Below are 52346 nucleotides of genomic sequence, written 5' to 3'. Positions count from 1 at the left end.
GATCAGAGATGGATGGATTAGGCGAGAACCGAGGGGTGAGGGAAAGTACTTTTTCTCCCCTTCCCTTTCCGCACCGCCGGGGCCGGCACCCGGTGACTACCGCCCGATCAGCGGTCGGCCGAGCCGGTGGCTCAGCTGACGGTGAAGAGCAGACAGGTCAGGACGAGGCAGGTGTACTGGCAGCCGTTGCCGTGGCCGGTCAGCTCGACGGACTCGGTCTCCGGCAGATCCTGCAGCGCCGCGAGGTCGGTCTCGAAGTCCACCATGTTCTCCATGATCGGTTCCTCCCCTTGAGGTCACGCCCGCCGCGCTCTGCGTGCGGGCGTCGGGTGTCGCACCCCGGGCGGTCTCCATCCACCGCGTCGGGGTGTGCCCGGGCCTCGGCGGGCCCGGGAGTCTGTGGGATGCGGGCGGCTCAGCCCGGTCTGCCGGTCCGCAGGAACGCGGCCAGCAGCTCGTGCAGGACGGCGGCGCCCTCCTCGGCGAGCACCTCGTGCCCGGACCCGGCCGCCTCGACGTACCGGAAGTCCTCGCCCTCGACCCGGCCGATCCGCAGCAACTCGTGCCGCAGTGACCGCGATTGGCTGACCGGTACCACCTCGTCCCGGCTGCCGTGCACCACCAGCAGCGGTGCGCTCAGCCGGTGCGCGAGCTGCAGCACGTCGCGCGGGCCGCGGGCGTCGGCGATCGGCTCGCCGCCGCCCAGTCGAGTGGTCAACGCCCGTACGGGGGGCGCCGCTTCGGCCAGCAGTCGGGCGCCGGACAGGAACGGGGCGACCACCGCGCAGCGGGAGACCTGCCCGGCCGGGGCGTGCGCGGCCGCCAGCAGCGCCAGGAACGCGCCGTAGCTGACCCCGAACAGCGCGGGCGGCTCCAGGCCGAGTGCCGCGCGCTGCCCGGCGATGCCGTCCAGCAGGTACAGCACGTCGTCCAGGTCGGACCCGCCCCAGGCGCCCCGGATGGCCAGCGCGTGCGCGACGCCGTAGCCCGTGGAACCGCGCTGGTTGGGTGCGACCACCGCCAGGCCCTCGGCGGCCATCCGCTGCAGTGCCGGGTCGAACTCCAGCCGCCAGGCGTCGGCCGGGCCGCCGTGCAGCGCCAGCACCAGGTGCGGGCTGCTCAGCCAGGTGTCGCCGCCGTACACCACGGCCTCCAACGGACCGGCCGGGCCCGCCAGTTCGAGGCTCTGCGCGGGATGCCAGCGGCCGCCCTCGCCGGGCGGGGTGCTGCCGTCCAGCCGCCAGCCGGGCGGTGGGGTCCGGACGCCGGGCGCCACGCCGGGCTGCCAGGGCAGAACGGTGCCCCGCCACGGGCCCGGCAATCCCGAGGTCAGCGGCGCGAGTTGCAGGGGCAGCGGCATCGGGCCACTGGTCGGCGCCGGGCCGTGCGCCAGCAGCGCGTCCACGTCCAGGGTGGCCAGCGCCGCCGGGTGGTCGGGGGAGGAGTACGGCAGCCGCAGCCCCGCCGCGTCCCAGTGCCCGACCGCGCCGAGCCGCCCGGGCGGCACCGGCAACGGGTCCAGCCGCCCGGCGGACGGCCGCCACAGGGCGAGCGCCGACCCGGCACCGTGGTCGATCTGCACCGCGACCCGGGGGCCGTCCGCCCCCCGCCGCAGTGCCACCGGCCGCAGGAACATGCCCGCGACGTGCAGGCACTCCGGGAACCGCAGCGGCGCGCCGCCGCCGAGGACGCCCCAGCCGAGCCGGTCGGTGCCGGGGGCGTCGCTGCGCACGATCGCGAACCGGCTGTCCGGGTCGAACAGCACCAGGCGGTCGTTGCTGCGCTCGCCGATCTCCAGCAGCGGGGTGGTGGTGCCGCTGCGCAGGTCGAGCACCACGCTGCGGACCAGGCCGCCGTTCACCCGGTCCAGCGCGAGCATCGCGCCGGTGTGGTCCAGCCAGGCGCCGCCGCCGTGCAATCCCGGGATCTCGGCGACCCGTTCGGGCTCGCTGCCGTCCGTCCGGACCAGCCAGGCGGTGGTCGCCGGTCGGGTGTCGGTGCCGAGGGCGACCGCCACCGGCGTCCGGGGGTCGGCGCCGGCCGTCACGGGGAGCGGCAGCAGACGCAGCCCGGCCATCCGGAGGGAGGCCAACGGCTGCTCCACGGTGGCGGTTTCGCCGTAGTGAAGGCGGACCAGGTCGTGCCGCTCGCCGTCGTGCCGGCAGACCAGCACCGAGCCGTCCGGCAGCGCGACCAGCTGCGAGCGCAGGCTCTCCGAGCGGTTGCCGGACAGCGGCAGCGCGAGCGGCGCGGCCGGCGTGCCGTCCTGTGGCAGTCGCCAACTCTCCACGTACCAGCCGCTGTCGGCGGAAGCGGCCAGGCAGGCGGCGTGACTGCCGTCGGCGGCGAAGGTGAAGCTCAGCCGGCGCAGGGCCTGTGTCATGGTCCGGATGGCCACGTTCATGCTCCACTCACCTCGCCTCCAGCGGACGGGAGTTGGTGTATGGCGGGCGGCACCGGGTCCAGCCAGAGCCGGGGGCCGCCGTGGCGCAGTCGCAGCAGGAAGGCCAACGGGCCTGCCGTGCCGGTCCCGTAGGCGGTGGCGCAGCCGGTGCCGGTCTCGTCCGGGAGGACCAGCAGACCGTCGCGCAGGGCCGCCCTGGCGGCGACAAGGGTGGCCAACTGCTCGGCGCCGGTACGGAATCCGGGCTCGCCGGTGGCCTCGGCGAGGTCCAGCAGGAACTCGCCGTCACCGGCCAGCCCGTGGCAGGCGCTCACCCCGCTGTGCCAGCGGGCGGCCAGCACGGCACGGCCGGCGGCGCGGGCCAGGCCGAGCGCTTCGGCGTCGCCGGTGGCGCGCCAGAGCCGCAGCAGGAAGCTGCCCGCGCCGGAGGAGCCGCTGCACCAGTGCGCGAGCCGGATGTGCTCCGGATCGGCCGCGCTCTGCGGCCACCAGGCGGTCCCCTGCCCGTCGACCTGCGCGGTGCCCCGCTCGCTGTTCTGCTGCTCGCCGTTCTGCCGATCGCTCCACCGTACGGTCGCGGCGAGCGTCCGCCCGGCCTCGGCGGCACCGGTGAGCAGGGCCTGGTCGCCGGTCGCCTCGGCGGCGGCCAGGAGGAAGGCGCCCACGCCGGCCACGCCGTGGGCGAAGCCGAGATGGGTGATCCCGGCGAGCGCCGAGTCGAAGTCCCTCGGCACCGGCCAGACCGTCCCGTACGGCTCGCGGCGGGCGGCGGCGAGCAGGGCGCGGGCGCCGCGAGCAGCCCGGTCGAGGAAGTCCGGAGTATCGAAGTCTTCTGCGGCGAACCGTAGTTGGGTGAATCCGGCGCCGGCAGCGCCGTGACAGACATCGGGGTTGGGCCACTCGACGGCGATCCGGCGAACGAGCCCGGCGGCGCGGTCGGCCAGCGCGGTGTCGCCCAGCACGCGGGCGGCGTCCAGCAGCGCCCAGGCCGTCCCCGACCGCCCGAAGTGCAGCCCTGGCAGTACCACCGGCTCGGCCGCGATGCGCCGCTCGATCCAGCTCACGGCGGTCCGGGCCGTCCGCGCCGCTTCCGCCCGTACCGCGCCCGGCAGCGCTTCGGCGGCGACCGCCCGCGCCAGCACGGCCAGCACCCCGGCGGCGCCGTGCTGCACATTGCACGGATCGGTGCGTTCACCGGCGGGCACCACGGGCCACAGCCGGTCCCGCCGCTCCGGCGTGGCGGTGGCGGCGAGGTGCCGCAGGCCGTCGTGCAGGAGGCGGTCGAGCAGGAGGCGGTCGGGCGGCGGGGCGTCGTCAGCGGTGGCCCCGGGAGCGGCGGCGGCCCGAGCGGCGCCCTGCCGGGCGGACGCGTGCCGGGTGGAGGCGTGCCACAGCGGTGTGACGGCGGCGGGTCGCGCGGCGCGGCCCCCCGGGCCCGCGTCCTCGCGCAGCGACTCCCGCACCCGCGCGACACTCCACCGCTGCTCCGGTTCCTCGGCCCGCAGCCCGAGGATCGCCGGAGCCAGGCGGCGCGCGGTCGTTCCCGTCCGCGCCGCGAGGGCGAGCCAGCGGCCGAGGCGTTCGGCGACCGGGCGGGCCTGCGGGAGGTCGTCCGGCAGGAGCGGGTCGTGGCCGGTGGCCAGGAGGAAGAGCAGCCCGCCGAGGGCGTACAGGTCGACGGCCGGGTCGGCGACGCAGCTGCCGGCGGGGGCGAGCCGGCCGGGCCCGTGCTCGGGGGCGCGGTAGCCGGGGGTGCCGGCCGATCCGGCGGCCCGGCCGACCTCGGCGGCCAGTTCGAGGTCGACCAGCCGCAGCGTGCCGTCCGGGCGGACCATGACGTTGCCGGGGGAGAGGTCGCGCAGCACCAGGCCCTGGGCGTGCACCCGCTCGACGAGGTCGAGGAGGGCGTGCGCGACCGGCCCGGCCTCGGCCCAGTCGACGTCGGGGCTGCCGTCGCGTCGCAGCCGGGCGGTGACCCAGCTGCCCAGCGGCTGTCCGGCGATTCGTTCCTGCACCAGGAAGACGGAGTCGTCCTGCTCGATCAGTTCGACCGCGCGCGGCGCCAGGTCCTGCCCGTCCAGGCGGTCGAGCAGCGCGGCCTCGTGGCGCAGCGCGTCGCGGGCGTCGGTGCCCGCGCGGTCGACCTCGATGTGCGCCCGGGCCTGCTTCACCACGACCTCGGCGCCGCTCGACGCCTCTCGGCCGAGGAACACCCCGCCCTTGGCACCGTGCCGCACGGCGGCGGTCACCGCGTACCGCCCGGCCAGCAGCACGCCGCCCTTCCGCCTGCCCGAAGCCGCACCCGCAACCGAAGCCACGCCCGAAGCCACAGCCGCGCCCGAAACCGAAGCCGCACCCGAAGCCCCGGCCGAACCGGCCTCGGCGCGCAGCGGATCCCGCGCCCACCCCGGCGCCCGGTACGACCCCCCGCGCACGTCCTCGGTCCGCTCCCCGCCCGGCCCGCGCAGCACCGACCGGTACTCCCCGTCGTTGCCCAGCTCCGCCGGCAGCGCGAACGCGCCGTACCGGTAGTGCACCCGGCTCCCGGGCCGGTACGGGCGGTCGGAGAGCACCACCGGCCCCGGCAGCCCGGCGGTGGCCCGGTCGAGCTCGGCCGCCAGCCGTTGGAACTGCGCGTCGTCCGCCGGATAGACGGTGATGAACTTTCCCGCCGAACCCCGGTCGCTGTTACGGGAGTTGAGCTGGCTCAGCCGCTCCTGCGCGGCGGCGAACTTGAAGCTGCACGGGTCCTCGGCGAGCACCCGGACGACCGCCGAGAGCACCTCCTCGCCCACCACCGACGCCGCGCTCACATGGAGCTTCCACCCCTGTTCGGGCAGGGGTGAGGACGCGGACGGCCTGGCCGTGCACCAGAAGCCGCCGACGGTGATGTTCCAGCCGCCGTCGCCTCCCCGGCCGCCGGCACCGGCCAGCGCCGTCCGCGTCGACTCCGGCCACGAACCGGCCGCATCCGGTCCGCGCCCCGCCGACCCCTGGCCCCCGGCAGCACGCAGCGATGTGCCCGCGCTCATTCGCCACCACATCCCTTCGTCTGTTGCCGCCCCTCCGGGGGCGATGAGGCCGCGCCTCTTGATCGGCGGGGCCCAGGCCCGCGCCGACGGGGTGCCCGCCCCGCCCGTCAGCCGGGGCGACTGGGGCAACTCCCGTTCGCAGGACTGAAGTTAGTTTCGAGAAAACCGGCGGTTCAACGCCGAGCCGGTCACTTCACTCGTAAGGGTGGTCCAAAGGCGGTTTCGAATTCGTACGAGAGCCCCGATGTGAGCAGTGGGCGCCGGGCGCACCGGCGCGCACGGCCCGCGCGGGGCGGCACGCGCGCCTCCGCCGCAGGTTGACGCGCATCCGTACGCCGGCGGCACCCCCGTCCGAACAGCCGCGACGGGGCGCGCCGACCGGTGCGGCGAACGGCCGAGGCCCGACCGCCCCCGCGCGCACGGTAGTCTCGACAGGTGCCGAAACTGTCCGACGTCATCACCGCGCTCGAAGAGGTCTACCCGCCGCAGTGGGCGGAGTCCTGGGACGCCGTCGGCCTGGTCTGCGGAGACCCTCAGGCCGAGGTCAACCGCGTCCTGTTCGCCGTCGACCCCGTCCAGGCGGTCGTCGACGAGGCCGTGGAGTGGGGCGCCGACCTGGTGGTCACCCACCACCCCCTCTACCTGCGCGGCACCACCAGCGTCGCCGCCACCACCTTCAAGGGCCGGGTGGTGCACACGCTGATCACCAACGGCATCGCCCTGCACGTCGCCCACACCAACGCCGACCACGCCGACCCGGGCGTCTCGGACGCGCTCGCCGAGGCGGTGGGCCTGCGGGTGACCGGCCCGCTGGTGCCGGACCCGACCGACCCGCTGGGCCGTCGCGGCACCGGCCGGATCGGCCTGCTGGAGCCCCCGCTGCCCCTGTCCGCGTTCGCCGCGCAGGTCGCCAAGGGCCTGCCCGCCACCGCCGCCGGCGTCCGCGTCGCGGGCGACCCGAACCGGCTGGTCAGCCGGGTCGCGGTGTGCGGCGGCTCGGGCGACAGCCTCTTCGCCGACGTACGGGCGGCCGGTGTCGACGCCTACGTGACCGCCGACCTGCGCCACCACCCGGCCTCCGAGGCCGCCGAGGCGGCGCCCGTCGCGCTGGTCGACGCCGCCCACTGGGCCACCGAGTGGCCCTGGCTCGGCCTGGCCGAGCGCGCCCTGCAGTCCGCCGCCGACAAGGGCGGCTGGGCCGTGGAGACCAAGGTCTCCCACCGGGTCACCGACCCGTGGACCGCGCACGCCCCCATGTCCTTCACCGCCTGACCCGATTCACAGGAGCTCTCCGCTTGAACGCCGCGCCCGCCGACCAGACCCGCCTGCTCGACCTCCAGGCCTTCGACTCGAAGCTCGACCAGCTGGCCCACCGGCGCCGGACGCTGCCCGAGCACGCTGAGATCGACAAGGCCTCCGCCGACCACACCGCGCTCAAGGACCTCGTCGTCGCCGCCGAGGCCCAGAAGGGCGACACCGCCCGCGAGCTGACCAAGGCCGAGCAGGACGTCGAGCAGGTCCGCACCCGCGCCGCCCGCAACCAGCAGCGCCTGGACTCCGGCGCGATCACCTCGCCGAGGGACCTGGAGAACCTCCAGCACGAGATCGGCTCGCTCGCCAAGCGCCAGGGCGACCTCGAGGAGGTCGTGCTGGAGATCATGGAGCGCCAGGAGAGTGCCCAGACCCGGGTCGAGGAGCTGTCCGCCCGCCTGGAGCACTCCACCGTCGTCCTCACCGAGGCCGAGGGCCGCCGCGACGCCTCCTTCGCCGAGATCGACGCCGAGGCCGACAAGGTCAAGCGCGACCGCGAGACCATCGCCGCCGTCATCCCGGCCGACCTGCTCAAGCTGTACACCAAGCTGCGCGAGACGCAGGGCGGCGTCGGCGCGGCCCGCCTCTACCAGCGCCGTTGCGAGGGCTGCCGCACCGAGTTCTCGATCACCGAGCTGAACGCCATCAAGGCCGAGCCGGCCGACAAGGTCGTCCGCTGCGAGAACTGCTCGCGGATCCTGGTCCGCACCGCCGACTCGGGCGTCTGATTCGGTGGCGGCGCGCTTCATCGTCGAGGCGGACGGCGGGTCCCGGGGCAACCCGGGGCCGGCCGGCTACGGCGCGGTGGTCCGTGACGGGGACACCGGGCAGATCGTCGCGGAGGCCGCCGAGTTCATCGGCCACGCCACCAACAACGTGGCCGAGTACAAGGGCCTGATCGCCGGGCTCAAGACGGCCCGCGAGCTCGACCCGGACGCCTCGGTGGACGTCCGGATGGACTCCAAGCTCGTCGTCGAGCAGATGTCCGGGCGCTGGAAGATCAAGCACCCCGACATGCAGCCGCTGGCCGCCGAGGCCCGGACCGTCCTCCCGCGCGGCCGGGTCACGTACACCTGGATCCCCCGCGAGCGGAACAAGGACGCCGACCGGCTGGCCAACGAGGCGATGGACGCGGGCAAGGCCGGGCGCCAGTGGGAGCCCAGGCCGAAGGCCCCGGCCGTCGCCGACGAGCCGCCCCTGGAGACCGCCGCCCCCAAGGCTGGCTGGGCCGCCCCCGCCGACCTCGGCACCCCGACCACCTTCGTCCTGCTGCGCCACGGCGAGACCCCGCTCACCCCGGAGAAGCGCTTCTCCGGCAGCGGCGGCAGCGACCCGGAGCTCTCCGACAAGGGCCGCTGGCAGGCCGAGCGGGCCGCCGAGGCGCTCGCCGCGCGCGGCAGCATCCAGGCCGTCGTCGCCTCCCCGATGCGCCGCACCCGGCAGACCGCCGAGACCGTCGCCGCCCGGCTCGGCCTGGAGGTCCGGTACGAGGACGGGCTGCGCGAGGTCGACTTCGGCGACTGGGAGGGCCTGACCTTCGCCGAGGTGCAGGAGCGCCACCCGGAGGACCTGGCGGCCTGGCTCGGCTCCGCCAAGGCCAAGCCGACCGGCAGCACCGAGAGCTTCACCACCCTCACCCACCGGGCCGGCGTCGCCCGGGACAAGATCATCGCCCGGTACGCGGGGAAGACCGTGCTGGTGGTCTCGCACGTCAGCCCGATCAAGACGCTGGTCCGGCTGGCGCTCGGCGCACCGCCGGACTCGATGTACCGGATGGAGCTGAGTGCCGCCTCGCTCTGCGCCGTCCAGTACTACGCGGACGGCAACGCCTCGCTGCGGCTGCTCAACGACACCTCGCACCTGCGCTGATCACCGCGCACCTGCGCTGACCGCCGCGCTCCTGCCCCGGCTGGCCGCGCACCCGCGTCGGCCCGGGGTGCACCGGGTCGGCGCCGCTCAGTGCACCTCGGTGACCACCACGTCCAGCTGCCACGGCTTGCGGGCCGTGCCCTCCGCCGCGAGCTCCACCCGGTGGCCCAGCTCCTGCAGCGCGTCCATCAGCTCGCCGGGCGTCTTCGGCTCGGCCCCGGCGACCAGCAGGTCCCGGACGAGTCGGCCCTTGGTCGCCTTGTTGAAGTGGCTGACCACGGTGCGCTTGCCGCCCCGCTCCTGCAGCACCCGGACGGTCGCGGTCCGGGCGGCCACCTCGCCGGCCGGCTTCCAGGCCGCCGCGTACGCGGAGCTGCGCAGGTCCAGCACCAGCCCGTCCGCCACCTCCGGGAGCGCGGCGGCCATCGGGCCCCGCCAGTGCGCCCCGAGCGCCCCCGGCCCGGGGAGTTTCACGCCCATCGAGCAGCGGTAGGACGGGATCCGGTCGGAGATCCGCACCGCGCCCCAGAGGCCGGAGAAGACCAGCAGCGAGCGCTCGGCCCGGTCGTACGCGGCGGAGTCCAGGGTGGCCAGGCCGAGGTTGTCGAACAGGACCCCGGTGTACACCTCGCCCGCCGGGCGGGCCCCCGCCGTCGGCAGGCCGGCGTTCTTGGCGATCTCGCCGCGCAGGCCGGGGGAGAGGCCCAGCACCTCGGCGGCGGTGGACTCGTCACCCCGGCAGAGCTCCACCAGCGCGTCCAGCACGGCCCCGCGCGCCGCCGTCAGCCCGGGCAGCGACAGCCGGTCCAGCGCCACCGGCCCGCCGTCCCCGGACCCGGCCTTGCCCTCCGAGGGCGGCAACAGCACCAGCACAGCGGACTCCTCAACAGTTTGTGGCGGACGAACCCCGCCACCCTACTGCGGCCGCTCCGGCTCCCAAGGCCACGCACAGGGGCGAGTAGTACCGGCGGTTCAGCCGCGTGAACCGCTCCGAGCGCTCGATCACGGTGCCGAACAGCGCCACCCCGCCGATCCCGCGCGCCAGCATCACCCCGGCCACCGTCCGCACCCCGGCCCGCCGCAACCGCCGCGACCCCGCCTCCGGCAGCACCCCGGCCTCCGCCCCCACCAGGTACGCGGCCGCCCCCAGCAGCCCCGCCACCGCGACACAAGCCGCCGCCGGCGGCACCCCCTCACCCGCGCCCACCACGGTGTCCGCGAACTCCTCCGGCGTCCGCAACGGCCACGGCGTGACCGCCCACACCGCGTGCAACGCCCCCGTCACCGCCAACGCCCCCGACACCGCGACCCCGGTCGCTCTCACCACACCGCTCATCGCCCGAACCCCCTTCGCGCAATTCCCTGTGCGCCCACCGTACGAGCCTTTACACCGGGCCCCACCCGCCCCGCCGGGCCGCCACCCCTGAAGGAGACGGTGGCGGCGGGGCAAACCGGTGGGAACATCCCGCGCCCGCCACTACCGTGAGCAGCGAGGAGAGTGATCGAGATGACCCTGCGACCCCTGGACCTGGTACCCGACGACGGCGATGCCGTGGAGGAGTCCCTGTCCGTGCGGCTGCCCGCGGGCCTGCCGGAGGAGACGCGGCGGGCGCTGGAGTTCGCGCTGCGGGCGACGGCGCAGGCGGTGATGGCCGGGCGGGTGCGGGTGACGGAGGCGCCGGGCGGGTCGGACACCGCCGAGCTGGCCTTCGAGGTCCGCCAGTCCGAGGTGCCGGAGGCGCTCACCGAGCAGGCCCGGCCGAGCAAGGACGAGCGCCGGGCGGCCATGGTGGCCCGGATCCGCGCCGCCAACGCGGAGACGCTGGAGAGGCTCAGGGACCTGTGACGACGCACACCGAGTACCTGGACCCGGAGGACGTCACCTACCTCGCCGGCGGTCCGGAGAACATTCGCGACCTCGGCGGCCTGCTCTCGGCGATCGCCCGTCCCCAGGCGAGCCTGTTCGGCGGCGACGACTACCCGGACCTGTGGTCCAAGGCGGCCGCCCTCGGGCAGAGCCTGGCCCGCAACCACCCCCTGATCGACCGCAACAAGCGCACCGCCTTCGAGGCGATGCTGCTGTTCCTGGACTACAACGGCGAGCCGTACACGGACCCGCACCCGGACGACGCCGTGGCGTTCATGCTGCGGCTGGCCACCGGCGGGTACGACGACGCGGTCGCGCTCGCGGCGAAGGACCTGAAGTCCCTGCTGGGACGCTGAGCCTCCGTCCGGAATCACCCGATTCGCCCTACGCTGCCTCCATGCCTCGCCGAAAACTGCGCGTCAAGGCCGCCGACTCCGCCCGGATCAACACCGAGCTGACCGAACTCCGCACCCGCCTGGAGATCCACACCGAGTGGCCGGAGGCGGTGCTGGCCGAGGCGGAGGAGGCGGCCGAGCGCCCCCGGCTGCCCGAGTACGACGCCACCGACCTGCCGCTGTTCACCGTCGACCCGCCCGGCTCCCGCGACCTCGACCAGGCCATGCACCTCACCCACCGCGCCGGCGGCGGCTACCGGGTGTACTACGCGATCGCCGACGTCGCCGCCTTCGTGCGCCCCGGCGGCGCGATCGACGCCGAGGCCCGTCGCCGGGTCGAGACGCTCTACTTCCCCGACCACCGGATCCCCCTGCACCCCACCCGGATCTCCGAGGACGCCGCCAGCCTGCTGCCCGGCGAGCCCCGGCCGGCCCTGCTCTGGCAGCTGGACCTGGACGCCGACGGCGCCGTCGTCCTCGCCGACCTGCGCCGCGCCCTGGTCCGCTCACACCGCCGCCTGGACTACGCCGCCGTCGAGCGCGCGGTGGACCTCGGCGGAGCCGACGAGCAGCTCGCCCTGCTCGCCACCGTCGGCCGGCTGCGCGAGGAACAGGAACGAACCCGGGGCGGGATCAGCCTGCCGGTGCCCGAACAGGAGGTCGAGGAGACCCTGCACGGCTACGTCCTCGGCTACCGCGCGCCCGGCCCCGCCGACGGCTGGAACGCCCAGATCTCGCTGCTCACCGGCATGGCTGCGGCCGAGCTGATGCTGGACGCGGGCGTCGGCCTGCTGCGCACTCTGCCCGCCGCGCCCGCCGCCGGGTACGAGCGGCTGCGCCGGATCGCCGCCGCGCTGGACGTGGACTGGCCGCAGGCGCTCCCGTACCCGGAGCTGATCCGCTCCCTGGACCCGGACGTGCCGCTGAACGCCGCCTTCCTGAACGCCTGTACGAGCCTGCTGCGCGGCGCCGGCTACCACGCCTTCGACGAGTCCCGCGGCCTGCCCGCGCCCGCCGAGCCGGGCCACGCCGCGCTCGCCGCCCCGTACGCGCACTGCACCGCGCCGCTGCGCCGGCTCGGCGACCGCTTCGCGCAGGAGGTGTGCGCGGCGGTGGCAGCGGGGGAGGACGTGCCGGAGTGGACGCGAGAGGCGCTGCCGTCCGTGCCGGCGCTGATGGCGAGCGGGGACCGCCGCGCGGGCGAGGTCGAACGCGCCTGCGTGGACCTGGTGGAGGCGGAGCTGCTGGCGGGCCGGGAGGGCGAGGACTTCTCCGCGGTGGTCATCGACGTGGACGAGAAGCGGCCCGCCGTCGGCACCGTGCAGCTGCGTGACCCCGCCGTCCGGGCCCGCTGCGACGCCCCGGGCGCGGAGGCGGGCCCGGGCACAGCCGAGGGCCCGCACGGCGCCGTCGGCCGGCTGCCGCTCGGCCGGGTGATCGACGTCCGGCTGACGAAGGCCGACCCGACCACCCGGACCGTCCGCTTCGCAGCGGTATGACCGGGTTGTTGTCCGCCACCCGTACGGTCCGTCCCGCCACCCCGCCCCCGGGTCGGGGTGGGAGGATCGGTGCGTGCTTGATGCCCCCCAGTCCTCCACCCTCGCGCCCGCGCCCGCGTCCGGGCGCCGCCGCCGTCTGCTCGTCCTGGCGATCTGCTGTCTGAGCCTGTTCATCGTGGGCCTGGACAACACGGTGGTGAACATCGCCCTGCCCGCGATCCAGCGGGACCTGAACGCCCCGGCGTCCGGGCTGCAGTGGATCATCGACGCCTACACCCTGGTGCTGGCCTCGCTGCTGATGCTGTTCGGCTCGGTGGCCGACCGGTTCGGCCGCCGCCGGGTGTTCCAGACCGGGCTGGTGTGCTTCGCGCTCGGCTCGCTGCTGTGCAGCCTGGCGCCGAGCCTGGAGTGGCTGGTGGCGTTCCGGGCGCTGCAGGCGGTGGGCGGCTCGATGCTCAACCCGGTGGCGATGTCGATCATCACCAACACCTTCACCGATCCGAAGGAGCGGGCCCAGGCGATCGGCGTCTGGGGCGGCGTGGTCGGGATCTCGATGGCGCTCGGCCCGCTGCTCGGCGGCTTCCTGGTGGACGGCGCGGGCTGGCCGTCGATCTTCCTGATCAACGTCCCGGTCGCGCTGGCCGCCATCGTGCTGACGGCCCGCTACGTCCCGGAGTCCCGCTCGCCCCGGCCGCGCCGACTCGACCCGGTGGGGCAGTTGCTGATGGTCGTGCTGCTCGGCTGCGGCACCGCCGCGATCATCGAGGGCCCGGGCAACGGCTGGACCTCCCCGCTGATCCTCGCGCTCGCCGCGGCCGCCGTGGCCGCGCTGGTCGCCTTCCCGCTGTGGGAGCGGCGGGTGGCCGAGCCGCTGGTGGACCCGCGGTTCTTCGCCAGCGCTCCGTTCGCCGGGGCGACCGTCACCGCGGTCTGCGCCTTCGCCGCCCTCGGCGGCTTCCTCTTCCTCAACACCCTCTACCTGCAGAACGTCCGGCACTACGGCCCGGTCGAGGCCGGCCTGTGGACGCTGCCGATGGCCGGGCTGATGCTGGTCTGCGCGCCGCTGTCCGGACGGATCGTCGGCAGCCGGGGCCCGCGGCTGCCGCTGGTCGCGGCCGGGCTCGGCCTCGCCGCGAGCGGGGTGCTGCTCACCCGGCTCTCCGCCGACTCCCCGGCGGCGCTGCTGCTGGTCGCCTACGCGCTGTTCGGCTTCGGCTTCGGCATGGTCAACGCGCCGATCACCAACGCCGCCGTCTCCGGCATGCCGCGCGCCCAGGCGGGCGTGGCGGCCGCGGTCGCCTCGACCAGCCGTCAGATCGGCCAGTCCCTGGGCGTCGCGGTGATCGGCACGGTCGTCACCTCGGCCGTGGTCGGCCCGGTCGCGACCGGCTTCGCCGCGGCCAGCCACGCCGGCTGGTGGATCCTGGTCGGCCTCGGCGGCGCGATCCTCCTCCTCGGCCTGGCCACCACCACCGCCTGGGCGAGCGCGACGGCCGCCCGGGTGGCCGCCCGCCTCGGCGGCGAGCCCCCGGCCGTCCGGTCCGATGTACGGGAGGCGCCGCCCGAGCGGCTACGATGACCACTACGGCGGAAGAGTCGGCCGGGCGGTCGCGACGGGTCACCAGACCCGCCGAGGAACGTCCGGGCTCCACAGAGCAGGGTGGTGGGTAACGCCCACCCGGGGTGACCCGCGGGACAGTGCCACAGAAAACAGACCGCCCACCGCTTTCGTGGTGGGTAAGGGTGAAACGGTGGTGTAAGAGACCACCAGCGACCGGGGTGACCCGGCCGGCTAGGTAAACCCCACCTGGAGCAAGGTCAGGATCGGCGCCCTCGGGCGCCGTGCGCGGACGATTGAAGGCTGCTCGCCCGAGTCCGCGGGTAGACCGCACGAGGCTGTCGGCAACGGCAGCCCTAGATGGATGGCCGCCTCCCCGGGCCGCGCAAGCAACCCGGGAGACAGAACCCGGCGTACAGGCCGACTCTTCCGTCGCCGGTTTGAGAAGGCCCCCTGATCTGCAACTTCACAGGTCAGGGGGCCTTTTCATGTCTCGAAGAGCTGTAGCCGCTTGCTGACTCTTCGTGCCTATTGCGGCCTGTGTTTCTGGGTGCTGTGTGGGCGATCGCGTGGCGGCGGGAACGGTCGAAGCAGCCGTCCAAGAGCCCCCGGTGACCTCGTTGTAGCTAGCTGGCCAGCGCCTCCCCGAGCAGCGCGTACGGCCGACCGGTGAGCTGGCGATGCAGCGTCTCGGTGCGGGATCGGATCAGACCCTCACGGTAGGCGGCCGGCAGCCGCTCCCACACCCCGGACGCCATCTCGGCCGCACCGGTCGGGTCGCCGTCGACGCGGAGGCATGCGGCGGTGTCCACTGCCAGGAGGGCTCGCGCCATTACCGACGGAGAGTCCGTGAGCGCCAGGGCGTCCTCCTGTGCCTGGAAAGCGCTGCCCGTGTCGCCCAGCAGTGTGTACGCCTGCGACAGGTGCAGGTGGTGCTTCTGCTCGGGGTGGCCGAACCAGGTGTCGGCCGCCTCGGCGCCGTCCAGGCGCTCCGCCAGATTCCGCGTGTCGTCCACCGCCCGCCGGGCCCCTTCGAGGTCGCCGGAGGCTGCCAGAGCCCTCGCGGTGACGGCCGCAGCGAGCGCTCCGGCCGCCGTCGGGCCGTTCCCCGCTTCCCGCCGGGCCTGCTCGGCGATCCGAGCGGCCGCCCCAGGAGCGCCGTAGTTGAGCGGGACCATGGCGCGCCGGGCCAGCACCCACGCGATCATCCGCTGATCACCGGACTCCCGCGCGGCCTGCTCGGCGGTGCCGAACCAGCGGTAGGCGTCGCGCTGGTCACCGCGGTCGTGCTGGACGATGGCCACCAAGCCCGCGATGCCTGCCGCCGTCCGGGCGAGGTCCGCACGGGTGCGCGCCGGGTGAGGTCGGTTCAGCACCTCTCCCAGCAGATCGAGATCACCCATCATCTCGGCCAGCACCGCCTCCGGTGCCCGGCCACGGTAGCCGCCCCGGTGCCGCTCGAACGCCGACTCCAGGTAGGCGAGATCACCCTCTCCGGATGGCCTGAGCGCTGCGGTGATCCCCTCGTGGGCCTGTGCGATGCCGGGCAGCGCGACGAGGCCGGTGGCTGCTCCTATCCCTGCTCCAATGAACTTCCGCCTGTCCACGCTGTTGCCCTTCGTGCTGCGCTCACTCCGGTACCGCCGGGAGGCGGCGGCGGCCTCGGCCACCTGGCCCACGGTCAGACCGTAGGCGTCGGCGATCCCCTGGTACGAGGGTTTCTGCGGAATTCGCTTCTCGGTTTCCCACCGCTTGATGGTCTCCCAATCGCACCACTCGCCACTTGCGGCGGCGACTAACTCTGCCTGCTCGGCGCGTGTCTTCTTCGGATACGCCTCGCGGATCTCCCGCAGCAGTCGGCCGATCCCGTCCGGGCTGACACTGCTCACAAGTGGCCTCTCGATCGAAGCTGACAGGGCATCAATTCTGGCCCCGCTGGCGGCCCCCTGCTGGAAAATGCACCCCTTCGTGGCCCCTCTCCTACGGCATGCCCGCGCCGTTCAATAACTAACAGCCGCCCGGCGCGAGGAATCACCGATCCCCCTCGGCTCCATGGAAGAGCGCCGGGCGGCCCCTGACTACCGGAGGCCGCCGTGACGACGAGGATGACGCTGCTGCGCACAAAGCACGGCCCGACCCAGGCCGACACCGCCTTGGTGGCCACCGCACTTGACGCGCCCGCCATGCAGCGCCGCCGCTGCATGCGGCACATGCCCTGCGCCCCCGAGTCGGCGAGGAGTGCCCGGCGCCTGGTCCAGGAGAAGCTGACCGATTGGGGCCGTCTCGATCTGCTGGAAGATGCTCGGCTGATCGTCTCGGAACTGGTCGGCAACGCAGCCCGGCATACCGGTTGCACCCGGCTGTGTGTCGCACTCGGCCTGGACGGTGACCGGCTTCGACTGGCGGTCCGCGATTCGTCACGCACCCTGCCCGTGGTCATCAAGACCGGGGTCACCGAGACGTCCGGGCGCGGCATGGGCCTCGTCGACAGCACCGCCAACCGCTGGGGCGTCGACGAAGCCCCATTCGGCAAATGGGTTTGGGCCGAGATCGGTTGACCCCACCAAACGCACTGCGGCAGGTGGGCCAGCACGGCATCACAGCTACCGAATACCGCTCAGCGAAGGAGGGAACACGTGCATGACCTGATCGCCAGTCCGTTCCTGGACGAATACCTGTTGGTGCGCCCCGGTGGCCGGGGTGGTCTCCGGCTCCCGCAGGCCAGCTACGAGGATCTGCGCGCCCACAACCCCGCTCAGGCCGCTCCCTCGTGGCTCGCGGACGCGGTGCGCGCCCAGTGGGCCGACCTGGACCTGACCGGTCGTCCTGCGGGTGACGTCCTGCTGGTCCGCGAGCCCTCCGCCTGGGGCTATTCGCGGGCCAGTTGGGAGATCAACCTCGGCTGCAACTACAAGTGCAAGCACTGCTATCTCGGGCTCAAGGTCAACTCGGGCATGCCGCTCGCGGACAAGCTCACCTGCCTGGGCATCATGGCCGAGGCCGGTGTCCTCTGGCTCCAGATCACCGCGGGCGAGCCCACCGTGGACCGGGACTTCATGCCCTCGTATCGCCGCGCGTTCGAGCTGGGCATGATGATCACCGTCTCCACCAATGCCTCGTTGCTGTGGCGGGAGAACCTGCTGGAGATGTTCCGCGAGTGCCCGCCCTACCGGGTCACGGTGTCGATGTACGGGGCGACCAAGGCCAGCTACGACGAGCTGACCCAGCGGCAGGGCGCCTGGGACCTGTTCATCCAGGGCATGAATGCCGGCCGCCGGGCCAAGCTGCCGCTGCGGATGAGCATCATCGTCACCGAGGACAACGCCACCGAGGAACAGGCGATGATCGACCTGTGTGAAGGCTGGGGGCTGGAGTGCAACGTCTTCACCAACATGACCCCGACGATCTACGGCGGGGCGGAGTCGCTGACCGCGCAGTCCAAGGAGCACCTGCGGATGCGCAAGCCGTTCGGCGGCTGCAACGCCGGACACAACTTCTTCCACACCGACCCACACGGGCTGGTGTCCATCTGCAAGATCGGCCGTGACGACCAGATCAGCCTCCCCGCCGAGGGGATCAACGGCCTCGCCCGGCTCGGCGCCATCGCCGACCGCCTCATGCTTCGCACCGGTGGATGCTCCGGCTGCCAGCTCTCCGGCGCGTGCACCGTGTGCCGGCCGCTGGCCAAGCACTACCAGGAGGCGAAGGCACCACTCGCAAGTTACTGCCAGCACGGGATCAAGAAAGCAGGGTGACATGACCGCTGTAGCTGTCGAATTCTCCCCGAGGCGTCCGTTCCCGGACGACGGCCCGGCCCAGCGCCTGCCGTACCTCACGCGGCCGATCGCGGCCCCGACCCCGCCCGTCACCGAGATCATCGCCGTCGGCGACCTGGACGAGGTCATGGACAGCGTGAAGTGCTCGTGCAACGCGGGCGACGACAACCCCCACTGAACCACCTGCTGATCGCACCTGATCAGTAACGCTCAGGCCCCGGCGCTCTCCGCGTCGGGGCCTGAGCCGTGCGGGGCTGGCGAGTAGGGTGCGGGTATGGATCTGCGCTGGGACTTGCTGCGCCCCGTGATGTGCGTCCCATATTTTCCGACGCTCGGGCCGCTCCACCCCGAAGCTGTTTCCGCTGAACTTCTGGCCGACGTGTTCGCCGTCGCTGGCACCGGAGAATTCCTGCCACACGACAAGGACCGGCGGTGGTCCGACCACAAGGACGAGCATGTCCTGGTGGATGCCGTCGTTCAGGACCAGGCCCGCACGCTGATCCCCACCATCAGCGGTCGCGGCATTCTGCGCGTTCATCTCTACGGCGCCCGCGAGCACCGGCAGGAGGCCGAGGAGTTGGCCGCCAAGCTCGCCGCCGGGCGCGACGCGCCTAAAGCCCGTGTGGTGTGGTTCCAGGACGCCGCCGACCCAGTGGCCGCCTCTACCCGCGTACAGCTGCGTACCTTCGACCAGGCCGCACCAGCCGTCGACGGGATCGAGGACCTCGGCCAACAGCCGGAAGCCATCCGGACCACCTTCCCCGAGTTCGCCGAGAAGCTGGCCGGCGAGGGCTTCGTGTTCCTGCACTCCCGAATCGACAGCGTCGGCCCCGTGCTGGTCGCTGTCCAGGACGAGCGCGTAGTAGGCGCAATCGGCCCCATGGAGACCATGGCCGACCCCATCGGCAGGCGACGACTCCTCCCGCAGTACTTCGGTGTTCTGCCGGAATACCGCAGCCTCGGCCTCGGGCGGCTCCTGTGGCGCGCGGCGATGCACTGGGGCAAGGCGCACGGCGCCGACTACCAGCTCTTGCAGACAGCTGCCGGAGGCGCATCCGACCGGCTGTGCCAGAGCGAGGGCCTGGCCGACCTCGGATTCGTCTGCACCACCACCGTCTGACGAGACCCTCACGACGGCCGAGGAGCCGCTGGAGAAGTTGCAGGTTGCCTCCGTCCGAGCAGAACAGTCGGGTCTCACCCTGCCTTGGCGCTGCAGCGCAAAACCGGAAGGCGCTCGAAGCCGTCCTCTTTGATGAGACCGCAGACGTCCAGGTCCCCGCTGCAGTTCGAGGATGACGCTGAAGAGGCCAAGTGAGTGGCGGTCGCCGAAGGTGTGGCGATCACGTGGGCGATCGGACCGCCGGGAACGACGTTTCCGTAGGTTGCTGCTCGTAAAGAGACTGTTCCCGGCGTACAGGCCGGCTCCATCCGCCGTACCAGGGGCTTTGCCCCCGGAAGGGCCTCTGACCTGCGTCGGAGGCCCTTTCCGATCTTTCGGGGGCTTGCCGTGTTACGCGGCAAAAAGTCCCCGGAAACTCCCCCTGACAGAGCGGAAAGTCCCCGAAAAGTCCCCCAGGATGATCTTGGTGAGCGACCTGCGACCAGGGCTTGGATCACCGGAGTCGGTCGCTCGAGGGGTCGAGGGTCGGGACAGGCTGAGGCTGCCCCGACCTGGCCCCCGTCGACGTAGAATCGGGCATTGCTCTCGGCGCGGCTGCCCGACTTCGACAGTTGGCGGGCACACGGGCTTCGCCGTGCGACTGACCTGCGGCAACGGGGTTGATCTCGCATGCCCGCGCGACGGCAGCGCCCCCGGTTTGCCGCCATTGCTTTGCCGTGGGCAGCATGACGAACCGTCACAGATCAGGATGAATCGTCATGGCTCGGCAACCCCGCAGGGCTGGCTCCTGACGCAATCCGGGCAGGTCGCGGCCCCGGCCGCGGCGTGCGGGCACACACCCGCAGGCGCGTCCTCGCAGGTCACCGGGCTGCCGAGCCATCGTGTGCCCGCCAACTGTCGAAGTCGGGGGCTGCAGATCGCGCGGTGATGAGAGCTGGCCGGCTACTTGACCCCCAATGGGACGCCGAGCGCACTCGGAGACAGCGCCGGCTTCTGCGTGTCGCCATCACTCGGGCGCGGTCGACCGTCCTCTTCGTTAGGCCCGAGGCAGCCAACGGCTCTGCGGCACCCGCACCCAACAGCCATCCGCGTAGCCGCTTGTCCGTCAATGCTCTCCGGCCAGTCCGAGGTGCGGCACCGTGCCCGTCTCCAACTCGGTGAGTCGGGCGAGGATGCGCTTGGGGAGCTCCGGCGCGGTCAGGCGGAACGGGCTCCACTGGTCCCTGGAGCCCTGCTTCATGGACGCCGAGAACCGGTAGCGTCCCCGGCTGTTCGCCTCAGTCACCAGCTCGGTAAACGTGATGCTCGGTACCAGCCAGGCTGTCGTGATCGCCCCCTGCTCGATGTCCACTACGATGAACAGCATGTCGAGGTCGGCCCGCGGCTGAAACGTCTGTGCTCGCACGAAGCCCATGACCTTGCCTTGCTGGACCTGCACGCCGGTCGACATTCGCGCCTTTACCTGTACCGCCAGGGTCGCCGTGCTCCCGCGGCGGTGAAAGACCAGGTCCACGCCCTCATCGTCGACCAGCGAGGTGGAGACGTTCAGCTCACCGTTCGTGGCGAGGATGGACGACGCCGCCACCAAGTACTCGGCGGCCTTCCCCATCCGCCCGGACAACTGGCTCTTCTCCAGGTACTTCTCGCCGTCAGTCATGGCAGGAATCTACCGACCTGCCGTGGCCCGTGATGGTCCATCCGAGCTGCTCTCTCGTGCACCAGCAGCCTCCAGCGGGTCTAAAAGAAAAACTTTGTGCTCAGGCTGCGGCTTCGCCGGGGGTCTCGTCCTTCGAGGGGTGGACCCATGTGGTACCCGGTGCGAGGTCGTCCCCTGTCTCCGCCTTGTACTGCGCCTTCTTTTCCTCGCTGGCGTTCCAACCCTCGCGAAGCTTCCGCACGTGGGGGGTGGGGGACGGTCGAGAGTCGCCCGTGGTTTCGGTGACGGAAACCGGTTTGGAAGCCGCAATGTCCTCGACTTCGTACGTCTCGACGGCGTACGTCTCGGCGTCCCGCCTCTGGGCGAGATGGCGGACCACGATCAGGCCCACGGCCAGACCCACGGCGCCGGCGGCGCGGAGCTGGGGCTCGTGCTTCTTGCACCAGTTCTTCGCCTTGGCGAAGGAAGTAAGCTCGCCGTCCTCGGGAGGTGTGGAGTCGTTCACGCGCACATATCTACCGGACGCATCCATCAGGTGTCAGGCAATCACCCGGCATCGCCCGATTAAGTTCAGTAGCTTGTGTGGGCCACATCGGCACGTGGATCACAGCCATGGCCGTACTGTGGTAGTCCCAAATCGGCATGTGAGGAGACCCTTGTGGGCTCGATGACGGACCTTCGGCAGCATCCGCATGATGATGTGCTCGGTCTGGTTGAGCGGGCACTCGAGCTTGGTCTGGACCGGTCGTCAGGTGTCTACGGTAACCACGGGGGGACGGCGGGCTTTCGCACCGATCAGGGCACCTGGCTTCGGCTGCAGTGGCGGTCGGCGGACGAGATTCATGGGCAGTCCTGGACAGGTACCGAATGCGCGTCGGTGCTGACGAGTGTGGCGAAGCCGGAGTTGATGCGGGCGTTTCGCTGGCAGGACCGCGAGCGCGGCGTGGTCTGGCGGGCGGAGGAGATGACGCTCATTACTGCCCCGATCATTAGCGCCTCGGGCAGCATCACCGACGACTCGGGGCTCGCGGACGCCTGGTGGAAGGACTTGGCTAGCTCGCTCGGCGCGCTCGCCGGACATCGCACGGAGCGCGTCTGCATGTCGCAGGACCACCTGAGCCGGCGTATCGCTGAGGTGTTCGGGGAGACGGTGAACACCGCTGTCGGTGAGTGGACCACCGCCCATGGGGATCTTCATTGGGGCAACGTCACCGCCCCGGAGCTGTGCCTGTTGGACTGGGAGGACTGGGGTCGGGGGCCGCGTGGGTTGGACGCGGCGACGCTCTGGGGATTCTCTCTGGGAGTGCCCGAGGTTGCCGGCCGCGTCCAACGGGAGTTTGCGGAGGACCTTCAGTCCCGCTCGGGGAAGGTGGCGCAGTTGCTGTTCTGCGCGAACGTCCTGCGGGCACACGCACGGAGCGGCAAGAAGATGCCGTTCACGGAGCCCGCTCAGGAGTCGTCGGGCCGACTGATCGCTGAGCTGTCCTCATGAACGTGCTGCAGCCCGTTCGTTCAGCAACGCCCGGTACCGGCTGACCACTGCGAGGTCGACGCCCAGTGTTGTGGCCTCGACGAGGGCTCGCAAGTGGGAAGGAGAGCTGGTGCCCACGGCGATCCTGGCTACCTTGGGGATCTCGTAGGACACGCGGAAAGCCGCCTGCACGGTGGTGCACTCGTCGCCTTCGCCGAGGAACGTCCGGGTGTCGAATGCCTTCCAGACCTCCAAGGTGGTGTCGCCGCCAAAGGGCGCCATGCCCCAGCGGTCGCTGGGGTCGATGGCCAGAACGGCCGACAGTGTCTCGATGGCCGCGAGGGTGTCGGCATCTACCAGCAGGCCGGCACGAGTCATCAGGACTTTGGGGATCGGCGCGGTGGGGTTGATGAGCGGCAGGAGTGGGTGGGGGTTCCAGATGGAGAACCCCCACCGCTCGCAGAGGCCCGCCTTCGTGGCGTCCTCCAGAGCTTGGCACGCTGCGGCCAGGATCTCCCGCCCTTCGTCGGGGGAGCGGCGGCCTAGGGTGTGTTCCGGGTTGTGAAGGAGTACGACGTCGGGGGCCCGCCCGAGGTCGGTGACTGAGCGCTCCACCGACTCGTAGAGCGCGGCCGGGTTCAGCGAGTGGCCGGAGCGGTGGAACCCGACCTTGGTCGAGATCGTGAACTCCGGTAGCAGGTCGGCGGCCAGGTGCGCGAGCGTACGGTGCGAGGTGAAGTCGAGGTAATTGGCGGCGGTGTCGATAGCTCGGACACCGAGACTCAGCGCGTCTTCGAGGAGCTGTCGGTCGTGACCAGACCGGTAAAGGCCGAGGACAACTCCGGGGTCAGCTCGGTGCACAGTTCCTCCTCGACAAGAATTTCGGCCAGGCGTTCGGTGTCGACGCCGGTGTCGGCAGCGGCCTGCGCGAGGTTCACCGGGTGACCGCTCAACATGAGGTGCAGCGCGGGCAGCGCCTTCGCGGCAAGCGTGATCTTCCTGCCGGCGGCGATGACTTCCACGGTGTCGGCAGTCGGCTTGACGATTGGCGGGAAGTCGGTGACACACACGATCGCTTCGGGCTTGCCGAAGACGCCGATGGCGGGGACGTGGCGGGCACTGGGGCGCTCGCGCTCGCGGAATGCCAGAAAGTCCTCGGGGGTCAGCGTGGCAGCCTTTTCGGCCACGACCTGTGCGAGCCGGCCCTGCTGTGCCGTCCACTGCTCGGGGCTGGACCACCGGTCGAGGTCAAAGCGGAACTCTTCGAGGGTGCGGGACTGGTCGGCTAGCCACGTCAGCCAGTTGACGCCGGTGCGCTTCACGATGCCGAACGTCACATGCAGGCTGTAGCCCTCGCCGCAGTCGTTCCGAGTGGCGTGGTGCCAGTATCCGCGGGGGATGTGCATGACGTCGCCGGGCATCATTGTGCCCGCCCACACGCTCTGCTCGCTGGGCTCGGAGTTCGGGGCCGCGTCCCTATACATAGGTGCTGTCCTGGAGGCCCCGCGTACCTCCCAGGACTTCTCGCCTGCGAGTTGGACGATGATCACGTCGTGATCGTCCCAATGCAGGTTGAATCCGGACGCATCCTGCGTCGTCAGGTAAGCGTTGACCTGGACGAGTTCGTGGCACCACCACTGGAGGGCGCGGCAGGTCGCTTCCATCGCCGGGTCGAAGAAGTCCACTTCGTCCAGGACGAGGGTCGCACCGGAGCAGAGGAGCTCAGCCACGCGCCGCATGTCGGCGATCGGGATAGCCTGCCCGCGCCGGGTTACCGAGGGCTGGATGTATCGGCTGGGATGGAGTTCTGAGCCGCTCTGGAACATGCGGAACTGTGGAGCGTTGAGGCTGCGGCGCATGACCAGGTCGAGCAGCTTCTTCGGGTTCAGGAGCTGGTCGAGCATGTCCAGGTCGGCGATGTTGCCCCTCGTGAACCGGCTTCCGAGGACGGCGGGGCCGTCCCATCCGAGGGCCTTCTCGATCGCGTTCACGAACCGGTGGTCCATGTGTACCTCCGTCGACTGAATTGAGGGCTGAGGAGCGGGGCCCCGCAACGGCGCGCGGGGCCCCGTGGTGCACGTGCCGACTACTCCTGCGGCAGGTTCAGTCCGTCGCGGTTGTCGCCGTCGTCGCCTGCCGACGTGCCGGTGGGGTCGGACTCGGCCGCCTCGGCCGAGAACCGGTCCTGCACAGTGATGAGGTTCTCGACGCCGATCAGCAGGTCGTCGTTGGTGCTCACGTGGGTCACTCCTTGTCGTGGAACGGCACCGAGCGGCTGTTGCCGGCCGGGTGGTTCGAAGAAGCGCTTTCTCCCGCGCGCTCTGGTCCGTGAACTCGTCCGCTGGGGACGTGGTTCAGGTCCGGAGAGCGCAGGCGCATCAGCTTGCAGCCGCAGGGCCGATCCGAATAGAGGGCCTTTCCGGCTTCGAACTTCCTCCTTCCGCTCGGCTGCGTGGAACCCTCCTGGGTCCGACCCGTCGGCGAGACGGACACGGGAGGAAGACTCTGAGGCGGTCCAGGCGTGATCTGCACCGTGATGGTGGGGTCGAGGAGGCTGGAGGAGACGTCTCGCCAGCGTGTCGGTGGTCTGCTCCTGGCGGCTTACGGCGTCCGTCGGGGTGGTGACGTCCTACGCGGCTGGTGAGGGGGCGGACCTTGACCGTCCAGACGGGCCGGAGCAATCGACTAGGCAGTCACTCGCTGGGCTCACCCGGGGTGACGGAGGGCCGGATCAGTTCGATGGGCCTTCGAATGGTTCATTCAAGTGGGTCGGGTCCGGGCGCGCTCCGGTCGAGCGGGGCCTTTTCGAGCACCCTGGCAGCCTCTGCGAGGGCCTCCTCCAACCGGGCCCGGCCGACGGCTGAGAGATGGCCGGCGCCCAGCGCGCATGCCCTAACCACCGCGCGGAGGGAGCTGGCCTCGGCCGGGGTCAGCAGGTCGTTGTAGGTGGAGTGGGCGAGGAGGTCGCGGGCCGCGTATCCGTCGTCCGATTCCCTCGAACGGATGATCAGGGACTGTGCGAGGCTCCGGGCGGCCTCGCCGGTGGTCCCGCCGGCCGCGTCGATGGCGGTCAGTAGCAGCCGGGTGGTGAACACCGCGAGGCCGGGGCCGGTCCCCAGGCGTTGGCAGTGGTCGAGAGCGGCGGCGGCTTCCTGTCGGCCGCCGGGTGTGCACAGGGCGGTGAGGACAGCGGTGACCGCGTCCTCCCAGGGGTCGCCCGGCTCGGTATCCGCGAGGAGCGCGAGAGCGCCGTCGAGGTCGCCGGTGGTGGCGCGGGCGAGAACGGCGACCTGGCGGCCGTCGAGGATCCGGGTGCCCACGCCGCGGTAGTTGTTGAGGTGTCGGAGGGCTTCCTCCCAGAGGCCGGAGCAGGTGAGGGCCCGGGTGCCGTCGGCAAGCATGACCCGCCACAGCCATGCGCGCACCTCGGCGCGTTGGGCGTCGGTCTCGGTGAGGCGGGCAGGCACGGTGACGCCGTCGAGGACAGTGCTGGTGCCGGTGGCGATGGCGTCATACAGGGACAGGAGCAGTTGGTGACCCTCGCTTCCGCGTCCGGCCCTGATGTGCAGGCGGGCGAGGTTGACGATCGGTTCCAGGCCGCGGATCGCGCTCATCGCCGGCAGTGGGCCGAGCCTTAGGTAGAGGTCGGCGTGCCGGTGGCACAGTTCGCGGGCGAGGCCAGGTAGCGCGAGGTCGGAGGCGAGCAGGGCGGCCTGGTTGAAGACGGTGGATGCCAGGCCCGGGTCGTCCTGCCGGGTGCCCGCCTCGGCAAGCTCGCTGAGCTTGCCGAGGCGGGCCTCAAGGGGCAGGCACGCGGGCCGGATCCGGGCGACCAGCGGGAACCGCTGGGCTATCGGCCCGGTCGGGTGCACGAGGTCACTCCCAGCTGACGGTGATGGGGTGGTGGGGGCGTTCCAGGACGAAGCGGCCGGCGGCCGGGTCGGCGGCGGCCGGGGTGTCGGGGAGTTCGAAGCGGACGGAGCGGTCGCGGAAGCCGCTGTCCCAGGTGCGGATCTCCTGCGAGACCAGGTCGGCGAGTTCCGCGCCGTTGGGGCCGTGGCCGATGACGCCGGTCTCGTACGCCTTGCGGCCGTCCTCGCCGGGCTCGGCGGGACGGATGGTGAGGTAGGCAAGGGAGGCGCCGTCCACGGCCGCCATGGAACCCCACCCGAACATGCGGGAGACACCGCGCTCCTGCGCACCGTCGCCGACGCTCATGCGCATCAGGGAGTTGGGCAGCGCGCAGGCCAGCCACAGGTCCATGTACTCGTAGGTCGTTCCGGCGGGGATGTTCACTCCGGTCCATCGCTCGCGGCGCTCGGAGTCGAGGACACCGAGCAGGGCACCGGCGTCGACCGCGTCGACCTGGTCCTTGTGGACCTGCAGCGTCACGTCGTCCTGCTCGGTGAGGGCGAGGGTGCGGCGCGCGTCGTCCATGCTGCCGCGCAGCGGCATGAACACCGCGAGCTGGCTGTCGACCGATACCCACCCGCTCTCGCCACGCTTGAAGGCGATGGAGCGGCTGGCGGTGCCGCGCAGCCGCAGTGGCACCACGATCCGACCGGTCGGCTTGACCTGCTGGAGCCAGGCGGTCGGCATCTCGGCGGTGCTGACGGTGGCCATGACCTTGTCGTAGGGGGCGCCGGCCTCATGGCCGAGGGCGCCGTCGCCGAGGACGACCTCGACGTTGGTGATGCCCGCGTCCACGAGGTGCTTGCGGGCGCCGTCGACGAGGTCGTCGTCCACGTCCACCGTTACGACCCGGCCGTCGGGGCCGACCATGGTGCCCAGGTAGGCGGCGTTGACGCCGGTGCCCGCGCCGGACTCGAAGACGCGCTCACCGGGCTTGGCGGCGAGCTGTTCGAGCATCAGGGCGACGATCCACGGCTGGGAGGCGGCGGAGATCTGGGTGCCGGAGCCGTCGGTCTTGGTGTAGGTGGGGTTGTCGGCGTAGGCCGTCTCCAGCGGAAAGCCGGGCAGGAAGTGCTCGCGGGGCACGGTGCGGAAGGCGTTCTCGACGGCGTCGGTGGTGATCACCTTCTGCTCGCGCAGGCGGGCGGTCAGTGCGGTGCGCAGCTGCTCGGAGGACTGGGACTGGTCATCGCTGAGAGTAGTCACTTGGGCGACCCTAGTGGTTGAGCGGATGGTGGGCTGCGAGGACACGAGGTCCCCGCCGGAGTGGAAGACGGCTTCCAACGCCAGTGCGGCCATGGAGGATTGGTCCGCGGTGGAGATCCCGGCGCGGTTGGCGTGGAAGAGCAGGTGGTGGGCCAGAACGGCCCGCAGTCCCCGGGTGAGGCAGTCGTGGCGGGCGAGCTGCGCCAGGGACTGGCCGGCGCTCTCGAAGGCGCTGACCCACTCGTCCTGTCCTTGGAGCGGACCGGCGGAGCTGGTGAGCCGCCGCGTGTCGACGGTCATCAGCCGCAGCATCGCCCGGGCCCAAACGGCCTCCCGTTCGGGGTCGGCGGCGGCGGGTTCGGGGCGGAGTTTGGCGAACAGGTCCCATACGGCGCCCTGCTCGTACCAGTCGAGGCCGGCGGCGCGAAGCATTACGCCAGTGAGCAGAACGGTGGTCTCGCGCCGGCCTAGAGTCGGTGCGCCAGCGGGGGCGGCGCGGGCGAGGAGGTAGCGGCTGTCGTGGTGGAACAGCTCGTGGGCGACCTCCATGCCGCGCTCGCCGCCGAACGCGGCGGTCTCCGGTTCGTAGATGCCGTTTGTCCACCCAGTGATCAGGCCTTCGGCGGTGAGGCTGTCAAGGAGTCCGGTGATGGAGGGCACCGGAACTTCGGCGCGATACCGCAGCTTGAACGGGTTCTTGCGCATGTACCACCAGCCGTCCAGCGAAAGGTCACTCTTCGCGGCAGTCAGCGCCGGAGCCAGGCGGTGGGCGGCGACGTGCTCGGCGCTCCGGCCGTCACGAAACCGAATCTCGTGCTGGATCCAACGGTTCATCAAGGGTGTCCTCACATCGGGTCGGTCAGCGGTCAGGCGATGAGCAGGCAGGCGTCCCAGCCGGAGAGCGGGGCCGTGCCGGTTGCGGGCGTGATCACGGCGAGCGCGGTGCCGGCGGCGCCTTCGAGGAAGGCCGGACCGGCTGCGTCCAGCACGGTGGTCGTCTGTTGGGCTGGATCAGCGCCGACCGGGCTTAGGGCGTCCAACAGGGTCGAGGCGACGGTTCGAAGCTGCGAGGCTGTCGATGGCATGGCGTCAGCTGCCGCGCGGTGGGCGATGTGCGCGAGGCCGGCGTACCCGTGGCACAGCGAGACGTCCGTCGTCGCCGCGAGCGCCGCCGGGTCCGAAAGAGCTTTGATGAGGGCGGTTTCCGCGTCACGCTGGCGGTCAGGGTCGCCGACCGCGTGGGCTGCGAGCTGTTGGGCGCGGGCGAGTCCAGCGCTGCCGTAGCACCAGCTCGGCCGTTGCGCGTTCGGCCCCGCGGCTCGGCCGGAGTCGAGCTCCTCGCGGATGACCCAGTACGGCCACCGCGTGCCCGCCCGCCACCGGTCCAGCCAGCACACGACACGGTCGATCGCCTCCAGTTGCCCGTCGACCTTCACCCCGTGCATCAGAGCGAGGGCGAGCAGGGCGAGCGGGCCGCCGATCCCGTGCGCCATCCCATTGTTGGCGTGACCACCGGCGAACCGGTCATCCGCGCGGCCGGATGGCCCGCTCGCCGCCCACCAGCCGGGCAGCAGGGCGCCGTTACGTTCGAGCGGCTCGGTCAGGCGGACCAGGTAGGAGAGGACTTTGCGGAACGCGGGGCCGTCGGGATCACGGCGCAGCAGGTGGGCACCGAGGCCGGCCAAGCCCCGGATGGCGTCGAACTCGGCCAGGGCACCGCAGTCGCCGCGATCGATGCGCGCGTGGGCGGACGCGACGCGTCGCGTCGCGTCGGCCGCGACGATCTGATCGAGGCCAGCCAGGGCGCGCGTGTAGGTGCCGGGGCGGGCTCGGGCAGCACTCGCGAGGGCATGGGCGACGGCAGGTGCACCGTAGTGCAGGTAGCTGTCCGGGCCGCTGGTGATCGGCGCGCTCGTGGTGAACCGCAGCCAGTCGTGGACGCGTTGCCAGGCGCCGAGGCCGGCGGCGGCCCGCTCGATGTGGAGCAGCGCGATGCCCGGAGCGCCGTGGGCCAACGATTGGCGCCACTGCGGATGGGTCGTCGAGACGGCAGGCAGGTTGCTGGGGTCGGCGAGGCGGTCGGCTATCACGCTGGCCATCTCCAACGCGCGGTGCGTCATCGTGCACCGTCCTTGGCGAGCCGGGCGAGGGCGACGGCCCTGGCCAGGTAGAGGACGTGGGCCTCATCGTCGAAGTCGATCCGGTGGGCACGGACATAGGAGACATGCAGCAGGGAGCCGAGTACGTCGTCCACGTCTACGCCCCTGGTGTGGGGTCCGGGGAAGTGGCGGCGGTAGGCGGCCAATGCCCGGTCCCGTTCGCCCCAGGCGTCGACGATGGCTGCGCCGGTGGGCTCGGCACGTAGGGGCGCCCAGTTGTCGGCGGGGTCGGCGAGGCGCACGGCCTGGACGAACAAGGGACGCGGGATCGGTGCCGGGGCCTTGGCGGGGACGTTGGCGACGAGCCAGCGCAGGCCGGCGTGCATCCCGTCGCTGAACGCGCAGGCGATTGCCACCGCGTGGGCGGCCAGCAGCGCGAGCCGCTTGGGCCGGTGAGGCTGGGCGAGGTGGGTGAGGAGGGCGCGGGAGTCCGCGCGGAACACCTCTTCGGCCGAGTTCCAGGCGGGTCCGTCGCCCCAGCGGCCGGTCTCAGGGAACGAGGCGGGATACCGGACTTCGGCCAGCAGACCGGCCTGGCGCAGCTCGGCGGCCCAGGTGCTGACCGTCTGGGTGGCGGTGCCGAAGTCGGCCGGATCGTCCAGGGCGATCCGCAGGCGAAGGTGCTGCTGGGGGTCGCGGAAGCGCACGAACCACCACGGCGGCGAGTCCAGGCGCTGAAGTAGGTCGGGCAAGTGGCCTGTGAGGATGGTGTCCTGGCGTTCGAGGTTGCCGTAGAGGCTGGCGAGCAGCACCCGGGAGGTGCCCGGGTTGTCGCCGTGGCCCCGGGCGAGGACGCGGGCCCGGGTCGGTTTGGGTAGGCGCGGCCAGATAGCTGGGCGGGTCGCGGTCAGCGGCACGACGATCTCATGGGCGCGGCCCCCAGCCCAGCCGGCATCACCAGGCCGCGGCGCCTCGGCGAGCACGGCCACCGGCTTCTGCGCGAGGTGGGCACGCAGCAGGGCCCGGTGGCCCGGATGGTTGAGGTAGAGCGGCAGGTGCTGGTCGCCCTCGACCAGGTGGACGCGGTGTGGAACGCAGCGGCGCGCAAGCCAGTAGGTCAGGGCCTGCAGCCAGGTGTCCCAAGGGGCGTCAGCGGTGGGCAGCTCGCGGGCGGTCAGCCGCCAGGTTGCAGGGGAGAGGATGACCCGGCCGTGCCGAAGGCGCGGCAGGAACGGCAAGCTGCGGGCGGCGCCCCAGGAGAAGGCGGTCACCTGGGCGCACTGGGCACGGGAGAGTTCGGTCAACAGCCGGGCCATCGGTGGCGTGTGGGTGCGAAGGTTCAGCGCGTTCGTGCCAGCAGCCTCGATCCGTACGCCAAGGTCGGGGGCGGCCAGGTACATGCGGCGTCCGTCGCAGCCCACCGCCAGGTCGCGGGGGAAGAGCACGCCGGCAGCGGGGAGCCGGTGTTCAGCGAGGCTGATGAGGAGCTGGCCGGTCGGCACGGTGCGGGTGACATGGGCGGTCGCCGGATCCAACGGGGGGTAGGAAAGCTGGGCGGTGACGGTGTCGACGTCCATAGTCGGCAGCCCGGCGAGGGCGGATGTCAGCGCCGTACGCTGCTCGGGCTCCAGCAGCGGCAGGAACCGGCCGACGGAGACGCCGGCGGCGCGTGAGACGGATAGGACCTCCAGTCGGAACTCACCGCGCTGAAGAGCCTGCTGACTGCCGGCGTGAAGCCGGGCCCCGATCTCCAAGTGTGCAGGCAGGCGCGGCTCGGCGGGCCCCAGCGAAAGGGATGCGAGCAGGACTTCGTCCAGTTCGACCTCGCGGTGGTCCTCGAGGGCGGCTCGTTGGGCGAGCTCGGAGAGAAGTGCGTCGCGTTCGGAGAAACGGGGCTGATCAGCGGCCTGGGTGGTGCCTGGATAACCGTCGGGCCAGCCGATTCCGCTGTCGGCGACCATGTCGAGCAGCGGCACCAGGGATCCCCGGCCGTAGCGCTCGTAGAACCGTTGGTGGTATTCCCGCCATGCGGCCACTCCGTACGGGAAGGCGCTCAGGCGCGCGAGGAGGTCGGCGGCGTGCGCCGCCTCCCGGGCGACCGCCTTGGGAAGGACCAGGTCGGCGTCCAATCGCAGGTCGACGGCCAGCGGACGCCGTTTAGTCGCGGCCAGCTGGCTCATCGTGTGCGCGGTACGGCGTCGCCGGTCCGTGTCGGGGGCCTTGTTGTGGGCGGCGAGTTCGGCGTGGACGGTGCGGAGGCCGGCGACAACAGCCGCGACCTGGTGGACGGCGTCTGCACCAGCCACTTCCAAGGCGGCCAGTAGGTGCCCCAGAGCGTCCGGCTCAGTGGCCGGAGCATGCAGGCTGGTGATCAGGACTCGGCTGGCCACCAGCTCTGTGAGCGCAGCCGTGATCCGGGCGGGCGCTGTGTCGGGGAACTCCACACGAAGCTTCGCCGCCAGATCCTCGACACGCACAGGGGTTTGCGCGGCCCGAACGGCGAAGCGCACCGCGTCGGTGTGGCGTACGGACACTTCGGCGGCGCCCGTAGTGCCGTCAGGCCGCAGTACAGGCTGATGCGGGACCACCAGGCGATCACCGCGCACCGCCGCGTTGGAGTTGGCCACTACTTCCAGCCGGGTCAGCAACTGCGGGCAGTCCTCCAGTTGGGTGATCACTAGAGCGAGCCACTCGGCCCCGGCGCGAGCGAGGGCTTGGTGCTGCTCTCCCCAGCGAAACTGGGAGTTGGGGGCGAACGTGGTGGCCTGCACGCCAGCGAACAGGGCGAACGGTGTCGGCCTGGCGGTGGCGCGCAGCAGGTAGCGGGCGGTGGACAGCACCGCCCGCCGTGTGTCCCGCGCGTCCGGGGCAGTAGCGGAGCACAGCGCCTCGACCTGGCAGGCGAGAGCCGCGCTGGCCTGCCCGAGCGCCTCGGCGAGCTGCTCGTCGGACCAGACAGTGCGCAGCCATCGCGTCCACGCTGGTAAGTGATCGGGCCCGGTGGCGGTCAGCTCAGGCCAGACCGGCACCGCCAGGTCGGGGCGGGCGACAGCGCGCACCATTGCCGTCCCAGTTGCCTGGTAGCTGGCGGGAGAGCGCACGAGTACCTCCGGTTCGGACGATTGGAACAGGGCCGGCCAGGCGTCGCCGGGCAGTGCCCGGCGACGCTGACCGTTGCGGTGTACCTGGCGGCTCAGTGGACGCCGGTGGTGCAGGCGCCGCACGTGCTGCCGCAGCCGTCGTCCGTGAGCACCTGCAGGCTGGCCACGTCGCTCTGCTCGATTGCCGTGATGTCGAGGTCGAACTCGTCCGCGGCCGGAGCCGTCTGGATCTGCTGAGCCATTGCTGTTCCTCCTGTGCTGTTTCCCTTTGAGGGGCCTGGCGCCGGGGCACTGAGTGCGCCCCGCATCACCAGGAGACGGTGGGGCGGCCGTGCCGCCGTTGCGGCCAGCTGCCGTTTGTCCAGGGGTGTGTGACGGTTGATCTTCAAGTCGCCGACGACGCAGCTTCGATGACTCGCGCGGACTACGGCGGGACGAACGGATCGGCGCCGACGCTGTACGTCACGCCGTCCTGGCGCAGTTCCATGGCGAAGCCAGATCCCTGCGAGAGAAGGGCTAGAGCCTCGGTGTACCGCTGCTGGTCGCTCAGCCACGCGCGCACGATCCGGACGGCGGGGGGATCCAGCTGGACGGCGATCTCGTCAAGTCGTCCGCGGATCCAAGAGATCGCGTCGTCCGCCGATTCGACAAGGGCAGCGCCTAACGGGAAGTTCCGTACGCTCACCGCCACGCTGTTGCACCAGAAGCTTGCGCCCTGCACGGCGGTGGCTCGTGAATCCATCGCGCTGATCAGCACGAGATCACCTCGATCCCGGGACCGATCTGTGTGGAGTGTTGGACTCCTGGCAACGACTCGGCTGCGATCAGTGCCCAGATTCGCTTTCCTCCGCCGGGACCGACAACAGCCTTCCAGTGAACGCTGAGCGCATGAACCAGGATGAGTCCCCGTCCGTGATCGTCGTCCTCCTCGGCAGTCTCGACGTGAGCCGGCAGCTGGGAACTCGGATCACCGACTGCGACCTCCAACCCGTCAGCTCGGGCGGCCAGGAAAACATCGAACTGATCGTCAGCTTCGTTGCACCCATGGATGACCGCGTTGCTGGCCAGCTCCGCCACAACCAGCTCGGCATCGTCCACGACGACATCCGAGTAGCCCCACTTGCGCACCTCGCAACGGACTCGAGCGCGCACATCGGGGACGGTGTCCGGTACGGCGCGGAAGCTCTCGTGCCAGGAGAGCGCATCGGCGGTCTTGGCTGGCTTGCTGGTCATCGTGCGCACCGTGCCCTCCTGTGAGAGTCAATGGCGGTTCGGACAGTGGACTGTCCGACGGACCGAATGCCTGGTTGCGAGCAGGCCGATCGGGACTCCGGAGGCATGAGGGAGCCGCCTGTGATCGCCTGGCGATGCATCAACTTCAGTGGGCTAAACGCCCTGAGAGAAGATGAAGCGACGGTCAGGGTGGTCGGCGAGAAGGTAAGAATGGTCAGCTTTTCCGGATCCAGCGGGATCCGGTGCTTTGCCCGTGCCACGCTGAAGCGAAAGGACGGGGCCGAGTAGCGGTCCGGGTGAGGGAAGGCGGGTGGCAGACCGCAATGGTGGAGGCATCGTTGCTTGGCAGGTGCCTGGAACAGCTGGACTGGTCGCCGGAACGCCTCGCCCGGGAGATCAACCGATTGTGCGGACCCGGCACCATCAGCAGTAAAGCGCCGTACGGGTGGCTGCGAGGATCCTGCCCGAGAGGACGGCTGCCCCAGGTGGTCGCCGAGATCCTGTCCAGCCGGCTCAGCGAACCAGTGAGTGCGGACGCCCTGTGGCCCGCCAAGTTCACGGCCACCGGGGTCCTGCTGTCCGCCGACGACGGCCTGGATCTGCCGTGGACCCAGACCGGCACACGGCACTGCTCGACTCTGCTGACCGATGGTGGAGCAGCCAGGCAAAGCGTACCTGCGCTGCTGCCAGTGGCCGGGCGCTCGTTGATCGGGCCCGCGGTCGACTGGCTGACGGCCCCCGAAGAGGAGCTGCAAGCACGTTCGATCGGTCTGGAAATCGGCCCCGCTGCCGTGGACGTCCTGATCGACCGCATTGCCCAACTTCGCCGACTCGATGACATCCAAGGCGGCCCACTCGTCCTCGACTGGGTCACCCAGGACCTTCACTGGGCCGCAACCCTGGTTCGCAGTGGCGCCTACGACAACAAAACCGGCGTGCGCCTCCATGAAGCGTTCGCCGAACTCGCGCAGCTCGCCGGTTGGGTGGCCACCGACCTCGACCGCGTCGCTCTTGCTCAGCGCTACTTCCTCACCGGGCTGCGAGCCGCGCACACTGCCAGCGACCGCCTGCTCGGCGCGAACATCGTTTCCTGCCTGAGCTACCAGGCAGCGTGGCACGGTGCCGATGATGACGCCCTGCGGCTGGTCAAGGTGGCCCGAAAGGGAGCCGCCGGCCACGAGAGCGGGGCTGTCCAAGCCCTGCTTGCCACCCGCCAAGCCAGGGCGCACGCGAAGCTCGGCGACATAGCGGGGTGCGAGCGTGCACTGGAGGAGGCTGCCGCTTTCGGATCGGCCATCGATGGAGCAACAGACCCGCGTTGGTCCTACTGGGTTACGCCGGCGGTGCTGGCCGCTGACGCGGGGCGGGCCTGGCTCGAACTCGGCAGACCAACCCGGGCAGAAGAGAACCTTGTGCGCGGACTGGAGCTGTTCGGCCAGGAGCAGCCCCGCAACCGTCTGTTGCACAACGCTTCGCTCGCCGAGGCCCGGCTCGCTGGCGAGGACGTCGAGGGAGCTGCCGCGGCGGCGCACAGCGCGATGGATCTGAGCGCGCACCTTGACTCGCAACGAGCCCGTGCCCGGCTTCGCGTCCTGCACACGGGCTTCGGCGCGAGGGACACCTCGGTGGCTCGCGAGGTCTGCGGCAGGGTGGCAGACATCCTGTCCGCGTAGGCTCGGCTCGATCCGTACTAAGGAGATCACGTGCGCGTCCGCTCCCAGGTCCCCCTGGCCCCCTTGACGACCCTCGGGGTCGGTGGGGCCGCCGAGTCCCTCATCGAGGTGACGGAGCTGGACCATGTATCCGCAGCGATCGACCAGATCCGCCGGCTCGGGATCCGCCCACTGGTTCTGGGCAGTGGCAGCAACGTCCTGGTGGCGGACACCGGGTGCCCCGGGGTGGTTCTCCGCATGGCGACTCAGGGGGTTGACCTGTGTCCGGAGCCTGATGGACAGAGCGTCCTCGCCACCGTGGAGGCAGGACACCAACTCCAGGATCTGGTGGAGCTGACCATCGCTGAGGGCCTCACCGGCATGGAGACGCTCATCGGCATTCCCGGCACGGTCGGAGCCACTCCAGTGCAGAACGTCGGTGCGTACGGACAAGAAGTCGCCGACACGCTCGTCCGGGTCGAGGCTTGGGACTGGGAGGCCGACCGCCCGGTCAGACTCTCCGCCGCAGCCTGCGGTCTCGGGCACCGGACCAGCATCTTCAAGCGGTCCACCCGCTGGACCCTGCTGCGCGCGGTGTTCCGACTGCACCGCTCGCGGCTGAGCACCCCGATTACCTACGGCATGGTCGCCGAACGACTGGGCATCGCGAAGGGCCAGCGCGTCCCGCTTGCCGAAGCCGCCGCCGCAGTCCTTGCGGTGCGACGGAGCAAAGGCATGGTGCTGACTCCCGGAGACCCGGATGACCGCTCGGCCGGCAGCGTCTTCCTCAGCCCGGCCATCGACGCGGATCTCGCGCAACGCTTGCGCGCCCGGCGCGCCCCGGTCAATGACTTCCCGGACGGTTCCATCCGGGTAAGCGCGAGCTGGCTGATCAAGGAGGCTGGCTTCTCCCTTGGCCAGAGGGTCGCCGATGGCGTCAGGCTGTCCAACAGGCACTACACCCTGGTCACCGAGAGCGGCGCCACGTCCGCCGGATTCGCGGCCGGTGCTGAGAGGCTGGCTCTGGAGGTTGAGAAGGTGACCGGGGTGCGACTCACGCCAGAACCCGACCTCTTCGGCGACGAGCCCGTGTACACGCGACTTGTCGAAGCCGTGCAGGTGCAGCGGCCGTCCAGCACCGTGGCGTACGCCGCGGGCTGAGATCCCCGTTCGTGTTCGAGTGCCGGCCGAGCAGGCCCGGTCCGCCAAACCAATGCAGACCAAGCACGCTTCGTGGATCAGCCCGTGCGCGGGGAGGAATTGTGGGTTAGGGGCGTCGGTCGCTTGACCGTCCATGGCGATGGTCCCGGTCAACCCAAGCCAGGGTACTGAAGAGGCGGAGGTGGCACTCACTACGGACTGCGTCGTCATTGCCTTGGCACCCCTCTTCGTCTCACGTAACAGCCGCTTGCCCAGCAGTGATTGATGGCAAGTCAGAACGCTAAGAGCATGGATGGAGAGGAACCCGGAAAATTCTTCCGGGGCCAGGGCGCCAGGCCCCGCCAAGCTGGAGGTATGCGTGGGATGACCGAAATGCTGAGCGTCGGCGAGCGCGTCGCCTGGTACCGACGGCGGCGGGGCATGTCGCAGGAGGTGCTCGCCGGACTCGTCGGCCGAACCGCCGACTGGCTGAGCAAGGTGGAGAACGGCCGCATCGAACTGGACCGGCTGTCTGTGATCAAGGCTCTGGCTGACGCTCTCGACGTCCAGCTTGGTGACCTGCTCGCCGAACCATCACTCCTGGACTGGACGACCGACGTGCAGGGTGGCACGGTGCCGAGGCTGCGCGAAGCTCTCATGGACTACAGGAACATGTCTCCGTTGCTGGCGCCTGACCCGGCGGGCCCTCCACCCGACCTGGAGATCCTGCGGGCCGAGGTCGGAACGGCCTGGTCCGCTTACCAGGACGCCAGGTATGCCCGCGCCACTCGACTCATCCCCGGCATCCTGGCGGAAGCCCAACGCGCGGTCCGCACGTTCGAGGGTGACGAACAGTTACAGGCGCAGGCGCTGCTGGCGATGGCCTACCAGGGTGCAGCCATGGTGCTGACGAAGATAGGCGAGTCGGATCTGGCCTGGATCGCCGCAGACCGTGGCCTTGCCGCTGCTCAGGAGGCCGGGAACCCCATCATCGTCGGCTCGCTCTTCAGATCTGTCTCCCACTGTCTGCTGGCCAATGGGCGCCTCGCCGCCGCCCGGGACCTGGTTACGGACGCGGCCGGCTACATGGAGGGCAGCCTCGTGCACCCTTCGCCGACGCACCTTTCGGTCTACGGCACGCTGTTTCTTGTCGGGGCTATGGCCGCGGCCCGCATCGACGATCGCGCCACTGTCCGCGAGTTCCTCGCCGAAGCCGATCGGGCGGCGCAACGCCTGGGCCACGACGCCAACCACATGTGGACGGCGTTCGGACCGACCAACGTCGCAATCCACCGCATCTCGACGGCCATGGAGCTGGGAGACGTCCAGATCGCCGCCGACCAAGGCCCACGGGTGGATTCGTCCACCCTGCCGCTCGAACGCCGCGTACGCCACACCCTCGAAGTCGCCCGTGCCTACAGTGCGCAGAACCGCATGGACGAAGCCCTCGCTCTCGTGCTGGACGCCGAGGAGCTGGGCCCCGAACAGGTGCGCTACCACTTCATCCCCCGGCAGCTGGTGACCATGTGGGTTCGTCAGCAGCGGGGGAAGCCGAGCCACCTTCTCGCGGGTGTGGCTCAGCGGCTCCGCATCATCGGATGAGAGGTTGCCGGACGACTACAGTCGTCGCCATGAGCGACTCCGAACTCAACGAGGCCGTAGCCCAGCCCCGCACCGCCGCGGGAGTGCTGTTCTTCGACGAAACCGGGCGGGTGCTCCTGGTCAAGCCCACCTACAAGCCCGGCTGGGAGATCCCCGGCGGCTACCTGCACCCGGGCGAGACGCCGAGCCAAGGTGCGGCTCGGGAGGTCAAGGAGGAGCTCGGCATCACCCCACCTGTAGGTCGACTCCTCGTCGCGGACTGGGCACCGCACCCGACTGAGGGGGACAAGCTGCTCTTTGTCTTCGACGGCGGCGTCCTTCCGGACGACGAACGCGCCCAGATCATCCTGGACGGGGTGGAAATCGGCGAGTATGCCTTCCACAGCTCGGATCAGCTCGACATCCTTCTCATCCCGCGCCTCGCCCGCCGCGTCCACGCTGCACTGAACGCTCGATCCCGCGTAGAGACTTCGTACTTGGAGCACGGCGCGCACTGGGCTACCGGCGACATGTAGTGCTCCGAGTGGCACCCTGCTGATCGCTACGCCGACGTACTCGCTTGAGCCGCCGGTCTCGCTGACGTCACAGGCTTTTCAGCACGGCTTGGCACTCCCGGCACCGCTTGTCGTACAGCGCGGGCGGGTACCAGGGTTCGCCCGGCCGAGCCGGGCGGTAGTGGGCGTGTTCCATCGCGTCGGTGTCGAGGCCGCAGAGAGTCCGTGGGAGAGGGTCCTCGGGCGCGTCGGGGTCGGCGCCGGCGGCGTGCACCAGAAGAACGACCGGCTCGACACCATCGGGTCCGATCTCCTGATCCGGCTCCAACTCGAGAAGAACGACGATCGAGGCCATGTCCCGACCCTGCGGCACGGTTGAGCCGGGCGCATCCTGGGTTCGGCCTATGGCAGGACGGGCAGCGCCTCGAGGCCCCGCATGAGCCGTGTGTGCCGCCATTGCAGCTCGGCACTGGGCACAGCTAGGCGAAGCCGGGGGAATCGGGTAACGATGCGCCGGAAGGCGATCTCACCCTCGGCGCGAGCCAGGGGAGCCCCGAGGCACCGGTGGATGCCGTGCCCGAAGGCGAGATGCCCCTTGCTGTCCCGGGCAAGGCCGAGTCGGTCCGGGTCGGGGAAGCGAGCGGGGTCGCGGTTCGCGGCGCCGGGCGCGATGAGCACTGGGGAGCCCGCAGGAATCTCGGTGCCGCCGAGGCTGATGGCCTCGGTGGCGAATCGGAAGGTGGCCATGCTCACAGGCGAGTCGAACCGGAGAAGCTCGTCCACGGCCGTGTTGACAAGGTCAGGCTCGTCTCGCAGGCGGTGCAACGAATCCGGCGTCTGCAGCAGGGCCAGGAGACCGTTGCCGATCAGGTTGGTGGTGGTCTCGTGCCCGGCAACGAGCAGGAGCACCGCAAGGGAGACAAGCTCGTCCTCGCTGAGCTGGTCCTCACCGTCCCGGGCACGGATCAGGTCGTTGAGCAGGCTGTCGTCGGGGGCGCGTCGCTTCGCCTCGATGAGGTCAGCCATGTAGCCGGCGACGGCATGCGAGGCGGAGTCGATCCGTTCGGGCTGCCCGGCCGCGAAGAGCTCGTTGGACCATGTGCGCACCGCCGCGCGGTCGGAGTTGGGAACTCCGAGCAGCTCGCAGATGACGGTGACGGGCAGTGGGACGGCGAGGCTCTCGATGGCGTCGGCCCGCTCGCCGGGCACCCACGCGTCGAGCAGCTCGTCCGTCACGCTGGCGATGTACGGGCGGAGCCGCGCGACGGCCCCTGGAGTGAACGCCTTCGTCACCAGGCTCCGCAGCCGCGTGTGCTGCGGCGGATCGGTGGCCAGCATGCTCTGGGATACGGCGGGGTGCAGGTTGCGTCCGATGTCCTTGCCAGCAAAGAAGGCCGCCGTGTCCTTGGACAGCCGCGGGTCGGTGAACGCCTCTCTGGCCTCGGCGTAGCTGGTAACGAGGTAGCTCGACCGCCCTCCTCCGCTGGGCACCTGCTTGACCGGCGAGGCGCTTCGGAGTGCCGCGAAGGTGGGGTACGGGTTCCGGAAGAAGCCTGGCTCCTGAAGTGGGTTGCTCATGCTCATCCCTATGCCGTCTCGAGCATCGGTGCCTCGCGCGAGGCCGTCCGGACGATGTCGCTTGTGGCGTACGCCCGTGCCACCGAGCGTAGCCAGATCGTCTCGGCGCGGAGGTCTCCCGCGCGGGCGGCTGTTCCGGGAGCCTGCGGTGACAGAGCGAACTCCGGCTCGATGCCGGCGCGCATCGCCCGGATGGCCGCCGCCAGGACGGCCGCCTCGACCGTCGCGTCACCGTCGGCAGTGCCGGCCAGGTTCCGCCGCTCAACCTCTCGGACGGCCGCCTGCTGGACGGTGAGCGAACGGAAAGGGCGCAGGCTAAGGATGCCGTCGTTGATCTCGACGATGCGACGGTGGAGCAGGAAGTCGACCTCGTTCTCGACCACGGCATCGTCATCGAGGACGATCTCGGGCAGGGCCGCAGTGAAGTCCCGCCACAGGGGATCGAGGTCGGCGATCGACTTTCGCTCCCAGCGGCGGCGGAGGAACTGCGTGAGCGGCCAGAGTGCGGCCGGCAGGGTCAGGCCAGCGGTGATGAGGAGCACGCCGATGGCCGGAGCCGTGACACTCAGAGCGCATTTCACCGGTGTGAACAGGTTGGTGCAGCGCGGTCCGCCGGGGATGGCATCCCAACCGAACAGGGCTCCAACGGCGTTGATGGTCTTGTAGGCGGTGTAGAGAAGGGCGAAGACGCAACCGACGGCCGTGGTGCGAAGGCCGATGCGCTGGCTCTTCCGGGTGGCGGTGCGCGACCGGGTCCAGGTCTGGGTGAGGCAGTCGTAGACGGCGTATCCGAGGAACGCGATGTACGCGGCGGAGTAGATGTGCAAGGAGGCGGGTGCCTCGTCGAGCTTGCCCTGGAGCTCGGCAGCGCTCCACATCAGCGTGCGCGGAGTGACTGCAAAAGCGAAGGCCATCGTGGCGACGGTCAGGGCCAGGAGACGGAGCCGCCACCGAACCCGGCGCCGAGCCTCGGTTGCGTCGTGGTTGAGAAAGAGGAGCACGGAGGCGACGCTGGCCGCTGCCGACAGAGTCGCGGAGTTGCTCACCAGCCGGGAGAAGTCTGGCGTGATGGAGTCCTCCAGCGTCCGGATCGCCGGTTCGTAGGCGCTGAAGGCGATCGCGAAGCACCCGAGGAAGGCGGAGAGGCTCAGGGTGCCGGCGGGGCGTTGGCCGGGCCGGCGTCTGAATGCCCAGTAGAGCGATGCGGCCAGCAGCAGCAAGGGCATACCGCCGAAGATGGCGCTGATCATGGTCGTTCCTTCAGGTCAGGCGAAGATCGCGTCCCAGCGCTCGTCGGCCGCTGCCGGGCGACGTGCCGGAAGGAGGCGTTCGCGGTACACGCGCTGGCGGATGAGCGTGGCCATGTACTCGGCCTCGCGCTCGTCCGCGGTGGTGTAGGCCGTACGGCCAGACATGCGCTGAATGAGGGTCGGATTCAGTCCGATGGCTGCGGCGACTCCGTCGCCGAGGGAGAGAGAACCCGGGTGGTCGCACAGGATGTGGCTGATCTCGTGCGCCAGGATGTGCAACTGGTGGGCGGCCGAGGTCCCCTGCTCGACGAACAGGTAGTCGACAGTAGGCGTCTCAACCCGAATGCCGCAGGGCGTGTCCGCAGCGCTGTTCGAGTCCAGGGGCTGGAGGATGATCGGCTTTCCCCGCATGGCAGCGACAGCCTCGCGCAGCTGCTGGGTGCCGAAGCGGTGGGGCAGTTCGAGACGTCCGAGGCGTTCCTCGCAGACGGCTCGAAGGGGGCGCTTGTCCATGATCTCCCCTCACAGGGAAAGGTCGCTGGGGCGTGCTGGCCAGTGGGGTGGCCGAGCAGAGGGTCTCGCGTACAGCGGTGGGAGATCGACGGCGAGACGGGAACCGCCAAGGGTGCGACGGCTCGACCGGCCGCTGATCTGACCTTGTCAGTAAGGCCGTCGGTCGGACGCGCCTTCTCGCTGTCGGAGCGTCAGTGCCCCATGGCGACGCCGCCGTCGACGGGGATGACGGCGCCCGTGATGTAGGCCGCGTCTTCGCTGGCTACGAAGCGCACCGCCGAAGCGATCTCCCGTGGCTGGGCGATTCGGCGGAGCGGGACCTGGGCGATGATGTGGTCCAGGCGTTCCTTGCCGAGGACCGCGGTCATTTCCGTCTCGGTGAGGCCGGGGGCCACCACGTTCGAGGTGATGCCCTTACCGCCGTACTCACGAGCGAGAGAGCGAGCGAAGCCGATGAGCCCTGCCTTGCTGGCCGCGTAGTTGGATTGGCCAGCCTCGCCGACCATGGCGACAGCTGACGAGATGAAGACCAGCCTGCCGCCTCGTCGCGTGCGGAGCATTGCGCGGACCGCGCGCTTGGCGCAGCGGTACGCACCGGTCAGGTTGGTCTCGAGTGTTGCCGCCCAGTCCTCCTCGGCCATCCGAAGAAGGAGGCAGTCCCTTGTGACACCAGCGTTGATGATCACGACGTCCGCTGGCCCCTGTTCAGCTTCAGCAGCCGTGAAGGCCCGCTCGACGTCGTCCGGGACAGTCACGTCGCACTGCACCGCGAAGAGGCCGAACGGCGGCTCGCCGGAGCGATAGGTGATGGCGACACGGTCGCCGTCCTCGGCCATCTGCCGAGCCACCTCAAGCCCGATTCCCCGACTTCCACCAACCACCAGAACCGACCGACCGGACATCCCCTGCTCCTTCACGCACAAGCCAGAACCACGCCGGTGCAGGATGCAGGTCGCGGACGGACATGGTGCGGAACTGCTGCCTCCGGGAATCGGCGCTTCCTCACAATGCACCGGCATGAGCGGAAGTCTCACTTCCGGGAATCAGCAGTTCCGCTCACGGAGTGTTGCTGACAGTGCTTGCTGGTTGAAGTTTCAATGTGGCGCGAGGTGACCGGGCTCAAGCGCTACGTGTGCATTGGCGGCCAGAGGTGGGGCGGATTGTTCCGTGCAATTTGACCTTGAAGCTCCATCGTCGCGCCTGGGTCGTCTCGACTGATGGGCAACTGATTGCATACGTTCCGTGAAATTGATCTTGGTTTCAAGATTTTCTGACGTCGTGTCGCTTTTGGCGTGATATGAGCCACAAGATCAAATAAAGAAGATCGTCTACGATCCCCGTAAAATCACCAGTTATGAGCGTGAGCGAGGCGGCGGGCGCCGCAGAGGACCCTGCTGACTCCCTGGGCGATCTGCTCCGGTACTGGCGGGGCCGCCTCGACCCCCAGCGCATCCCCGGCCTGGTCCGCGATGGCCGGCGCAGTCCCGGCTTGTCGCAGAGGGAAGTTGCCCGCTTCACTGGCGTGAGTGATCGGTGGTACCGCGAGCTGGAGCTGGGGCGCCAAGCCAACTTCTCCGAGGACTTCCTGGACCGGCTCGCCTTCACGCTCCGCCTGTCCGACGCCGAGCGTCACATCCTCTACCTACGCGCCATCGGTCGGCCCCCCGCGCCACGCGGCGGCGCTGACGCAAAGGCCATCCAGGCGCTGGACGGGCCGATGCAGCGACTTCTGGACAGTCAGCTTCCCCATCCGGCCTACCTCTCAGACGAGGCGTGGACCATCTTCGGGCATAACAAGCCGCAGGCCGACTGGTTCCCGTGGATCCCCTACGAGCCCAACCTCATGAGGTGGGCCTTCCTGTACCCAGAGGCCCGCGACCAGCTGGTGAACTGGCGAGACGACTGGGCGCGCCCCTTTCTGGCGCAGATCCGGTTCGCATGCCTGCAGCTCCCCGAGAGTGAGCCCCTCCAGCGGCTCAAGCGAGACGTCCTGAAGGGAAATCCCGAGGCGCGCGAGATCTGGGATCGGCACGAGGTGGTAGAGCATCCAGACGGCCAAGAACGCCGCCTGCGGTTGCCTTATCACGGCGACCGCGAGGTCGCCGTGAATATCATGGCTTTGGCTCCGCTCCGCAGTAGCACGACGCGGTTCATTGTCCTGCAGATGGCAGATTAGGCGGGCGGTCATAAACAGCAGTGGGCGCATTCGAGCTAATGGCTCGAATGCGCCCACTGCTGTTTCTTGGCAACGCGCGCAGATTATTCGTTCAAATCAAGGCCCAGGAAGTCATCGCCGGACGGGAGACCCTCCAGATTTCGGGCTTGCTGGATGACGGTGTGCACCATCTTGAGGCTCGCAGGCGACAGGCCGGCGGACCGCAGTGCCACCTGTGCGATCTGCTGGTCCCGCATCGCCGCTACGAGCTTGATCTCGTCCGCCGTGCGCTCGGCCACCTCGTCGTCGAAGAAGTAGCCGGCGGGCACGCCGAAGAAGGCCGCAAGGGCCTTGATCGTCTCCATTTTCGGATTGCCGCGCGCGCCGGTGCGCAGCTGTTGGATCCCGCTCGCCGTGATCGCACCCTCGCCGTTGCCGGCTTCCTTGAGGGCCTGAGCCACCTCGGCGTACGTATACGAGCCGCGGTTGGCGGGATGGACCTCGTTGAACAAGTGGTCCAGCCGCTCGGCGAAGGTCCGCCCTGCTCTCTCGGTCATGCCCACCTCCTGTCGTCCCGCCGAGTCTAACCACTGGAGTGTGCGGATCGGAACCCAGGGGCCTTCACTCGACACAGCAGTTGACGCGAGGGCGCAACTGGAGTGTACGTTGATCCCGCATGCTGTCGCTCAGCAGTTGATACGTGCTGGTGGCGCCGGGTGGAAACCACCCTGGACTGATCGCGAGGGTGCCTCGTATGGTGCTGCTCCCGCCGCTGAGGACGGGGCCAGGAAAGGGGAGGGGACAGAGGATGCGCGGACCACCGTGACCAGCGAACCGGGGTGGAAACGAGACCGGCGTCCGGGAGCTACCAACTCCTGGACGCCGGGGCCGGCACCCCGAAGGGCACCGAATCACAACCACGCGGGCGGCGGGGCTTTTGCGCGAGAACCGCCACCTGCGCTCCTACAAGCAACGGAGTATCGCATGCTCACGACCGTGAGCGGAACCCCGGCATGCCCGGACGCCGACCGCCAGCAGCGCCTCGCCGCGCAGCTCACCGACATGATCCCCGGCGCCGCCACCATCCGCGTCAGCTTCACCGACCCCACCCAGCGGTGGCCTCACGCCCACTCCCGGGCCTGGGACGCAGCGGGCGAGCCGATCGAACTGAGCCGCACCACCGCCAAGATCGCCGCGCGCTGGATCCTGCGGGTCTGGCCCAAGGCCGACTGGAGCCTGGCCCACACCCTCTCCGTCGCAACCGCGACACTCACCCACGGCGGTGCCCGCGCCGTGACCGGTCGGGGCCGCTGACATGGCGCGGATCCGGACCATCAAGCCGGAGGCGTTCGTCTCCGAGTCACTCGCCGAAGTGACGGTCGACGCCGAGCGGACCTTCTTCGGCCTGCTGACCCAGTCCGACGACCACGGTCGGCACCGGGACAACGCGGCGATCATCGCCGGGCTCCTGTGGCCGCTGCGCGCCGAGCACACCTCGGTGCACGTTGAGGACGACCTCCACCAGCTCGCGAACGCCGGGCTGATCTGCCGGTACACCGGCTGCGACGGCCGGCGTTACCTCCACGTCGTCACCTGGTCCGAGCACCAGAAGATCGACAAGCCGAGTCTGTCCCGGCTGCCCTCGTGCCCGCACCACCACGGCGCCGACCGCTGCGGCCCCTGCAAGGGCACGTGCGCGAGGGCCGCCGAGGCTTCGGCGACGGCTACCCGAGGCTTCGCCGAGCCTTCGCCGGACCATCCCGGAGCCCTCGATCTGCCGACGGAGGCAGCTCTGACGCGTCCTGCCGGACAGGGCCAGGCATCGACGGCTCGGCAGCACGCCCTGACTGGCCTCGTCGCGACGCCGAGCCACGGTGTCGGGAAAACCGCAGGTCAGGCGACATTCTCCGAGGACTCTCCGAAGGCTCCCCGAAGGCTCGACGATGGCTCGGCGCCTGGATCTAGGATCTTGGATCCTGGATCTTCTTTCCCTACGGGGCGCACAGTGCCCGACGCCACCGTCTCGGCCAAGGACCTCCTCGCCGAGTACGTCACCGCCTGCACCAGCCGCCCGCCGGAGGATGTGCTCGGGCACATCGGCCGGATCACCAAGAAGCTCCTGGCCGAGGACATCGCGGTCGAGCACATCCGCGCCGGGCTCCAGCGGTTCGCCGAGATCCAGGGCCACCCGAGCCGCCTGCCGAGCCTGGTGAACGACTCCATGAACTCACGGGGCTCCGGTTTGGCGCGGCCGGGATTCCGGCCTAACGTGCCCGCTCACCAGGCGTGGACCAACCCGGTCGACGCCGTCGCCGCCTACGCCGAGGAGCTGTGATGCGCACCCGCGAACCGCAGACCCTCGGCGAGGGAGCCCTCGACCGGGTGGCCCGGATCCTGGCCGCTCGCCGCATCGACCCGGCCGTCGTCGCCGCTCTCAGCGACGAGCCCGCAGGCTGCTCGGCCGTGGAGGCCCTGTCGGCCGGAATGCCGCCCCGCTACCGAGGCGCGGTGGCCGATCACCCGCAGGTCCTGGCCTGGGTCAGCGAGGTCGCCGAACAGGCCGTCGCCCCGAGCATCGGGGCTCGGCGACAGGTCGCCACCGGCCCGAGCCTGCTGATGGCCGGGGTGGTCGGGGCGGGCAAGACACACGAGGCGTACGGCGCGGTCACCGCACTGGTGCAGGCCGGCATCGGCGTGCGCTGGCGCGCCACCACCGCAGCCGACCTGTACGCCGAACTGCGGCCCAGCTCCGACACCGACGCCGAGCGGGTGCTGGCGACCTACAGCCGGGTGCCGCTGCTGGTCCTCGACGACCTCGGCGCCGCGAAGACGAGCGAGTTCGTCGAGGAGCAGACCTACCGGCTGATCAACCGCCGGTACAACCACATGCTCCCGACCCTGATCACGACGAACCTCCGGATCAGGGACCTCAAGGCATACCTCGGTGACCGGGTCACCTCCCGGCTGGCGCAGATGACCACCCGGGTCGAGTTCGAGCCGGTCGACCGCAGACGCCTACAGCGCGCCGCGTGAACCGCCGCCGGGCCGCGCTCGAGCGCCGCCCGATGCACCTCCCGACCCAGCGCACCTCTCCGCCGACGCCCACTGCGCGCGGAGAGCGATCGGAGCAACCCCGCATGAGCACCACGACGATCAGCCCTGCCCGCCACCGCTCGCTCGGCGACCACACCTGGCAGGACCAGGCCGTCTGCCAGCCGACCGAGTACAACCCGGTCGACCCCGAGATCTTTTTCCCTGAGCCCGACGAGACCGACAAGATCGCCACAGCCAAGGCGCTGTGCGGCCAGTGCCCGGTCCGTCGCGCTTGCCTCGACGCAGCGCTGGAGGCCAACGACACGCACGGCATCCGGGGCGGGACCACGGAGGAGGAGCGCGAGCCACTCCACGAGAAGATCGCCGCCCGCCTCGACTACTCCCGGGTCAATGCCACCCTGGCCGGACGCGACATCCACCTGACCAAGACCGAGCGCCGCGCGGTGGTCATCGCCGGATACCGCCACGGCGTCAGCGTCGAGCGCCTCGCCCAGCTTCTGAAGATTACCGAGGAGCACGCCCAGAAGCTGTACCGCGAGACCCGCCGCGCCATCCGAAACCGAGACCTGGAACAGACCACGAAGACCACCCAGCCACCCAGGCAGACCGGCGAGCACCTCGGCCGCGACGACTTCGGGACGGCAGCGTGACCACCGCAGCAGCGCCGACCACGGCCCACGTCACCGCCTGGGACCGCGCGGTCATCATCGCCCTCGGCGGCGCGGGATGCGCCCTGTCCTACGACGCCCTCCAGCAGATGGCCGTCGCCATCCACGTCCGCGGACTCCTGACCTACCTCTTCCCGCTGGTCATCGACGGCTTCATCGCCTACGGCGTCCGGGCCCTGCTGGTCCTGCGCGACGCACCGCTGCGAGCCCGCATGTACGTCTGGCTGCTATTCGGCACCGCCACCGTCGCCAGCATCTGGGCCAACGAGCTGCACGCGGTGCGACTGAACGAGCTGAGCACCTCGGTCACCGGCCTGCGGCTCGGCGACACCGTGGTCGCCATCCTGTCCACCCTCGCCCCGCTCGCCCTGGCCGGAGCAGTCCACCTCTACATCCTGATCGCCCGGGGGCCGGTCAGCGGAAGTGGCCGAGGTGACCTCGGACAGCCCGGTCACTCCGGCCAGGCCGGTCAGGTCACTCAGGTCGAGCGCATCCCGGTCACCCCGACCGACCGCCCCGGACAGCACCAGCCGCAGCCCGGTCAGGGCACCGCCGGGCAGCCGGTCACCGCGCTGACCGAGGCGCCCAAGGTGTCCGCGGACAAGCACCGACCGGACAACTGGGCAGGGACTGAGGAAGGCCGGCGGGAGGTCACTGCTGGCCAGCACCCTGCCGACACCGGCCACGCTGACCCGCTGACCCAAGCCGCTGACCTGGGCGGACAGCCTGTCAGCGCCCCGGCGGACAGCACCCGGTTGGTCAACCCCGAGCCGGTGACCGCATCGGTGGCCAGCATCCCACCGGTCACTGACCGGCCGGTGACCGCGCCGCCGGTCGGTGACCGGGACAACCGCACAACCGGTGACCGGCGCGGTGACCCCGACACCGAGCGGCTGCTGGAGATCGCCCGAATGGCGGTCAGCGCCGAGGACAAGCTGACCCGCAAGGTGGTCGCCCAGGCGATCCGAGGTCAGCAGATCCCGCTCTCCTCCGACACGCTGACCGCCCTGATGGCCCAGCTGCGCGAGCAGAGCACACCGCCGGTCACCGCCACCCGGAACTGACCGGGCAGCACCTGCGGGCGGGTGACCGGACCGGTCAATCCAGCCGGTCACCCGCCCCGGGGCACCCACCCACGACCTCCTCCACCGAACCGGAGAACACCACGATGCGCACGACTCCCGCCACGACCGTCGAGGTGGACACCTGGATCGCGGTCCTGCACGAGAACGGCCACCTCCACCAGGCCGAGGCAGGTCCCGACGGCACCTGGACCGTGCAACGCCGCCGACACAGCCGCCCCTGGACCCTCCACCACCCCGTCCTGGCCATGGACTTCATCGAGGACATCCTGCGCGACATCCAGCAGCAGAGCGCGGAGACGGGCCGATGACCGCCCGGACTCCGGAGGGCACCACCCACGGCGGGGAGCGTGACCCCAATCAGGCTCCTGGCGGAGCAAGTTGTCGCGTACGACGGTCCTACGGCCCGTCGTACGCACTTACCCACGCCCAGGAGTGCGCGGGAAGTCCGGCTGGTCCCCGAGCGAGGGCGCACGGAGACCAGCCGGACTCCCAGCACCAGGGGGCGCCGGTCGCAGGGGGAGAAACAGACCACCATACGACGCCCGAGCAGCCGAGCCCGAGCACACCCGCATTCCCCGACCGCAAACCCCGCCGCCGCAGCCGCAACCCCAGCGAGCGCACCCGAAAGACGACCACGCGCCTCTCCGACGCCGAGAAAGCCGAGATCGCCGCCGCCGCCAAGCTGCGTGCCGTCACCGTCGCCCGCTTCCTCGCTGCCGCCGGCCTCGCCGCCGCCCGCGGTTCCACCACCGTGCAGACCAACGAACAGCTCGACGCAGCCATCGACGAGCTCGCTGCCCTGCGCACCGCCCTCTCCCGGGTCGGCAACAACATCAACCAGATCGCCTACGTCTACAACGCCGGAGGGCAGCCCCGCCCCGGCGAACTCGACCAGGCCCTCACGACTCTGACCCGACTCCTGGCCCGCATCGACGACACAGCCGACACCCTGGTGAAGAAGCGACTCTGATGGTCCCGAAGATCCGACGTGGCTCGCGCACCCACGGCCTGCTCGTCTATCTCTTCGGCCCAGGCAAGCGCGACGAACACACCGACCCACACCTCGTCGGCAGTTGGGACGGCTTCGCCCCCGACCCCGGCCGAGACACCAGCCCGGACCCCGACCCCAAGGTGGCCTTGTCCCGGCTCGCCGCCGCCCTGGACCTGCGGGTCAAGCAGGCCGGTACCGACGCCCCGGCCGAACACGTCTGGCACTGCTCGGTGCGCACCGACCCCGGCGACCGGCTCCTCACCGACGACGAGTGGGACACCGTCGCCCGCCGCCTGGTCCAGGCCACGGGCCTCGTGCCCGAAGGCGACCCCGACGGCTGCCGCTGGGTCGCAGTGCGCCACGCGGACGACCACATTCACATCCTGGCCACCATGGTCCGAGGAGACCTGCGCCGCCCCCGGATGAACTACGACAAGAAGAAGGCCCAGGCCGAATGCCGCCTGATCGAGAAGGAGATGGGCCTGCGTCAGCTCAAGCCCGGCGACGGGACCGCCGCCAAGAACCCCACCAGCGCCGAGCGCTTCAAGGCCGAGCGCACCGGACACACCGAGACCCCGCGCGAGACGCTGCGCGAGGCAGTCCGCCAAGCCGTTGCCGGAGCCGCCACCGAAGCCGAGTTCTTCGCCCGCCTGCGCTCGGCCGGCCTTCGCGTCAAGCCCCGCCTTGCCCCCTCCGGCGACACCCTCGGCTACTCCGTCGCGCTGCCTGGCGACCGCAACCGCGACGACCAGCCCATCTGGTTCTCCGGCTCAACGCTGGCCCCCGACCTCTCCCTCCCCAAGATCCGCCAGCGCCTGGCCACCGGACCACTCGACCAGGCCGTCTCGGCAACCGACGCCAACACCACCGCCACGAAGACCCGCTGGTCACCGCCCGCCAAGGCCCGCCGCCACGCGAGCCAGCTCGCCGAGCGCGCCGCCCTCGACCTCGACAACGGTGGCGACGACGCAGCCGCCCAGCTCGTCGGCGCCGGCGAACTCCTCGACGCCGTCGCACAGACCTCACCGGCCGCCACCCGCGACGAACTACGAGCCGCCGCCCGAGCCTACGAGCGCGCCACCCGAAGCCACGTCAGCGCCGAGCGCGCCGACAACCGCGCCCTGCGCTCAGCCGCCCGGGGCATCATCCACGCCGGCGGCGCGCTCGGCCGAGGCGAGGACGGCGGCACCACGGCGATGCTGCTGTCCACCCTGGTCCTGGTGGCCCTGGCAGCAGCCCGCTGGCACTCCGCCCGCGGACACGCCCAGCAGGCCGCCGCCTCCCGCCAGGCCGCCGAACATCTGCGCACTGCGTACCGCCAGGCCGCCACCACGCCGATGACGGTCATGCACGAGCAGGGGCGAGCACTGCCCGAGCCCCAGCGCCGCCGTCTTGACGCCACCATCCGAGCCGCTCTGCCAAAGTCCGTGGGTCGGCCTGCCCGGGAAGAGCGATGGGACGCGCTGGCCGCAACCCTCGCCCAGGCTGAGCAGGCGGGCTACGACCCGGATGCTCTGCTGCAGGAGGCCATTGCACAGAGGGAGTTGGGAACTGCTCAGGACATCAACGACGTTCTCGTGTGGCGACTGCGCCGCCTGGCCAAACTCCCGGCCCACCCGGAGGCGCCCCGCAGCCCCAGTGCCGGTACCGGCCGCGCCAGGCCGGCAACCAACCGGGCCATCAGCAGCCCCACCACGCCCGCCGCTGCCGACCCGCGCAGTCGCGCGCCGCGCCGCTGAACCCCGGTCCGGCAGGCCGACCACCGGCCTGCCGGACCGGGCAAAGCCCTGGACAACCAGTTCCACCTGCTGTTACGGATGAAACGAAGGCACTCGACGGGGAGAACACGCTCGTGACCAGAACCACCGACCACCGCACGAAGCCGGCATCGACGCCCCTGACGACCGCACCGGCCAGCGACCCGCTGCTCCAACTGGAGAACGAGACCGAGCCCCCGAGCGGTCCGGGAGCCACCCGCTGCCTCAGCCACGCAGACGAACTCGCCCTCGGCGGCATCCCGGTCATCTGCTCGGCATGCAAGGCCCGCCGTGACTGGCTGCTGATCAACCAGGGCTGCAACGTCTACGTTCGCTGCCGCTGCGCGAACGAGTGGCTTGAGCCCGAGATCACCCGGGCCGACTTCGACGCGATGGTCAACGGCCAGTGGACCAACTACCCCACGCTCGACACCGCCATCACGGACACGGGCTTCGACGGCTCGTTCGGCGGGATGTACCTCAACTGATCACACGCCCCGTCAGTCGGCAGAGTGCCCACGGTTAGCAAACGACGAGGAGCGCCACTCGCCGACTGATGGCGCTCCTCATGTGGGGCTGGTCATCGTGGTCGTCGTGCTGGCCGCCTGCGCGCATGAGAACGCCGCAGGCATCGCCCTGCTGGACGGTGTGGCCGACCAGGCCGACACGGTGCGCAAGGCCCTGGTCGACTAGGGGTTAAAGAAGAGAGTCGTCGAGCAAGGCAAGCAGTACGGCATTGATGTCGAGATCGTCGAACGCAACCCGGCCGACGTGGGCTTCGTTCCGCAGGCTATGCGGTGGGTGACGTTCCCCTCGTAGCGTAGAGGCCGTGGCTGAAGGGGAAGTTGGGAGTCATGGCGGAGAAGAGGCGGAAGTTCGACGCGGAGTTCCGCGAGG

51 protein-coding genes and 1 other RNA gene are annotated in these 52346 nt (G+C 70.7%); 28 read left to right on the top strand and 24 right to left on the bottom strand.

From position 1 onward, the window contains the following. Positions 1-131: 131 nt before the first annotated feature. The 3 genes from ACZ52J_RS31670 to lanL form a co-directional block, all read right to left on the bottom strand. Positions 132-275, bottom strand: coding sequence for a VenA family class IV lanthipeptide (locus tag ACZ52J_RS31670; protein WP_465623635.1), 144 nt, complete (start codon positions 273-275; stop codon positions 132-134). Between the two features lie 140 nt (positions 276-415). Next, positions 416-2404, bottom strand: coding sequence for an alpha/beta hydrolase family protein (locus tag ACZ52J_RS31665; RefSeq protein ID WP_465623634.1), 1989 nt, complete (start codon positions 2402-2404; stop codon positions 416-418). Further along, positions 2401-5436, bottom strand: a complete 3036-nt coding sequence (lanL, locus tag ACZ52J_RS31660) for a class IV lanthionine synthetase LanL (protein WP_465623632.1) — start codon at positions 5434-5436, stop codon at positions 2401-2403. The genes ACZ52J_RS31665 and lanL overlap by 4 nt, the downstream gene beginning before the upstream one ends. A 435-nt stretch (positions 5437-5871) precedes the next feature. Here lanL and ACZ52J_RS31655 point away from each other — a divergent pair, with 435 nt between their 5' ends. Genes ACZ52J_RS31655 through ACZ52J_RS31645 form a run of 3 tightly spaced genes read left to right on the top strand, consistent with a single transcriptional unit; the run spans position 5872 to position 8616 of the window. After that, positions 5872-6708, top strand: coding sequence for a Nif3-like dinuclear metal center hexameric protein (locus ACZ52J_RS31655; protein ID WP_465623630.1), 837 nt, complete (start codon positions 5872-5874; stop codon positions 6706-6708). A gap of 23 nt (positions 6709-6731) precedes the next feature. Next, positions 6732-7475, top strand: a complete 744-nt coding sequence (locus ACZ52J_RS31650) for a zinc ribbon domain-containing protein (RefSeq protein ID WP_360492719.1) — start codon at positions 6732-6734, stop codon at positions 7473-7475. 4 nt (positions 7476-7479) lie between these two features. Next, positions 7480-8616 (top strand): bifunctional RNase H/acid phosphatase, encoded by a 1137-nt coding sequence (locus tag ACZ52J_RS31645; RefSeq protein WP_465623628.1) that lies wholly within the window; start codon positions 7480-7482, stop codon positions 8614-8616. A gap of 87 nt (positions 8617-8703) precedes the next feature. On the opposite strand, the gene yaaA is transcribed toward ACZ52J_RS31645, so the two are convergent. Both yaaA and ACZ52J_RS31635 read right to left on the bottom strand, forming a co-directional pair. Then, positions 8704-9489: a peroxide stress protein YaaA gene (gene yaaA / locus ACZ52J_RS31640; RefSeq protein ID WP_465623626.1), complete on the bottom strand. Its 786-nt coding sequence runs from the start codon at positions 9487-9489 to the stop codon at positions 8704-8706. Between the two features lie 10 nt (positions 9490-9499). Next, entirely contained in the window at positions 9500-9952 is a 453-nt protein-coding gene (locus ACZ52J_RS31635) for a DUF3995 domain-containing protein (RefSeq protein ID WP_465623625.1), read from the bottom strand. Positions 9953-10123: 171 nt separating this feature from the next. Here ACZ52J_RS31635 and ACZ52J_RS31630 point away from each other — a divergent pair, with 171 nt between their 5' ends. From ACZ52J_RS31630 to rnpB, 5 genes are all read left to right on the top strand, one after another. Further along, positions 10124-10462, top strand: a complete 339-nt coding sequence (locus ACZ52J_RS31630) for a hypothetical protein (RefSeq protein WP_360492707.1) — start codon at positions 10124-10126, stop codon at positions 10460-10462. Continuing rightward, on the top strand, positions 10459-10839 hold the full coding sequence (locus tag ACZ52J_RS31625) for a type II toxin-antitoxin system death-on-curing family toxin (RefSeq protein WP_465623623.1): 381 nt from the start codon (positions 10459-10461) through the stop codon (positions 10837-10839). Before ACZ52J_RS31630 ends, ACZ52J_RS31625 begins: the two co-directional genes overlap by 4 nt. A 41-nt stretch (positions 10840-10880) precedes the next feature. After that, positions 10881-12377: an RNB domain-containing ribonuclease gene (locus ACZ52J_RS31620; protein ID WP_465623622.1), complete on the top strand. Its 1497-nt coding sequence runs from the start codon at positions 10881-10883 to the stop codon at positions 12375-12377. A 73-nt stretch (positions 12378-12450) separates the two neighbouring features. Further along, positions 12451-13956, top strand: a complete 1506-nt coding sequence (locus ACZ52J_RS31615; protein ID WP_465623621.1) for an MFS transporter — start codon at positions 12451-12453, stop codon at positions 13954-13956. A gap of 13 nt (positions 13957-13969) precedes the next feature. Next, positions 13970-14367, top strand: an RNA gene (rnpB, locus tag ACZ52J_RS31610) — RNase P RNA component class A. A gap of 194 nt (positions 14368-14561) precedes the next feature. Here rnpB and ACZ52J_RS31605 read toward each other — a convergent pair. Then, positions 14562-15824 carry a transcriptional regulator gene (locus ACZ52J_RS31605; protein WP_465623620.1) on the bottom strand — a complete coding sequence of 421 codons (1263 nt, stop codon included), beginning with the start codon at positions 15822-15824 and terminating at the stop codon, positions 14562-14564. A 204-nt stretch (positions 15825-16028) separates the two neighbouring features. Here ACZ52J_RS31605 and ACZ52J_RS31600 point away from each other — a divergent pair, with 204 nt between their 5' ends. The 4 genes from ACZ52J_RS31600 to ACZ52J_RS31585 all read left to right on the top strand — a co-directional run bounded on the left by ACZ52J_RS31600 (position 16029) and on the right by ACZ52J_RS31585 (position 18831). After that, a complete protein-coding gene (locus ACZ52J_RS31600) occupies positions 16029-16493 on the top strand; it encodes an ATP-binding protein (protein ID WP_465623619.1) in 465 nt (154 codons plus the stop codon). Positions 16494-16571: 78 nt separating this feature from the next. After that, complete coding sequence (locus tag ACZ52J_RS31595) at positions 16572-17690, top strand: radical SAM protein (RefSeq protein ID WP_465623617.1); 1119 nt, start codon at positions 16572-16574, stop codon at positions 17688-17690. A 1-nt stretch (position 17691) separates the two neighbouring features. Continuing rightward, on the top strand, positions 17692-17889 hold the full coding sequence (locus ACZ52J_RS31590; protein ID WP_465623616.1) for a hypothetical protein: 198 nt from the start codon (positions 17692-17694) through the stop codon (positions 17887-17889). A 96-nt stretch (positions 17890-17985) separates the two neighbouring features. Next, the gene (locus ACZ52J_RS31585) at positions 17986-18831 is read left to right on the top strand and encodes a GNAT family N-acetyltransferase (RefSeq protein WP_465623614.1); all 846 of its coding nucleotides are present in this window, start codon (positions 17986-17988) and stop codon (positions 18829-18831) included. A 1105-nt stretch (positions 18832-19936) separates the two neighbouring features. Here the strand turns inward: ACZ52J_RS31585 and ACZ52J_RS31580 are convergent. Continuing rightward, a complete protein-coding gene (locus tag ACZ52J_RS31580) occupies positions 19937-20488 on the bottom strand; it encodes a hypothetical protein (protein ID WP_465623613.1) in 552 nt (183 codons plus the stop codon). A 100-nt stretch (positions 20489-20588) separates the two neighbouring features. Beyond that, complete coding sequence (locus ACZ52J_RS31575) at positions 20589-20993, bottom strand: hypothetical protein (RefSeq protein ID WP_465623612.1); 405 nt, start codon at positions 20991-20993, stop codon at positions 20589-20591. A gap of 162 nt (positions 20994-21155) precedes the next feature. Between ACZ52J_RS31575 and ACZ52J_RS31570 the strand changes: the two genes are divergently transcribed. Further along, positions 21156-21980: a phosphotransferase gene (locus ACZ52J_RS31570; protein WP_465623720.1), complete on the top strand. Its 825-nt coding sequence runs from the start codon at positions 21156-21158 to the stop codon at positions 21978-21980. Here the strand turns inward: ACZ52J_RS31570 and ACZ52J_RS31565 are convergent. The 10 genes from ACZ52J_RS31565 to ACZ52J_RS31520 all read right to left on the bottom strand — a co-directional run bounded on the left by ACZ52J_RS31565 (position 21975) and on the right by ACZ52J_RS31520 (position 33510). Continuing rightward, on the bottom strand, positions 21975-22820 hold the full coding sequence (locus tag ACZ52J_RS31565; protein ID WP_465623610.1) for an aldo/keto reductase: 846 nt from the start codon (positions 22818-22820) through the stop codon (positions 21975-21977). The genes ACZ52J_RS31570 and ACZ52J_RS31565 overlap by 6 nt on opposite strands. Continuing rightward, complete coding sequence (locus ACZ52J_RS31560) at positions 22742-23965, bottom strand: JmjC domain-containing protein (RefSeq protein WP_465623608.1); 1224 nt, start codon at positions 23963-23965, stop codon at positions 22742-22744. The genes ACZ52J_RS31565 and ACZ52J_RS31560 overlap by 79 nt, the downstream gene beginning before the upstream one ends. An 80-nt stretch (positions 23966-24045) precedes the next feature. After that, on the bottom strand, positions 24046-24198 hold the full coding sequence (locus ACZ52J_RS31555; protein WP_465623606.1) for a hypothetical protein: 153 nt from the start codon (positions 24196-24198) through the stop codon (positions 24046-24048). A gap of 517 nt (positions 24199-24715) precedes the next feature. Continuing rightward, a complete protein-coding gene (locus ACZ52J_RS31550) occupies positions 24716-25831 on the bottom strand; it encodes a hypothetical protein (RefSeq protein ID WP_465623605.1) in 1116 nt (371 codons plus the stop codon). A 4-nt stretch (positions 25832-25835) separates the two neighbouring features. Then, entirely contained in the window at positions 25836-27911 is a 2076-nt protein-coding gene (fxlM, locus tag ACZ52J_RS31545; RefSeq protein ID WP_465623603.1) for a methyltransferase, FxLD system, read from the bottom strand. A gap of 32 nt (positions 27912-27943) precedes the next feature. Then, entirely contained in the window at positions 27944-29197 is a 1254-nt protein-coding gene (locus ACZ52J_RS31540) for a lanthionine synthetase C family protein (protein WP_465623602.1), read from the bottom strand. Further along, a complete protein-coding gene (locus ACZ52J_RS31535) occupies positions 29194-32238 on the bottom strand; it encodes a lantibiotic dehydratase (protein WP_465623601.1) in 3045 nt (1014 codons plus the stop codon). The genes ACZ52J_RS31540 and ACZ52J_RS31535 overlap by 4 nt, the downstream gene beginning before the upstream one ends. Positions 32239-32369: 131 nt before the next feature. Then, entirely contained in the window at positions 32370-32519 is a 150-nt protein-coding gene (locus ACZ52J_RS31530; RefSeq protein ID WP_465623599.1) for an FxLD family lanthipeptide, read from the bottom strand. 182 nt (positions 32520-32701) lie between these two features. Further along, the gene (locus ACZ52J_RS31525; protein WP_465623597.1) at positions 32702-33034 is read right to left on the bottom strand and encodes a hypothetical protein; all 333 of its coding nucleotides are present in this window, start codon (positions 33032-33034) and stop codon (positions 32702-32704) included. Next, entirely contained in the window at positions 33028-33510 is a 483-nt protein-coding gene (locus ACZ52J_RS31520) for an ATP-binding protein (protein ID WP_465623719.1), read from the bottom strand. The genes ACZ52J_RS31525 and ACZ52J_RS31520 overlap by 7 nt, the downstream gene beginning before the upstream one ends. A gap of 485 nt (positions 33511-33995) precedes the next feature. On the opposite strand from ACZ52J_RS31520, the gene ACZ52J_RS31515 reads away from it, so the two are divergent. The 4 genes from ACZ52J_RS31515 (at position 33996) to ACZ52J_RS31500 (ending at position 38419) form a co-directional block, all read left to right on the top strand. After that, entirely contained in the window at positions 33996-35183 is a 1188-nt protein-coding gene (locus tag ACZ52J_RS31515) for a hypothetical protein (RefSeq protein WP_465623596.1), read from the top strand. Between the two features lie 30 nt (positions 35184-35213). Beyond that, entirely contained in the window at positions 35214-36323 is a 1110-nt protein-coding gene (locus tag ACZ52J_RS31510) for a UDP-N-acetylmuramate dehydrogenase (protein WP_465623595.1), read from the top strand. Between the two features lie 363 nt (positions 36324-36686). Beyond that, positions 36687-37904, top strand: coding sequence for a helix-turn-helix domain-containing protein (locus tag ACZ52J_RS31505; RefSeq protein WP_465623593.1), 1218 nt, complete (start codon positions 36687-36689; stop codon positions 37902-37904). Between the two features lie 29 nt (positions 37905-37933). After that, on the top strand, positions 37934-38419 hold the full coding sequence (locus ACZ52J_RS31500) for an NUDIX domain-containing protein (protein WP_465623591.1): 486 nt from the start codon (positions 37934-37936) through the stop codon (positions 38417-38419). Positions 38420-38486: 67 nt separating this feature from the next. Here the strand turns inward: ACZ52J_RS31500 and ACZ52J_RS31495 are convergent, their stop codons facing one another. From ACZ52J_RS31495 to ACZ52J_RS31475, 5 genes are all read right to left on the bottom strand, one after another. Further along, entirely contained in the window at positions 38487-38753 is a 267-nt protein-coding gene (locus ACZ52J_RS31495) for a hypothetical protein (RefSeq protein WP_045306696.1), read from the bottom strand. A gap of 47 nt (positions 38754-38800) precedes the next feature. After that, complete coding sequence (locus ACZ52J_RS31490; RefSeq protein WP_465623589.1) at positions 38801-39976, bottom strand: cytochrome P450 family protein; 1176 nt, start codon at positions 39974-39976, stop codon at positions 38801-38803. Positions 39977-39984: 8 nt separating this feature from the next. Continuing rightward, positions 39985-41226, bottom strand: coding sequence for an MAB_1171c family putative transporter (locus ACZ52J_RS31485; protein WP_465623588.1), 1242 nt, complete (start codon positions 41224-41226; stop codon positions 39985-39987). A gap of 15 nt (positions 41227-41241) precedes the next feature. Continuing rightward, the gene (locus ACZ52J_RS31480; RefSeq protein WP_465623587.1) at positions 41242-41739 is read right to left on the bottom strand and encodes a regulator component; all 498 of its coding nucleotides are present in this window, start codon (positions 41737-41739) and stop codon (positions 41242-41244) included. Positions 41740-41930: 191 nt separating this feature from the next. Then, on the bottom strand, positions 41931-42641 hold the full coding sequence (locus tag ACZ52J_RS31475) for an SDR family oxidoreductase (RefSeq protein ID WP_465623586.1): 711 nt from the start codon (positions 42639-42641) through the stop codon (positions 41931-41933). Positions 42642-43093: 452 nt separating this feature from the next. Between ACZ52J_RS31475 and ACZ52J_RS31470 the strand changes: the two genes are divergently transcribed. Then, positions 43094-43915, top strand: a complete 822-nt coding sequence (locus tag ACZ52J_RS31470; protein WP_465623584.1) for a helix-turn-helix transcriptional regulator — start codon at positions 43094-43096, stop codon at positions 43913-43915. Between the two features lie 83 nt (positions 43916-43998). Here ACZ52J_RS31470 and ACZ52J_RS31465 read toward each other — a convergent pair whose 3' ends face one another. Next, positions 43999-44451, bottom strand: a complete 453-nt coding sequence (locus ACZ52J_RS31465) for a Secondary metabolite protein (RefSeq protein WP_465623582.1) — start codon at positions 44449-44451, stop codon at positions 43999-44001. A gap of 427 nt (positions 44452-44878) precedes the next feature. Here ACZ52J_RS31465 and ACZ52J_RS31460 point away from each other — a divergent pair, with 427 nt between their 5' ends. The 10 genes from ACZ52J_RS31460 to ACZ52J_RS31415 all read left to right on the top strand — a co-directional run bounded on the left by ACZ52J_RS31460 (position 44879) and on the right by ACZ52J_RS31415 (position 52142). Continuing rightward, positions 44879-45208, top strand: coding sequence for a transcriptional regulator (locus tag ACZ52J_RS31460; protein WP_465623580.1), 330 nt, complete (start codon positions 44879-44881; stop codon positions 45206-45208). A 1-nt stretch (position 45209) separates the two neighbouring features. Beyond that, positions 45210-46229 (top strand): hypothetical protein, encoded by a 1020-nt coding sequence (locus ACZ52J_RS31455; protein WP_465623578.1) that lies wholly within the window; start codon positions 45210-45212, stop codon positions 46227-46229. Next, positions 46229-46927 (top strand): ATP-binding protein, encoded by a 699-nt coding sequence (locus ACZ52J_RS31450; protein ID WP_465623577.1) that lies wholly within the window; start codon positions 46229-46231, stop codon positions 46925-46927. The genes ACZ52J_RS31455 and ACZ52J_RS31450 overlap by 1 nt, the downstream gene beginning before the upstream one ends. A 104-nt stretch (positions 46928-47031) precedes the next feature. Continuing rightward, positions 47032-47598 carry a WhiB family transcriptional regulator gene (locus ACZ52J_RS31445; protein WP_465623576.1) on the top strand — a complete coding sequence of 189 codons (567 nt, stop codon included), beginning with the start codon at positions 47032-47034 and terminating at the stop codon, positions 47596-47598. Further along, complete coding sequence (locus ACZ52J_RS31440; protein WP_465623574.1) at positions 47595-48680, top strand: DUF2637 domain-containing protein; 1086 nt, start codon at positions 47595-47597, stop codon at positions 48678-48680. Before ACZ52J_RS31445 ends, ACZ52J_RS31440 begins: the two co-directional genes overlap by 4 nt. A 104-nt stretch (positions 48681-48784) precedes the next feature. Beyond that, positions 48785-49009 (top strand): hypothetical protein, encoded by a 225-nt coding sequence (locus tag ACZ52J_RS31435; protein ID WP_363449392.1) that lies wholly within the window; start codon positions 48785-48787, stop codon positions 49007-49009. Beyond that, positions 49006-49671: a MobC family plasmid mobilization relaxosome protein gene (locus ACZ52J_RS31430; protein WP_465623573.1), complete on the top strand. Its 666-nt coding sequence runs from the start codon at positions 49006-49008 to the stop codon at positions 49669-49671. The genes ACZ52J_RS31435 and ACZ52J_RS31430 overlap by 4 nt, the downstream gene beginning before the upstream one ends. Further along, a complete protein-coding gene (locus ACZ52J_RS31425; RefSeq protein ID WP_465623571.1) occupies positions 49671-51431 on the top strand; it encodes a relaxase/mobilization nuclease domain-containing protein in 1761 nt (586 codons plus the stop codon). Before ACZ52J_RS31430 ends, ACZ52J_RS31425 begins: the two co-directional genes overlap by 1 nt. A 113-nt stretch (positions 51432-51544) precedes the next feature. Further along, on the top strand, positions 51545-51937 hold the full coding sequence (locus ACZ52J_RS31420; protein ID WP_465623570.1) for a hypothetical protein: 393 nt from the start codon (positions 51545-51547) through the stop codon (positions 51935-51937). Between the two features lie 82 nt (positions 51938-52019). Next, positions 52020-52142, top strand: coding sequence for a hypothetical protein (locus ACZ52J_RS31415; protein ID WP_465623568.1), 123 nt, complete (start codon positions 52020-52022; stop codon positions 52140-52142). Positions 52143-52346 lie beyond the last annotated feature (204 nt).

The sequence above is a fragment of the Kitasatospora sp. NPDC034035 genome (genome assembly GCF_055575755.1).
This window is presented reverse-complemented; position numbering and strand designations above follow the sequence as displayed.

Excerpts from the sequence above, each read along its gene's own strand:
- ACZ52J_RS31670 (WP_465623635.1), bottom strand. The coding sequence starts at position 275 with ATGGAGAACATGGTGGACTTCGAGACCGACCTCGCGGCGCTGCAGGAT.
- ACZ52J_RS31665 (WP_465623634.1), bottom strand. The coding sequence starts at position 2,404 with ATGAACGTGGCCATCCGGACCATGACACAGGCCCTGCGCCGGCTGAGC.
- lanL (WP_465623632.1), bottom strand. The coding sequence starts at position 5,436 with ATGAGCGCGGGCACATCGCTGCGTGCTGCCGGGGGCCAGGGGTCGGCG.
- ACZ52J_RS31635 (WP_465623625.1), bottom strand. The coding sequence starts at position 9,952 with ATGAGCGGTGTGGTGAGAGCGACCGGGGTCGCGGTGTCGGGGGCGTTG.
- ACZ52J_RS31630 (WP_360492707.1), top strand. The coding sequence starts at position 10,124 with ATGACCCTGCGACCCCTGGACCTGGTACCCGACGACGGCGATGCCGTG.
- ACZ52J_RS31620 (WP_465623622.1), top strand. The coding sequence starts at position 10,881 with ATGCCTCGCCGAAAACTGCGCGTCAAGGCCGCCGACTCCGCCCGGATC.
- ACZ52J_RS31590 (WP_465623616.1), top strand. The coding sequence starts at position 17,692 with ATGACCGCTGTAGCTGTCGAATTCTCCCCGAGGCGTCCGTTCCCGGAC.
- ACZ52J_RS31585 (WP_465623614.1), top strand. The coding sequence starts at position 17,986 with ATGGATCTGCGCTGGGACTTGCTGCGCCCCGTGATGTGCGTCCCATAT.
- ACZ52J_RS31580 (WP_465623613.1), bottom strand. The coding sequence starts at position 20,488 with ATGACTGACGGCGAGAAGTACCTGGAGAAGAGCCAGTTGTCCGGGCGG.
- ACZ52J_RS31570 (WP_465623720.1), top strand. The coding sequence starts at position 21,156 with ATGACGGACCTTCGGCAGCATCCGCATGATGATGTGCTCGGTCTGGTT.
- ACZ52J_RS31560 (WP_465623608.1), bottom strand. The coding sequence starts at position 23,965 with ATGGACCACCGGTTCGTGAACGCGATCGAGAAGGCCCTCGGATGGGAC.
- fxlM (WP_465623603.1), bottom strand. The coding sequence starts at position 27,911 with ATGAACCGTTGGATCCAGCACGAGATTCGGTTTCGTGACGGCCGGAGC.
- ACZ52J_RS31540 (WP_465623602.1), bottom strand. The coding sequence starts at position 29,197 with ATGACGCACCGCGCGTTGGAGATGGCCAGCGTGATAGCCGACCGCCTC.
- ACZ52J_RS31535 (WP_465623601.1), bottom strand. The coding sequence starts at position 32,238 with ATGGTGCGCGCTGTCGCCCGCCCCGACCTGGCGGTGCCGGTCTGGCCT.
- ACZ52J_RS31530 (WP_465623599.1), bottom strand. The coding sequence starts at position 32,519 with ATGGCTCAGCAGATCCAGACGGCTCCGGCCGCGGACGAGTTCGACCTC.
- ACZ52J_RS31520 (WP_465623719.1), bottom strand. The coding sequence starts at position 33,510 with ATGACCAGCAAGCCAGCCAAGACCGCCGATGCGCTCTCCTGGCACGAG.
- ACZ52J_RS31505 (WP_465623593.1), top strand. The coding sequence starts at position 36,687 with ATGACCGAAATGCTGAGCGTCGGCGAGCGCGTCGCCTGGTACCGACGG.
- ACZ52J_RS31500 (WP_465623591.1), top strand. The coding sequence starts at position 37,934 with ATGAGCGACTCCGAACTCAACGAGGCCGTAGCCCAGCCCCGCACCGCC.
- ACZ52J_RS31495 (WP_045306696.1), bottom strand. The coding sequence starts at position 38,753 with ATGGCCTCGATCGTCGTTCTTCTCGAGTTGGAGCCGGATCAGGAGATC.
- ACZ52J_RS31490 (WP_465623589.1), bottom strand. The coding sequence starts at position 39,976 with ATGAGCAACCCACTTCAGGAGCCAGGCTTCTTCCGGAACCCGTACCCC.
- ACZ52J_RS31485 (WP_465623588.1), bottom strand. The coding sequence starts at position 41,226 with ATGATCAGCGCCATCTTCGGCGGTATGCCCTTGCTGCTGCTGGCCGCA.
- ACZ52J_RS31480 (WP_465623587.1), bottom strand. The coding sequence starts at position 41,739 with ATGGACAAGCGCCCCCTTCGAGCCGTCTGCGAGGAACGCCTCGGACGT.
- ACZ52J_RS31475 (WP_465623586.1), bottom strand. The coding sequence starts at position 42,641 with ATGTCCGGTCGGTCGGTTCTGGTGGTTGGTGGAAGTCGGGGAATCGGG.
- ACZ52J_RS31470 (WP_465623584.1), top strand. The coding sequence starts at position 43,094 with ATGAGCGTGAGCGAGGCGGCGGGCGCCGCAGAGGACCCTGCTGACTCC.
- ACZ52J_RS31465 (WP_465623582.1), bottom strand. The coding sequence starts at position 44,451 with ATGACCGAGAGAGCAGGGCGGACCTTCGCCGAGCGGCTGGACCACTTG.
- ACZ52J_RS31460 (WP_465623580.1), top strand. The coding sequence starts at position 44,879 with ATGCTCACGACCGTGAGCGGAACCCCGGCATGCCCGGACGCCGACCGC.
- ACZ52J_RS31455 (WP_465623578.1), top strand. The coding sequence starts at position 45,210 with ATGGCGCGGATCCGGACCATCAAGCCGGAGGCGTTCGTCTCCGAGTCA.
- ACZ52J_RS31450 (WP_465623577.1), top strand. The coding sequence starts at position 46,229 with ATGCGCACCCGCGAACCGCAGACCCTCGGCGAGGGAGCCCTCGACCGG.
- ACZ52J_RS31445 (WP_465623576.1), top strand. The coding sequence starts at position 47,032 with ATGAGCACCACGACGATCAGCCCTGCCCGCCACCGCTCGCTCGGCGAC.
- ACZ52J_RS31435 (WP_363449392.1), top strand. The coding sequence starts at position 48,785 with ATGCGCACGACTCCCGCCACGACCGTCGAGGTGGACACCTGGATCGCG.
- ACZ52J_RS31430 (WP_465623573.1), top strand. The coding sequence starts at position 49,006 with ATGACCGCCCGGACTCCGGAGGGCACCACCCACGGCGGGGAGCGTGAC.
- ACZ52J_RS31425 (WP_465623571.1), top strand. The coding sequence starts at position 49,671 with ATGGTCCCGAAGATCCGACGTGGCTCGCGCACCCACGGCCTGCTCGTC.